Annotated in this window: 49 protein-coding genes and 2 riboswitches (1 of these 51 cut by a window edge); of the genes, 4 read left to right on the top strand and 45 right to left on the bottom strand. The window is 44.5% G+C overall.

Features of this window, described 5'->3' with window-relative positions:
• The 22 genes from B9Y67_RS12915 to B9Y67_RS12815 all read right to left on the bottom strand — a co-directional run.
• On the bottom strand, positions 1-4,193 hold the 5' portion of the coding sequence (locus tag B9Y67_RS12915) for a GH32 C-terminal domain-containing protein (protein WP_085507112.1). It extends 1,510 nt beyond the left edge of the window; 4,193 of the gene's 5,703 nt are visible here — the first part of the coding sequence; its start codon is at positions 4,191-4,193; the stop codon falls past the left edge of the window.
• A gap of 137 nt (positions 4,194-4,330) precedes the next feature.
• Entirely contained in the window at positions 4,331-4,933 is a 603-nt protein-coding gene (locus B9Y67_RS12910) for a YesL family protein (RefSeq protein ID WP_085507111.1), read from the bottom strand.
• Positions 4,934-4,954: 21 nt separating this feature from the next.
• The gene (locus B9Y67_RS12905) at positions 4,955-6,442 is read right to left on the bottom strand and encodes a glycoside hydrolase family 32 protein (protein WP_085507110.1); all 1,488 of its coding nucleotides are present in this window, start codon (positions 6,440-6,442) and stop codon (positions 4,955-4,957) included.
• 39 nt (positions 6,443-6,481) lie between these two features.
• Positions 6,482-7,336 carry a carbohydrate ABC transporter permease gene (locus B9Y67_RS12900; protein ID WP_085507109.1) on the bottom strand — a complete coding sequence of 285 codons (855 nt, stop codon included), beginning with the start codon at positions 7,334-7,336 and terminating at the stop codon, positions 6,482-6,484.
• A gap of 4 nt (positions 7,337-7,340) precedes the next feature.
• A complete protein-coding gene (locus B9Y67_RS12895; protein WP_085507108.1) occupies positions 7,341-8,330 on the bottom strand; it encodes a carbohydrate ABC transporter permease in 990 nt (329 codons plus the stop codon).
• A 105-nt stretch (positions 8,331-8,435) separates the two neighbouring features.
• Positions 8,436-9,800, bottom strand: coding sequence for an ABC transporter substrate-binding protein (locus B9Y67_RS12890; RefSeq protein WP_085507107.1), 1,365 nt, complete (start codon positions 9,798-9,800; stop codon positions 8,436-8,438).
• A gap of 135 nt (positions 9,801-9,935) precedes the next feature.
• Positions 9,936-10,931: a LacI family DNA-binding transcriptional regulator gene (locus B9Y67_RS12885; protein ID WP_085507106.1), complete on the bottom strand. Its 996-nt coding sequence runs from the start codon at positions 10,929-10,931 to the stop codon at positions 9,936-9,938.
• A gap of 361 nt (positions 10,932-11,292) precedes the next feature.
• Positions 11,293-11,439, bottom strand: coding sequence for a hypothetical protein (locus B9Y67_RS20715; RefSeq protein WP_176223997.1), 147 nt, complete (start codon positions 11,437-11,439; stop codon positions 11,293-11,295).
• A gap of 403 nt (positions 11,440-11,842) precedes the next feature.
• A complete protein-coding gene (locus B9Y67_RS12880; protein WP_085507105.1) occupies positions 11,843-13,081 on the bottom strand; it encodes a benzoate/H(+) symporter BenE family transporter in 1,239 nt (412 codons plus the stop codon).
• Between the two features lie 86 nt (positions 13,082-13,167).
• Positions 13,168-13,956, bottom strand: a complete 789-nt coding sequence (locus B9Y67_RS12875) for an enoyl-CoA hydratase/isomerase family protein (RefSeq protein WP_085507104.1) — start codon at positions 13,954-13,956, stop codon at positions 13,168-13,170.
• A 23-nt stretch (positions 13,957-13,979) separates the two neighbouring features.
• Positions 13,980-15,536, bottom strand: a complete 1,557-nt coding sequence (locus B9Y67_RS12870; protein WP_085507103.1) for an AMP-binding protein — start codon at positions 15,534-15,536, stop codon at positions 13,980-13,982.
• Positions 15,533-16,027 (bottom strand): (2Fe-2S)-binding protein, encoded by a 495-nt coding sequence (locus B9Y67_RS12865; protein ID WP_176223996.1) that lies wholly within the window; start codon positions 16,025-16,027, stop codon positions 15,533-15,535. The genes B9Y67_RS12870 and B9Y67_RS12865 overlap by 4 nt, the downstream gene beginning before the upstream one ends.
• A 5-nt stretch (positions 16,028-16,032) precedes the next feature.
• Positions 16,033-16,902 carry an FAD binding domain-containing protein gene (locus B9Y67_RS12860; RefSeq protein WP_085507102.1) on the bottom strand — a complete coding sequence of 290 codons (870 nt, stop codon included), beginning with the start codon at positions 16,900-16,902 and terminating at the stop codon, positions 16,033-16,035.
• A gap of 19 nt (positions 16,903-16,921) precedes the next feature.
• Complete coding sequence (locus B9Y67_RS12855) at positions 16,922-17,380, bottom strand: SRPBCC family protein (RefSeq protein ID WP_254901799.1); 459 nt, start codon at positions 17,378-17,380, stop codon at positions 16,922-16,924.
• On the bottom strand, positions 17,377-19,809 hold the full coding sequence (locus tag B9Y67_RS12850; RefSeq protein ID WP_085507101.1) for a xanthine dehydrogenase family protein molybdopterin-binding subunit: 2,433 nt from the start codon (positions 19,807-19,809) through the stop codon (positions 17,377-17,379). Before B9Y67_RS12850 ends, B9Y67_RS12855 begins: the two co-directional genes overlap by 4 nt.
• Positions 19,806-20,414: a nucleotidyltransferase family protein gene (locus B9Y67_RS12845; RefSeq protein ID WP_085509175.1), complete on the bottom strand. Its 609-nt coding sequence runs from the start codon at positions 20,412-20,414 to the stop codon at positions 19,806-19,808. Before B9Y67_RS12845 ends, B9Y67_RS12850 begins: the two co-directional genes overlap by 4 nt.
• Positions 20,411-21,526: an XdhC family protein gene (locus B9Y67_RS12840; RefSeq protein WP_085507100.1), complete on the bottom strand. Its 1,116-nt coding sequence runs from the start codon at positions 21,524-21,526 to the stop codon at positions 20,411-20,413. Before B9Y67_RS12840 ends, B9Y67_RS12845 begins: the two co-directional genes overlap by 4 nt.
• Before the next feature lie 13 nt (positions 21,527-21,539).
• The gene (locus tag B9Y67_RS12835; protein WP_254901857.1) at positions 21,540-22,307 is read right to left on the bottom strand and encodes a helix-turn-helix domain-containing protein; all 768 of its coding nucleotides are present in this window, start codon (positions 22,305-22,307) and stop codon (positions 21,540-21,542) included.
• 701 nt (positions 22,308-23,008) lie between these two features.
• A complete protein-coding gene (locus tag B9Y67_RS12830; protein WP_085507098.1) occupies positions 23,009-24,139 on the bottom strand; it encodes a YeeE/YedE family protein in 1,131 nt (376 codons plus the stop codon).
• A 21-nt stretch (positions 24,140-24,160) separates the two neighbouring features.
• A complete protein-coding gene (locus tag B9Y67_RS12825) occupies positions 24,161-24,421 on the bottom strand; it encodes a sulfurtransferase TusA family protein (protein WP_085507097.1) in 261 nt (86 codons plus the stop codon).
• 14 nt (positions 24,422-24,435) lie between these two features.
• The gene (locus B9Y67_RS12820) at positions 24,436-24,795 is read right to left on the bottom strand and encodes a rhodanese-like domain-containing protein (protein ID WP_085507096.1); all 360 of its coding nucleotides are present in this window, start codon (positions 24,793-24,795) and stop codon (positions 24,436-24,438) included.
• 12 nt (positions 24,796-24,807) lie between these two features.
• Positions 24,808-25,731: a sulfurtransferase gene (locus B9Y67_RS12815; protein ID WP_139823799.1), complete on the bottom strand. Its 924-nt coding sequence runs from the start codon at positions 25,729-25,731 to the stop codon at positions 24,808-24,810.
• A 113-nt stretch (positions 25,732-25,844) separates the two neighbouring features.
• Here B9Y67_RS12815 and B9Y67_RS12810 point away from each other — a divergent pair, with 113 nt between their 5' ends.
• The gene (locus tag B9Y67_RS12810; protein WP_085507094.1) at positions 25,845-26,867 is read left to right on the top strand and encodes a YVTN family beta-propeller repeat protein; all 1,023 of its coding nucleotides are present in this window, start codon (positions 25,845-25,847) and stop codon (positions 26,865-26,867) included.
• A gap of 237 nt (positions 26,868-27,104) precedes the next feature.
• On the opposite strand, the gene B9Y67_RS12805 is transcribed toward B9Y67_RS12810, so the two are convergent.
• The 9 genes from B9Y67_RS12805 to B9Y67_RS12765 form a co-directional block, all read right to left on the bottom strand.
• The gene (locus B9Y67_RS12805; RefSeq protein WP_085507093.1) at positions 27,105-28,655 is read right to left on the bottom strand and encodes a sodium:solute symporter family protein; all 1,551 of its coding nucleotides are present in this window, start codon (positions 28,653-28,655) and stop codon (positions 27,105-27,107) included.
• Positions 28,656-28,946: 291 nt separating this feature from the next.
• Positions 28,947-29,054, bottom strand: a riboswitch (SAM riboswitch).
• A gap of 159 nt (positions 29,055-29,213) precedes the next feature.
• On the bottom strand, positions 29,214-29,585 hold the full coding sequence (locus B9Y67_RS12800; RefSeq protein ID WP_085507092.1) for a nuclear transport factor 2 family protein: 372 nt from the start codon (positions 29,583-29,585) through the stop codon (positions 29,214-29,216).
• 129 nt (positions 29,586-29,714) lie between these two features.
• Complete coding sequence (locus B9Y67_RS12795; protein WP_085507091.1) at positions 29,715-30,731, bottom strand: ThiF family adenylyltransferase; 1,017 nt, start codon at positions 30,729-30,731, stop codon at positions 29,715-29,717.
• Positions 30,731-31,501, bottom strand: a complete 771-nt coding sequence (locus B9Y67_RS12790) for a thiazole synthase (protein WP_139823798.1) — start codon at positions 31,499-31,501, stop codon at positions 30,731-30,733. The genes B9Y67_RS12795 and B9Y67_RS12790 overlap by 1 nt, the downstream gene beginning before the upstream one ends.
• Entirely contained in the window at positions 31,498-31,701 is a 204-nt protein-coding gene (thiS, locus tag B9Y67_RS12785) for a sulfur carrier protein ThiS (protein ID WP_085507089.1), read from the bottom strand. The genes B9Y67_RS12790 and thiS overlap by 4 nt, the downstream gene beginning before the upstream one ends.
• Positions 31,685-32,818 carry a glycine oxidase ThiO gene (gene thiO, locus B9Y67_RS12780; protein ID WP_085507088.1) on the bottom strand — a complete coding sequence of 378 codons (1,134 nt, stop codon included), beginning with the start codon at positions 32,816-32,818 and terminating at the stop codon, positions 31,685-31,687. The genes thiS and thiO overlap by 17 nt, the downstream gene beginning before the upstream one ends.
• On the bottom strand, positions 32,802-33,413 hold the full coding sequence (locus tag B9Y67_RS12775; protein ID WP_085507087.1) for a thiamine phosphate synthase: 612 nt from the start codon (positions 33,411-33,413) through the stop codon (positions 32,802-32,804). The genes thiO and B9Y67_RS12775 overlap by 17 nt, the downstream gene beginning before the upstream one ends.
• Positions 33,414-33,526: 113 nt before the next feature.
• Positions 33,527-33,639, bottom strand: a riboswitch (TPP riboswitch).
• Between the two features lie 224 nt (positions 33,640-33,863).
• Positions 33,864-35,120: an ergothioneine biosynthesis protein EgtB gene (gene egtB, locus B9Y67_RS12770; RefSeq protein ID WP_085507086.1), complete on the bottom strand. Its 1,257-nt coding sequence runs from the start codon at positions 35,118-35,120 to the stop codon at positions 33,864-33,866.
• Between the two features lie 31 nt (positions 35,121-35,151).
• Positions 35,152-36,744: a BCCT family transporter gene (locus B9Y67_RS12765; protein WP_085507085.1), complete on the bottom strand. Its 1,593-nt coding sequence runs from the start codon at positions 36,742-36,744 to the stop codon at positions 35,152-35,154.
• A 254-nt stretch (positions 36,745-36,998) separates the two neighbouring features.
• Here B9Y67_RS12765 and B9Y67_RS12760 point away from each other — a divergent pair, with 254 nt between their 5' ends.
• On the top strand, positions 36,999-38,561 hold the full coding sequence (locus B9Y67_RS12760; RefSeq protein ID WP_085507126.1) for an IS1182 family transposase: 1,563 nt from the start codon (positions 36,999-37,001) through the stop codon (positions 38,559-38,561).
• A 120-nt stretch (positions 38,562-38,681) separates the two neighbouring features.
• Here the strand turns inward: B9Y67_RS12760 and B9Y67_RS12755 are convergent, their stop codons facing one another.
• The 11 genes from B9Y67_RS12755 to gabT form a co-directional block, all read right to left on the bottom strand.
• On the bottom strand, positions 38,682-39,617 hold the full coding sequence (locus B9Y67_RS12755) for a 3-hydroxyacyl-CoA dehydrogenase family protein (RefSeq protein ID WP_085507084.1): 936 nt from the start codon (positions 39,615-39,617) through the stop codon (positions 38,682-38,684).
• Between the two features lie 281 nt (positions 39,618-39,898).
• Complete coding sequence (locus B9Y67_RS12750) at positions 39,899-40,276, bottom strand: fumarylacetoacetate hydrolase family protein (RefSeq protein ID WP_085507083.1); 378 nt, start codon at positions 40,274-40,276, stop codon at positions 39,899-39,901.
• Positions 40,277-40,351: 75 nt separating this feature from the next.
• Positions 40,352-41,053 carry an aspartate/glutamate racemase family protein gene (locus B9Y67_RS12745; RefSeq protein ID WP_085507082.1) on the bottom strand — a complete coding sequence of 234 codons (702 nt, stop codon included), beginning with the start codon at positions 41,051-41,053 and terminating at the stop codon, positions 40,352-40,354.
• A 162-nt stretch (positions 41,054-41,215) separates the two neighbouring features.
• Positions 41,216-41,803 carry a hypothetical protein gene (locus B9Y67_RS12740; RefSeq protein WP_085507081.1) on the bottom strand — a complete coding sequence of 196 codons (588 nt, stop codon included), beginning with the start codon at positions 41,801-41,803 and terminating at the stop codon, positions 41,216-41,218.
• Between the two features lie 355 nt (positions 41,804-42,158).
• On the bottom strand, positions 42,159-42,947 hold the full coding sequence (locus tag B9Y67_RS12735) for a dihydrodipicolinate synthase family protein (RefSeq protein WP_085507080.1): 789 nt from the start codon (positions 42,945-42,947) through the stop codon (positions 42,159-42,161).
• Between the two features lie 33 nt (positions 42,948-42,980).
• Complete coding sequence (locus tag B9Y67_RS12730; protein WP_085507079.1) at positions 42,981-44,246, bottom strand: ArgE/DapE family deacylase; 1,266 nt, start codon at positions 44,244-44,246, stop codon at positions 42,981-42,983.
• 32 nt (positions 44,247-44,278) lie between these two features.
• On the bottom strand, positions 44,279-45,502 hold the full coding sequence (locus B9Y67_RS12725) for a Zn-dependent hydrolase (RefSeq protein WP_085507078.1): 1,224 nt from the start codon (positions 45,500-45,502) through the stop codon (positions 44,279-44,281).
• A gap of 23 nt (positions 45,503-45,525) precedes the next feature.
• Positions 45,526-47,118, bottom strand: a complete 1,593-nt coding sequence (locus B9Y67_RS12720; RefSeq protein ID WP_085507077.1) for a sodium:solute symporter family protein — start codon at positions 47,116-47,118, stop codon at positions 45,526-45,528.
• 12 nt (positions 47,119-47,130) lie between these two features.
• Complete coding sequence (locus B9Y67_RS12715; protein WP_085507076.1) at positions 47,131-47,310, bottom strand: hypothetical protein; 180 nt, start codon at positions 47,308-47,310, stop codon at positions 47,131-47,133.
• 27 nt (positions 47,311-47,337) lie between these two features.
• Positions 47,338-48,732, bottom strand: a complete 1,395-nt coding sequence (locus B9Y67_RS12710; protein WP_085507075.1) for an NAD-dependent succinate-semialdehyde dehydrogenase — start codon at positions 48,730-48,732, stop codon at positions 47,338-47,340.
• A gap of 20 nt (positions 48,733-48,752) precedes the next feature.
• A complete protein-coding gene (gabT, locus tag B9Y67_RS12705) occupies positions 48,753-50,060 on the bottom strand; it encodes a 4-aminobutyrate--2-oxoglutarate transaminase (RefSeq protein ID WP_085507074.1) in 1,308 nt (435 codons plus the stop codon).
• A gap of 110 nt (positions 50,061-50,170) precedes the next feature.
• Between gabT and gabR the strand changes: the two genes are divergently transcribed.
• Positions 50,171-51,583 carry a MocR-like transcriptional regulator GabR gene (gabR, locus tag B9Y67_RS12700; RefSeq protein ID WP_139823797.1) on the top strand — a complete coding sequence of 471 codons (1,413 nt, stop codon included), beginning with the start codon at positions 50,171-50,173 and terminating at the stop codon, positions 51,581-51,583.
• A gap of 75 nt (positions 51,584-51,658) precedes the next feature.
• Here the strand turns inward: gabR and B9Y67_RS12695 are convergent, their stop codons facing one another.
• Genes B9Y67_RS12695 through B9Y67_RS12685 form a run of 3 tightly spaced genes read right to left on the bottom strand, consistent with a single transcriptional unit; the run spans position 51,659 to position 56,092 of the window.
• A complete protein-coding gene (locus B9Y67_RS12695; RefSeq protein ID WP_254901798.1) occupies positions 51,659-53,152 on the bottom strand; it encodes a sodium:solute symporter family protein in 1,494 nt (497 codons plus the stop codon).
• Positions 53,094-54,731, bottom strand: a complete 1,638-nt coding sequence (locus B9Y67_RS12690; protein ID WP_085507071.1) for an amidohydrolase — start codon at positions 54,729-54,731, stop codon at positions 53,094-53,096. Before B9Y67_RS12690 ends, B9Y67_RS12695 begins: the two co-directional genes overlap by 59 nt.
• Positions 54,728-56,092, bottom strand: a complete 1,365-nt coding sequence (locus B9Y67_RS12685) for an aminotransferase family protein (protein WP_085507070.1) — start codon at positions 56,090-56,092, stop codon at positions 54,728-54,730. Before B9Y67_RS12685 ends, B9Y67_RS12690 begins: the two co-directional genes overlap by 4 nt.
• Before the next feature lie 445 nt (positions 56,093-56,537).
• Between B9Y67_RS12685 and B9Y67_RS12680 the strand changes: the two genes are divergently transcribed.
• Positions 56,538-57,527: an aldo/keto reductase gene (locus B9Y67_RS12680; RefSeq protein WP_085507069.1), complete on the top strand. Its 990-nt coding sequence runs from the start codon at positions 56,538-56,540 to the stop codon at positions 57,525-57,527.
• Positions 57,528-57,671 lie beyond the last annotated feature (144 nt).

Genomic DNA, 57,671 nt, shown 5'->3' with positions numbered 1-57,671 from the left:
TGAGCAATACTGAATAAGATTGGGGTCCCATCTTTATCCACCATTCCGCTAGGTCCGGTAAAATGTTCCCCGTAATCAAACAACTGCGGTTCTTCCTGATCAGGAACAAATTCCATCTTTTCTTTGTCCCAGGTACCGATCCAATAGAAAGTGTATTTCACATCATGGGGACTATAATCTTTAAACCACGGATTAATGAAGAAAGCATATTTTTCTGTTCCTTCCTCATCCTTACCGAGCGGCAGGAATACCGGCAGTTCCCATACATCCCCTGTCTTTGGATATTTCTCTGCATCACCAGTGTAGAAAGGTTTCTCATATTCCCAGTTTTCCAAATCGGAAGAGGAGTATAATAAAGCCGTTCCGCCTACGCCATCAATCCCTGAACTGACCAGTTGATACCAGGTATCTCCATCCTGCCAAACGAATGGGTCACGGAATTGACCGTACATGACTTCTCCTTCTTCAGCTGGCAAGCCTTCTTCCTGAACCGTCACTGGTTCATCGAGCATTTTCCATTCTTTCAAGTCAGGGTCTTCCGGGTTTTCACTTACAGCCAGCCCGGTCATCTGGTTCGGGAATTTACTATCATCCCCGGCCGTGAAAAAGAGGACCGGCTCGCCGTTACCGTCCAGCGTAGCGCTGCCTGACCAGACACCATCAGGTGAAACAGAGTCTCCTTCAGGTGCTAACGCGACCGGAAGCTCTTCCCAATGAACCATATCATCACTGACAGCATGGCCCCAGTGTATTTGATGCCAATATGGGCCTTGCGGGTTTTTCTGATAAAAAATATGATACTTCCCATTATAATAAATGGGTGCATGGGGTTCGTTCATCCAATGCTCCGGTGGCATGAAATGATATTGCGGCCGGTGCTGATCGCCATCAAAACGGCTTCGGTCCGCTTCCAAATCAGGCTTCGGAAGCTGGTTATTCTCAAATGAATCGACCGTTTCACGATAGCCTTGTTTTATTTCTTCCGCCGATTTTGCTTCATTGGATATTTTTATTTCATCCATCATTCCATTGAACATATTGGCGGTGAATACACCATTGATCACTGCCGCCTGATTATGTTTACCAATCAGCAAGTCATTGTCAGACGGAGAGATTGTCCCGTTTTCCGGTGTATCCGTCTCCCCAACAAGCTCGCCATTCAAATATAACTGGAGCTTCTGGTCACCCTGATTAAAGGTAGCAGCAATATGGGACCATTCATTTTTCGGAAGGATACTTCCTTCCGGGGCAACCTCTTTCCATTCGCCATTGATACCGGCTTGAAAAGACAGCTTCCCATGTCTTCCCATCCCTAAGATATACCCTTCATTTTTTGATTGATCATGCTGGTTAACGATCGCAGAAACCTGTCCAAGATCTCCCCATTCGTATGACCTCGGAGCTACCCATCCCTCAATCGTAAGGGCTTCTTCAGGCTGGATCATGCTTTCAGCATCACGGGTAATCCAGGTTGAATAACCATCAAACAACAGCGCGTTTCCAATTAATCCATCACGCCATAACGGGTCCGTGGAAGGCTTGTATTCCGCCTCGTTGAATACATACGAGACAGGATCCATCTTACCTGTAACTTCATCTTTCGCTTCGCTTCCTTCTGCTTCATTCAATGGCCAATGGGCCAGCAGACCGGTTTGTTTCACCTGAAAATCATCTACATTAATATGGCCCCAGCCACCGGTTGCTTTATCTACTACTTTGATATACAGTTCTTCTCCGAGGTAATCGGAAGCATCCCAGGAGACAGGTGTATAGCTTTCGTCATCGTTCCATTCCGTATTGGTCGCTTTCAGCAATTCCTTTCCGTCCGAGGCTCGGACAAGGGCGACATATAAATTATCAATGTCGTTTCCTCCTCCAATCAGGAAGGAAATCTTCCCTGTTCCTGAGAGAATGAACGGAGACGACTTAAGCACACCCGTCTGTTCATCTCCTCCCTCTTTAGCTCCCCATAAATGATAATCGCCTTGATGATTGAATGGACCTCCCCATCCCCAGTCTGTATCGGAAGTGACATCCTCAGCGCTGAATGCGTCTCCTTCTTTAATCGTCCAGCCTGTCAGGTCGCCTGTTTCAAAATCGCCATTTTTAATCGTGTCTCCAAGGATTTCCCCCTCATGATAGACTTGAAAATCATCTACATTAATGTGACCAAAACCATCCGTATGGTAATCAACTACCTTCAGATAAAGGGTTTCCCCAACATATTTACTGGCATCCCAGGACACACGTCGGTATTTTTCCTCATTGGCTCCTGTGGCTTTAAACAGCTCTTTGCCATCCTCTGCCCGGACAAGAGCAACATATAACTTCTCGATATCCTGCCCGCCACCTATCAAAAATTCAATTTTTCCATTTCCCGAGAGCTTAAAATAGTCTGACTGTAACGTCCCTGTCCGGAAATCAGGGTCGCTGGACTCTCCAGCAAATCCCCATACATGGCACTTACCCTCCTGCTGAAACGGATGAGTGTCCCAGTAATTTTCGGCATCGGATACAGCACCTGCAAACGCATTTCCTTGTTGTTTCCAGCCACTCAAATCCCCCGTTTCAAAGTTTCCATTTTCCAGAGTAGAAGGGACATCTTCCGGTATCGTATCTTCTTTCACCCGGATGTCGGCTTTGTTTAACTCTGTAATTTTAATTGTGTTTACTTGAATATCTCCATTGACTGTGTAAAGTTCTAAGGAAGATGGAGATTGGTCTCTGAATACCTGATTCGTCAGCACGGTTTTTCCATCATTTCCGAACACCTCAATGGATGCCCGGTCAACAATCATACGTAGGTTTACTTTCCCATCCTCTATCTGCATGGGTGCTTCGTGTTTCTTGGCAAAATCATCCGAAAAGCTGGATTCCCCTGCTTCTGACCGGTCTACATTCAATTGTTGAGTTTGGGTATTGAAGGAAACTGCCATTGATTGTTCATTGCTATTCTTCCACTGGAAACCGAATTCTTCTGCTGAAGTTCCCTTCATATCAAACTCAGCTTCAATTTCTATTAAATCTTCTGTCTCAGATAGGAGCTGCTTGCCATTTCCATCGACCAATTCATCTGTCCACTCTGTGCTCTCTCCTCTTAAGCTATCAAACTCGGAAATAGGCTTCTGTGTCAGAGAGAGTGAGCCATCGCTCCTAGATGAGAGGCCTAGTTCACGTGGTAAAGACATGGCACCACGGAAGCCTTCGGTCGGGATATCCTGTGCATATTGCCAGTTATTCATCCAGCCAAGCATAATATTGCGTCCATCCTCTTCAGGGATGTTACTCCATGTGATTCCTGCATACATATCTGCCCCATAATCAACCGGGGTGGCTTCCTGGGTCTTGGTAAATGTTTTTCCGTTAAAGTCACCGACAAAATACTCCATTCCAGAGCCCCCTGCAGCTGCTCCTTCACTGACGCTTACCAGCAAAGCCCACCTTTTATTGCTTTCGTCGCCATCGACAGGTAATTCTACTAAATCAGGAACTTCCCATACCCCGCTTCCTGCATCTTCCGGACGCGGGAATGAATCCGTATGTTCCCATTCTTTCAAATCAGCCGATCGATAGATTTCTACACTTTGACCTGCTGATAGGACCATGACCCATTTTTCAGTCTCTTCATGCCAAAAGACCTTTGGATCTCGGAATACGTCGGTATTTTCCGGCATTTCAATCACAGGGTTGCCTTCGTATTTATTCCAAGTCCGCCCTTTATCATTACTGTAAGCGAGACTCTGTGTCTGATGTCCTCCCTTTTCATGGGTGAACATAGCAACCATAGGGGCTTCATCACCTGATTGAAACCCAGCTGTATTGCCCTTATCCACTACAACACTCCCCGACCAAATAAAACCATTTTCATCAGGGTAGAGCGCAATAGGGTGTTCTTCCCAGTTTATTAAATCTTCACTTACAGCATGTCCCCAATACATCGGGCCCCATTGGTTACCGGTAGGATTATGCTGATAAAACAAATGATATTCCCCATCATAGTAAACCAGTCCATTGGGATCGTTCATCCAATTTTCTGAGGGAGAATAATGAAATTGAGACCGGTAAGTTTCTGACGGATTATCAGCTGATGACTCCTGATTTGTCTCCGCTTTAAGGAGAGTCGTAGGGAATAAAGCCAACACAAGCGTACAAATGATTAACACAGAGATACTTTTAGCTACTTTAGCATTCAATAGTGTTCCTCCTTTTGACTATAGCTCTTTCATTTAATCGATTACGTAAGGTGTAAAAAATAAAAATGGGCTGAAATGTTGTCGTGGCAAAAGCTGATGCTGAAGAAAGGGGGAAATCCGCCTGAATATAAACGCAATCAGGCGGGTTTCGGTGAGTTTTTATAAAAGGAAAATAAATAGATAACCAGGCCGAGCACGATATTAATCGAATACAAAGGTAAGATACCTGGTACCAGTCTGATGCATAAACCAAGGAGTACCATTCCGATCACCATCATTACAACCCTGCCAGGATAGTACATCAATAAGTGTAAGGCCCGTTTAACAGCTGTGATCGCTTTCTCTCCTTGACTGAGCGGAAGCAGGGATAACAGCAGGATAAATGCCGCCCCTCCGGCCAGGAACAACGTACTGCTTACAAATACATAAAACCACACGCCATCAAAATGGAGACTGGCATATGTATTCAGCATCAAGACAACGAAAATAAGGAGCGCAGGAATAAATATGGTGTTTGCAGCGGTAAATTTACGTTTATAGATGTTCCAGTAAAAGGATAATGGAGCCGGACGACGACCGGACAGCCATTCGTTAAGTAATGCAACCCCTGCAACGGAAGCGGGGAAAAAGCCCAGTATTCCTGCTCCCAGCAGACTGAATCCGATCCATAGTACATTCAGCAGAGCTAAACGCATCAGCCAATCACAAATGACATAAATAATTGCACCGGTTCCCTTCATTCCTGACACTCCTTCTGTCTGTTATCTGTTAGCTTGCTGCCAACGTGGAGAAAGTTCACTTACCTTATAATCGCTTACATCAGCTGTCCCACCGACGGCCTCCATGACAATTTCGTAGGATATTGCTTCGGAGGGCAAGTGCAGATTGGTTAAGGCCACCTTGCCATCATCGGTAAATATCTCAACCGATGAGTGATCACAAATAACGGTCAGCTGGTAATCGGACCTGCCCTTCCGTAATGGAGCTTCAAATGTTCCGTTATAATGTTTGGAAAATCCTTCTTCCGTATATCCCCGTCTGACATAGAGGACATCCTTGGAAAAATCGATACCAAACAGGAAACCAGGGTCATCACCTGTGACAAATACGCGCCCCTCCAACCGTTGGCTGGTTCCCGCTACAACTTTCATATCTATTACAAATGGAAGTACCGGCTGCCTTTTCGTAACCTTATCAGAGTTGTTGACTGTAAAGGTTTCTGAAGCGGGTCTGCTCTTACGTAAGCTTTCCAACTCATGGACAGGCTTCTGGATTACGCATTCCTCGCCATCCACGGTAGTTAAATTTAGTTCACGGGGAAGGCTCATGGCGCTTCTCCATGGATCTGTCGGTACTTCATTGGCGTATTGCCAGTTACTCATCCAGGCGATGACAACCCTGCGACCACCCGGAACATCTGAGAATGACTGCGAAGCATAAAAGTCCTTTCCGTAATCAAGCCAGCGTACTTCTTGTTTGGATTGTTCTGGTGTAAATGTCTTGCCATCAAAAGATCCAATGAAATATTGCGTACCCGATCCACCAGCAGGACCACCAGCATCAATACCTATCGGCAGTACCCACTTCTTCTCACCTGTTTTCTCGTTGATAAGCGGGAAAATATCCGGGCACTCCCACACGCCCTCTCGTGCACCCCAGCCTTCGCCGAACTCACTGACGTAGGTCCATTGTTTCAAATCCGGGGAAGTGTAAAACTGAACTTTTCTGCCGGCAGCAAGTACCATCACCCACTTGGCTGTTTCCTCATGCCAGATCACCTTTGGATCGCGAAAATCCTGGATGCCCGGGTTTTTAATGACCGGATTGCCCGCATATTTTTCCCAGGATCGTCCTTGATCTTTACTATAAGCAATACTCTGACGCTGGAGATCGCCATCTGCATGGGTGAAAATAGCTACCAGCCCTTCTTTTCCATCAAAAAAACTAGTGGTGTCGTTCCAATCGACAACAACACTCCCGGAAAACACCATCCCCAGCTCATCGGGATACAAAGCAATCGGAAGGTGTTCCCATGTAAACAAATCTTTACTGACAGCGTGGCCCCAGTGCATCGGCCCCCACTTTTTACTATCCGGATGGTATTGATAGAAAAGGTGGTATTCCCCTTTGTAATAAACCAGTCCATTCGGATCGTTCATCCACATCTTCTCAGGCGTAAAATGGATATGTGGCCGAAATCGTTCCTGGTAGTAGCTGTTCGTCGTAGTTGTTTCTTGGTTTTGAATCATGAATATGTGACACTCCTCTCTTGTCCCCCTGCATAGTTGTCAGTTCTTGGATCCTGTATGTGTAAGACCCTGGACATAATACCTTTGTAAAAAAGCGAATATTAACAGCATTGGTATCGTTGCCACCGTAAGTGCTGCCATCACTTGCCCCCATTTGATCGGCGGTTCGTTCATGAAATATTGCAGGCCGATCTGAATGGTACGCATACTTTCATCCGAGGCGACCACAAGCGGCCACAAAAAGTCGTTCCAGTGATTGATAAACAACACGATAGCCACCGTAGCGAACACCGGTTTTGATAACGGAACAATAATCCGGAAAAAGATGCCGATCTGGGAACAGCCGTCAATCTTGGCCGCCTCCTCCAGTTCTTTCGGAAAATCCAGAAAGAACTGCCGAAATAGAAAGATAGCAAAAGCATTGGCAATGAACGGCACAATCAGACCGGTGTAGGTATTCACCCACCCAAGATCATAAACGAGTACATACAGCGGCAGGAAAATACTTTCCGGAGGGATAATCAACGTAGCGATGATGACCCCCAGCCAAAAACCTGCAAGCGGGAATCGGAACCTTGCCAGAGCATATCCTGCCATCGAGTTGACAATCAACCCGAAGGTAATGATGCCAATTGTATAGATCAGACTGTTGATGATATACCTTAGCAGGTCGACCCGTTGGAAGGCTGCCACATAGTTGTGAAAATAACCGCCCTCGACATCAGCTGGAGCTGGCGGAAGAAATGCCTGCAGCGATTGCATGTCCCGGAAAATCTGAAATTCATTTTTTAAAGAGGATACAAGCATCCATACCAATGGGAAGAGGAAAATGAATGTCAGGATAACAAGCGAGAGATACAAGGTGAATTTATTGATCATTCGTTTTTTTCTCATGGATTTACCCCCGTTCCTCTTTAATCAGTACACGCTGGATAATAGTAATAACCAATACGATAACCGTAAAGACTACCGCCATAGCCGAAGCGTACCCAACGTCTCGGTAGTTAAAGCCAGTTTCATAGATATGATAGACAAGTGACTTGGTCGTACCTAATGGTCCACCCTGCGTCATGATCATCGGCTGAACCAATAGTTTGAAGGCCGCGATACTGATTGTTATAAAAATAAACAATGCAATGTTTCGCAAACCTGGAAGTGTGATATGCCAGAATTTCTGCCAACTGCTGGCGCCATCAATATCTGCTGCTTCGTACAAATGATTCGGGATGTTTTGAAGTCCCGCTAAGAAAATCATCATCTGAAACCCGGCCCCTTGCCATACGGACATCACAATGATCGAATTCATCGCCTGATCCGGACTGGTTAAGAAAGGCTGCGGCGGGATACCCACGGTTTGCAATAATTGATTGATAAGACCTTCATTTGGATTGTACATAAACGTCCATAAAATAGAGACGACGACAAGTGACATAACTACCGGAGAGAAGAATGCCGTCCGGAAAAATACCCGGAAACGAAGCTTTTTATTGATCAATAAAGCTAAACCCAACGCTACAGATAACTGGACTGGCACAACAATCACTGAGAAATAGACCGTATTCCAAAATGCCTGCCTGAACTGGGCATCTTCCACAATATACTTAAAGTTCTCCAGCCCAATGAAAGATACGTCGTCAGGGGTAAGAATATAGAAATCTGTGAAACTATAATAAAATGCCGCTCCCATCGGATATAAAAGAAAAACACCCAGCAGGACCAAGGCCGGAGCAAGAAAGAAGTATCCTGTCATGGCCTCTCTAAAAGCCTGGGATTTCAGTTTTCCTTTTTTTCGTGGAGGAGGGGTTGGTTTCAATTGCGGTTGCTTTGCCGTTTGGTGAAAATGGCGCTCATTTTCCAATTTTTCTGCTGAGCTATCATTCCCTTTCACTTTTTTCTACCTCCCTCATCTATCCTCGTGAACCTATCATTTTCCATCTGACCTACAGCCAATCCAGAGCCCCTTTCACAAGGGAAGCTCTGAATGATTTCTGTCTTACTTGTTGAATCGCTTCAGCTCACGTTCTACCCGTGAAACTTGCTGTTCTACCACGCTTTCCACATCTTCTCCAAGCGCAGCAGCATGGAAGGATTGGGCAAAGGCATCAGTTAACACTGGATAAGCCGGCGTAGACGGACGGGCATGTGCTGTTTCAATAACCTGCTCTTTCATCACGCTCCAAGGTAGTTCATTGAACTTATCCATACTCTCAAATGCAGACTCCTGAGCCGGCGGCATACCTGTGGCTTCTGAGATCTTAATCGTGGCTTCTTCATTCGTCATCCATTTCATCAGCTCGGTTGCTTCTTCAGGGTTTTCTGTGTTTGTTGTGATCGCATATGCCATACTTCCAGAAGGAGATACTTTCTCATCTTTATATGGATAAGGCATCATACCCCAGTTGATCCCGGCTTCTTCAGCAGAAACTGCGATCCATGGTCCACCAAGAGCAAGTGCTGCTTTTCCTTCCTCAAACTGCATCTCACCAGGGCTTTCCGTGACAACGCCTTCAGCAAACAATTCTTTGACATAATTTAGAGCTTCTAATGTTTCCGGGCTGTTCAAATACCCGTCCACTTCTTTTCCATCTTCGGAAATCAGATCACCGCCATTAGACCAGACAAGTGGAGCACCCATGAATGTCAGCCATTCTCCAACACCATAATTCATAAACAGGTTTAACCCATAACGGTCTTCTGTCGTCAGCTTTTTAGAATTTTCCAACAATTCATCCCATGACCAGGCTTCATCCAGTGAATGAGCAGGCTCGATTCCTTCTTCTTCTAAAATGTCCTTATTGTAGTAAAGCATGACGGAAGCTTCCATCGCACCCAGTGAATACAATTGATCCTGATAAGTTCCTTGCTGAATAATAGAATCAACGTATTGATCGACAGTTTCCTGATCAACATAATCATCGATAGGCTGAATAACCCCTGCATCGGCAAAACTTGATAAGTATGGTCCATCAATCGCCATGACATCCGGAAGATTCCCGGCTACAAGAGCTGCATTAATGCTATCGCTATAAGCACTTGCACCATCGTCTATGATGACTTCCGCGTTCACATGGATATCCTCATGCTCTTTATTAAAACCATCAATCAATTCTATATAAGCATTTGTTTCATCTTCCCCTGTTTGGTGAATCCAGAATTCCAATACTACATCTTCGTCGCCAGTCGCTTCGACACTGGTATCCACTTCACCAGTCTCAACTGTGTCACTCGTCTCCGAACCCCCTGACTCTTCATTGCCTGCATTACCACCATCTGATTCCGCTCCACCACTGCCATTAGAACAGGCAGCTAACGCCAACAAAAGCATCAGACCCAGAAACACGTACGTAAATTTTTTCATTAACCTTTCCTCCCTTTGTTTTGATACATATTTTCCTTTCTACAAAACCCCAAATAATTTGTTGTTTTGCGGACACCTCCTTAAAAAAACGTTTACGTAATCGTTTACCTAATGATTAAAAAGAAAAGGAGCCTTTTAACAGGAACCCCTTAGAATCAACTCAGAATCCAGCATAATCTCCACCGGTTCATCCTGTGAGCCTTCCACCTTCTTCAATAATTGCTCTACTGCTGCTTTTCCAAGCTCCAAGGCTGGCTGTCTCACTACGGATAACGGTGGCGAGGTGATTTTCATCCAATCATAATCATCGTACCCGATGATTGCCATTTCTTCTGGAACCTTCACTTCTTTTTCCTGCAGATAAGATACCGCCCCCATTGTCATAACATTATTCGCGACAAAAAGTGCCGTAACCTTTGCTTCATGTAATTCCTTCGCCAGCTGATATCCCTGTTGGAAAGTAGCCGGCCCTTCTTTCATATAGTTTTCATCAATTGGAAGCTGATAGTTTTCAAGTGCTTCTTTATAGCCTTCCAGCCGCTCATCACTTGTCGTAATCCCCAGCGATCCTGTGATGAAGCCAATTTTTTGGTGACCTTTATTAATTAACTTTGTCACAGCCTCATAGGTACCTTGACGATTATTGACCAGTATCATATCTCCCTTTAATTCAGCAGGATGACGGTCAATGAATACGACCGGATAATCTCCTGAGAGCTCTTTCTCATAGTTACAATCTTCGCCATTGACCGGGGCAATGATTAACCCATCAATGAACTGGCTGTTAAATACTCTTATCTGATCACGTTCGGTATCTACATCTTCATTCGAATTACTTAAAATCAAATTATATCCGTTATCTTTCAAAACCTGTTCAATCCCGTTAGCAATCGACATAAAAAAGAAATTAGATGTATCTTCTGCCACTAATGGGACTAAGAGCCCAATGGTGTATGATTTACGACTTCTTAAACTGCGGGCTATCCGATTAGGCCGGTAATCTAGTTCTTCCATAGCTGAAAAGACCTTATCCTTCGTTTCTTCAGCTACAAAGCGAGTACCATTGATCACATGGGAAACCGTTGCTGTAGAAACTTGTGCCTTGATTGCTACGTCTTTAATTGATGCCATAGCTAACTCCTCATTTCTATTTAAAACCGAGGTAAACGTTTGCGTAATCGTTTACCTGTAACTAAAACTATAAATCATGCAAACGCTTACGTCAATAGAAATTTTATTAATTAATATAAGTTAATACCCCCCTTTCTTATCATAAAAAGATCACAGCTCCCATGAGAAACTGTGACCTATTTTAAAATAAAATTATCTTTCTACTGCGTTTGCTGCAGCCTTCACAAGCTCCACGGTCTGGTCTACTGTATCCATAAGGAAATTCTTGAAATCTTTGGTGATGTAAACACTGGTGTCTTCTGGATAGTGTTCTCGAGCAGCAACATGCAGATGACCGCCAGGAAGGCGCCAAGACCAATTCTTACACGGGTAAAGCGATATTGACTTTCATTCGAAAGATAGCTTCCTCCTCCGCCAGCTCGCTCTTTTGAATCTTCTGTTGGTCCATCCTCATGGCAAACATAAGGAGTGTCTCGATAATCAGATGCCAGCCATTTACAGACTTCACCGTTCCTCTCTACCGGCCATGGCCCTGTTTCTGCATTCAGTTTCTTCCTATAGTAATGTGAGTCCTTCTTTTTTTACAATGCTGACTAGTTAGTTTAAGTACAAAAATCCGAAAATTATATACATATTTTAACATAAGGTCCTAAGAATAAACTTGGACTATCACTAAGCTAACATTGAAGACAACACTCCAATTAACTTTTGTCTTTACAAGTCAACCAGCAGTAGTACATAGGTTTATGGATGCTTTTAAAAAGGTTACTAATTATTGTGATTATTGAATTGTTAAATCCACATAAATGTTGATATATCGACGACAAAAAGAGTGCGAACCGCATTGCGATTAGCACTCCTGATTGTATTATTTAAAGTTTTCTCTCGGAGAACTGAACTCAAAATTAACATTAAGCTGTTTCAACTTTCGTACGTGATGAATCTTCTTTTCTGCTTTGTTTAACGGCATCAAAATCTCTCTTTTCTATAATTAAGGAAACTAGAACACCGCCGACTATAGCCCAGAATGGCGAACTGATGTCAAAGAAGCTTACCCCGGACATACCGATGACAAGAGCAAAGAAGGAACCTATTTGAAACCTTGGATTAGAAAAAGCTGATTGTAAAGAACTTAAAAGGACCCCAATCATTGCCAATCCTGCGACAGTCCCGATCAATACGGAAGGCATACCAGTAACAAATGGGACAGCAACCCCCGCTAACAATCCGAAGGTTGCAAAAAGCACACCATTCACAACAACGGAAGCATAGCGACCTTTCTTATCTTGACCAGCTTCTTCAGAAGCGCATATAGCAGTCATTGGACCGGCAACATTAGCATTATGTCCTCCGAATAAGGAAGTAATGATTCCGCCAATACCACTATAAATGGTCATGGCATTGATCGGCGGCTTATAGTCCTGAGCGATCAATACACCTGACGCTTGTGCATTCTCTGCACCTATTACCAATAATGCTAAGGGAATGGAAATCGAAAGGATAGCATCAATACTGAATGTAGGTATCACAAAACCAGGTACAATAAAGCTGGGTTCCATAGCGCCCATTTGAAACTGGTTCATTGAACCTGCAAAAATTACTGCGACCAGAAATGCTGTTAATATCGGAGGAACATGTGCAATAAACCTTGATGAAAGTAAATATACAAGAATGGCTGCCCCTGCGATCAAGGGAGCTTCTTCTACGGATGTAATCATGCCTGTTCCAAATCTGATCATCGCTCCTACAATCATTGCCATGACAATAGGAACGGGGAGCCAATGCATAACCTTTCCAATCAATCCACTTATACCTAAGATAAATACAATAATCCCTGAAACAAGATAAGCTCCAGCTGCTTCATTTAAGGAGAAATGGGTTAGTGCACCTGCTACAAGTACGGCCCCTGGAATAGAATATGCACCGGCAATTGGCTGCTTATATTTCAGAGATAGAATAAGCCCAAGTAACCCGCCGAAAAAATAGATGGCAAACAACCAGGAAATCGTTTCAGCCTGCGATAACCCTCCATTTTGAGCTCCTCCTATGACAATTAAAGCTGGGCCAGTACATCCAAAGATTGCTGCAAGAGTCCCGGCGCTGATGGTATTTACGTTCAAATTCTTAAGTAGATTGTTCTGTTCATTCATCAACAGCCCCTACCACCTTTCTGAAAATTCAGAATTTATTGGTTATAAAAACTGGCTGCTGCAAGGGAAGCCCTTGCAGGCCTCCCTTATTTTCCTGTAAATTGCGGCTTTCTTTTTTCTACGAAAGCCTCTACACCTTCTTTAAAATCCTCAGTTCCCCTTAACATGCCATAAGCTCTACCTTCAATTTGCAGCCCTGTACTTAACGGACCTTCTTCTGCAGAATTTAATACTTCTTTACATACACGTTGTGCCAATGGTGAGAAGCGAGTAAGGTCCTTAGCCACACTTGCTACCTCTTCTTCTAATCGATCCTTTTCTACTACTTGAGTGAGCAGCCCCCATTGATAAGCTTCATGGGCAGGAATTCTTCTGGCACGCATAATCATGTCTTTAGCTCTAGTCAATCCAACAGCCCGTGCTACCCGTTGAGTACCACCGCTTCCCGGTATCATCCCCAAATTCATTTCAGGCAATGCTAACAAGGTATCTTCTGCAGCAATCCGAAAATCACAAGCCATAGCGATTTCAAAACCTACCCCGAATGTATATCCCTGCAATTGAGCAATCACCGGTTTTGGAGAACGCTCAGGAGCTGCTACATTTTCCGCCAAGTGAGATAATTCTTCCGGATGAGCTTCCAAAAACTGCGGAATGCTTCCCCCAGCACTAAAGGCTTGGTCACCTTCTCCTTTAATAACGATTACCCTTACATTTTCATCTGCATTTAAATCCTCGAAAATTTCAGAAAATTGAGCTCGTGCGAGCATGCTGATGTAGTTCATTTTTTCTGGTCGATCAAAAACAATCGTCGCAATTTTGTCCTCCCTGTTTTTTTCCACTCGAATGTGATCATATTGTGTACTCGTTGTCATATTTATTTCTCCCTTCTATTTTCTTACTGGACTACCTGCTCATCACTAAATAATTCAAATTCCCCTTCACGTAATTTTCTGCGAAGGATCTTTCCTACTGGACTTTTCGGTATTTCCTTAATGAAAATATAGTTTCTAGGTCGCTTGAAATTAGATAACTTCGGGTGGTTTTTACAGTACTCATCCAACCCCTGAATAGTAAGTGATGAATCGGATGGTACTACATAAGCAGTTACGATCTGCCCCCAACGATTATCCTCTTCTCCGACGATAGCAACTTCTGACACCTTAGGGTGTTTCGCTAAAATATCTTCTACTTCTAATGGATGAATATTTTCTCCACCGGAGATGATCATATCATCTACTCTACCTACTACGTGCAAATCTCCATCTGCATCTATATATCCTAAATCACCAGTAAAATACCAACCATCTCGAATCGATTTTTTTGTAGCATCCGGCCGATTCCAATACCCTTTGAAAGCTTCACTGGAATCCAGGCTCGCAATAATCTCCCCAACCTCTTCCTTGTTCACTACATCCTTGTGACTGGCGCCCCCATTTGGATCAGCATTCACTATACGGATATTTTGATGGAACCCAGGCTTACCAGCGCATCCAGGCTTCTCTCTTACATTTGGATTAATTGTGAATGTGTACACTTCTGTGCTTCCATAATGATTGACGAAAACTTCAGGTTTAAAGTATTTCACACATTTTTCTGTCAAGGCAGTGGTCATGGACGCCCCTGCGTATCCTAATTTTTTCAAAGAAGTGAGATCGTATTCCTCAAAATGTGGCTGGTTCAACATATCATGATAAAGTGTTGGAACTAAATATAAGCAAGTAAGTTGTTCCTCACTTAACAATTCAAGCGCATCGTTAGCATCAAAATCGGGAAGTATCACATACTTACCATTGACAAAGGCGATTGATAACAGTGATCTCATCCCCATCGTGTGATAAAGAGGCATCGTTCCAAGGGTACTTTCACCTACTGTATAATGGTTTTGTATAATGTGGGCTGTAGCAGACGCATATTCATTTTTATTACTTCTCGGAACTCCCTTCGGCTTGCCGGTCGTTCCTGAGGTATAAAGCATAAGGGCTATGTCATCATCCTGAACGGTTGGTTGTTTGTAGCTTACTGGACTCCTTTCTACTAACTCTTTGAAATAAATATCTGCCCCTTCTACGTCATGTACGCCTATCAGAATAGGCCGCTCTTTAAAGTCTGCATTCAGGACAGCTTCCTGACTGACATTTTCATAGACGATTGCGGACGCTTCCGCATCGTTCACGCAATACTCGACTTCCTTGGCCGATAATCGAAAGTTAATAGGCGTATAAATAGCACCAAGCCTCTGCAAAGCCCAATAAGTAAGTACATTTTCCAACCGGTTTTTTAATATAACGACTACCCGGTCTTGTTGCTTGACCCCTATCCGTTGCAGAGAGGCAGCCACTTGAGACACCTTAGAATCCAACTGGGAATAGGTCAAGCGAATATCCCCTTGTACAACCGCAGTCTTATTTGGGTGTCTTTCTACTGCAAACTCTAGTAACTTTGCAATATTCATGTGTTCAACTCCTTTACGGAATTTTTGTTTTCTTCAATAGTCTTCTCTACAGCTTTTACTATGCCATCGTAGCCTGTACACCTGCATAAATGTCCTGACAGCATTTCTTTAATTTCCTGACTGTCTGCTTCTGGTTTTTTTTCAATAAAGTCAGTGGCTGCCATGAGTATCCCTGAGGTGCAAAAACCACATTGTAGTCCATGATTTTCCTTGAAGTTTTTCTGCAGAGTCGTTAATTCTCCATTTTGTGCGAGCCCTTCTACCGTAAGTATACTCCTGTCGTCTGCCTGCACCGCGAAGATTAAGCAACTTCTAACTGCAGCATCATCTAATACGACCGTGCAAGCTCCACACACCCCATGTTCGCAGCCGACATGCGTACCAGTAAGTCCGCATACCTCTCTCAAAAAGTCACTTAAGAGCATTCTAGGCTCCACCATTTCCTCATATCTGGTGCCATTGATAGTGACCTCGATTTCCTGCATCGCCAAATTTATCACCCTCTCGCTCTTTCATATGCCTGACGTAACGTACGCGAAGTCAGCACTTTAGCTAGATGCCGTCGATACTCTTCAGAGGCATGAAGGTCTGATTCGGGCTCCACACTCTCCCCTACTATTTCTGCTAGTTGTTCGATTAGTCCCTCCGTCAACTGCTCTCCGCAGAGCACTGTTTGGGCATCTTCTATTAGAAATGGAATAGCTTCTACACCACCCAAAGCTAAACGTACGTTTCCAATCCTGCCAACCTCGTCAACGGCCATCTGACACGAAGCAGCCACCAGCGCAAAATCCCCATGTCGACGAGCAACCTCCATAAATGAATGGCCTGTTTGCCCTTCCCAGACAGGAATATGGATTTCAGTTAGTATCTCTGTTGGCATTAAATCAGTAGTAAGGTAGGTTATAAAAAAATCTTCTGCATCAACTATTCGTTCTTCATCTCCCGAAGAAATCTTTACTTTCCCACCAAGTGTCATCAGTACAAGTGGGAGTTCTGCACTCGGGTCAGCATGGACGATACTCCCACCAATTGTGCCTCTGTTCCTTGTTTGCACATGTCCAATAAATGGGACTGCTTCTTTTAGTAAAGGAATATTCTGTCCTACTACTTCAGAATCCTCTACCTGGCTTTGTCGTGTCATAGCACCTATTTTGACTACATGGTCTTTGCACTCAATGAAGTCAAGATCAGTTAATCCGTTGATATCGATCAGACACTCGGGAGTTGCCAAGCGCATATTCATTATTGGGACGAGACTTTGTCCACCAGCTATTATCTTTCCGTCAAATCCAGCTTCATCTAAAAGTCTTAGTGCATCAGGAAGGTTATCTGGCCGGTGATAATCGAATTTGGCTGGTTTCATCACTCAACCTCCTTTCCATTCAAGTATGCTGCTTTGTGTTTTCCAGTTCTTTTTTTAATTTCTTAAAGAAGTCCTGAATAATCATTTTTGCAACACCGCCGAGCATCCGCTGACCTATCATGGCCACTTTCCCACCAACTTCTGCATCGTAAGTATACTTAAGTGTAGTTTCGGTCTCATCCTCGGCTATTAAGTCAATGTTACCCACGGCTTCTACTGTACCAGGACCTCCTTCCCCTTTTACGATCAACTTGTAGTGCTTAGGCTTGTCTAACTCTGCCAGCTCTATAGTGGAGGAATATCTCCCTTTAACTGCAGCAATCCCCATTGCCAGCTCTGCTTCATATTTATTTTCTTCAATCTGCTCCAGCTTTTCACAACCCATAATGCATTTCTCAAGTACATTTGAATCCATTAATACTTCCCATGACCTTTCAATCCCAGCATTCAAACTCATTTTTCCTTTTCCTTCCATCATGCATTCACCTCTTTGTGTTTTTGATAGATATCTGACTTTGCTAAAAGTCTCCATATATAATTTGGACTTAAAGGAAGTGTGTCAATTTCAATATTATAAGGGGACAATGCGTCACTAACGGCATTGGCAACAGCTACAGGAGCACTCATCGTATTGCCTTCCCCAAGCCCTTTGGCTCCAAGTGGAGTAATCGGTGAAGGAGTCTCCATGTGCTTTATCGTTACTTTTGGCATTTCTGGGGCAGTAGGGCAAAGGTAATCCATAAAAGATCCAGTTAAAAATTGCCCTTTTGAGTCATATGCTAATTCTTCATACAAGGCGCCACCCAGCCCATGAGCAAGCCCGCCGAATATTTGTCCATCTACAATTTTAGGGTTTAATAATTTCCCTGCATCATGGATGGTCACATAATCAATAATCTCTACATTTGCTGTTTCCGGGTCAATTTCTACCGTTACCAGGTCAGAGACAAATCCATAGGTCACTGAAGAATTGATTAAATCCTGTTCATCAGGCGGTTCAGTATTTTTGGCTGTATAATAATAAGTTTCATAGATACCTGGTTCCATTCCTTCCGGCAGAGCCAGAGGGTTCCAATGTGCTGTACCGACAGCACGTTTTAATGAGTACTTCTGTTCCGGATTGTCTTTGACAAAAATACTTCCTGCTTTTAATTCCAAATCACTAGCTTCCACCTGCAGCTGATGGGCCGCTATTTTAAAAAGTTTAGATTTCACCTTGTGGGCTGCATAAAATACTGCACTGGATCCTAAGGATGCGAATCTACTGGAATAACTTCCTGATGCAATCGACCAGGCGCTTGTTGAAGTATCCAATTCCGCCACTACATTGACTTTATCCATAGGGATACCAAGTACATCAGCTATGATTTGGGCTGCAACAGTTTCATGACCTTGACCGGATGGTGTAGTGCTGATTCTCACATTGACGCTACCCGTCGGATCCATAGATACGGTTGCCGCTTCAGCACACCCGGATTTAGGGAGGGAAGAAGCTCTTTCCTCCGGTGTTAAAGCCACCGTGATGTATCCCATGTTTGAACCTGAAGGCTCCACGATATTCGCAAGTCCTACACCGAAAATTTTCCCTTTCTTTCTTGCCTCTTGCTGCTTTCTTCTAAACTCTGTATATTTGCCGGTTTCAATCGCGAGCTCAAATCCCTTTTCATAATCCCCGCTATCATATATACCTCCGGAGGCAGTCTTATAAGGAAACTGATGCTTCTTGATTATGTTTTCTCTTATGACATCTGCAGGGTCCATAACAAGTTCCTTTGCAACTCGCTGCATCAGTCTTTCTAATGGAAAATAAAGCTCTTGACCGCCATATCCTCTTATAAGTCCTGTCGGCAACTTATTAGTCATGGTTGCAATTGCTTCAATATGGAGGTTTGGAATATCATAAGCTCCAGTAGAATTAGCATGCGTCCTGTATAAACAAGCAGGCTCAGGAGCTCGTATATATGCACCAACATTGTCAATCATTTTCATCCTTAAGCCCGTTACCTTGCCACTTTTCTTTACAGCAGCCTCTATATAAGTGACTCGGTCTGTCCCACTGGAGCTTGCTGATAAATGCTCTTGCCGATCTTCAATCCACTTTACTGAACAGCCAGCAATACGACTGGTGATGGCTAACAGAACCATGTATGGAAATGCCCCTGCTTTTATTCCATAACTCCCCCCGATATCTTTAGGGACTACAATTCTTAGTTTGTTACCAGGGATACCTAATGCTTGTGCCATTACCGCCTGAATAACAAATGGCCCGTGAAAATTTGCATGGATGGTATAACAGTCTTCGCTATTTTCATAGCTTGCTAGGATTCCATATGTCTCTACAGGTATTGCAGAGTATTTTGGGAAGTGGTATTTATGCTTGATTACATGGTCAGCTTGCTCGAACGCCTGATTGACCTCCCCGTAATCGAAAGTCCGATGATTCGCTATGTTGGAACCCACATTTTCATGGAGTAACGGAGCATCAGATTCCAAGGACTGCTCTATGTCGACAATCGGCTTGAGTGCTTCATATTTCACTTTAATTTTATCCAGCGCATCTTCAGCAATATATCGATTTTTAGCTAATACTACTGCTACAGGTTCTCCAACATAACGAACCTTATCAACAGCAACCGGGTAATATTTAACAGGAGCACTTACACCCACACTAAAAGGTTTCATATACTGTTTAATTTGCTCACCCGTGATGACTGCTTTCACACCAGTTACCTTTTCAGCTTCTGATGTGTCGATTGAAATAATATCCGCATGAGGATACGTACTTCTCAAAATAGCAGCCTGAGCGGTATTGGGTGGTGTTCCAATATCATCCATGTACTTCCCCTGACCGGTTAATAAGCGATCATCTTCCACTCGATTGACAGGAGTCCCTATTGATTGAGTCATAAACAAACCTCCTCACTCAACACTTTTTCATAATCACCTTTTGTATCGATATCAAAAAGGTGATTTGTGCTCATCTCTACTAACTCAACTTGCTGATAATATTTTTTAATAACTGATCTTCCACCTTCATCGCCGGTTACGCTGAATAACTCACCAAATAGCTCTCTATGGAACAACACTGGGTGTCCCCTGACACCAAAAGAAGTTGATTGAAAGATGGAAGAGTTCCTCGCCTTTTTATATCTTTCAATTACTTTATTTATCTCGTGTTCTGTTATATAAGGTTGATCCCCAAGAAGGAATAAAGCAGCCTCTGCATATTCAGGCAATGCGATCAATCCTGCTTTCACCGAAGTTGACAACCCTATATGCGCTCTGCTGTTCAAGACCACTTTACGAACACCAGGAATTCTTGCTTCATTGACCAGACCCTCTACTTCCGGGTTTACTACTACTACAACTTCATCTAAGGAGGAGTTGATTGCTTTCTCAATAACTGAACGAATCAATGTCTTACCTTTGAAAGGTAGAAGCATCTTTGGAGCGGACATACGAGAAGACAACCCTGCAGCTAAAACAATTCCCCAGACTTCTCTTTTTTTCATGTTGTCAATGATGCTTCTTCCTCTCTTTTTTGCTCCCATATATAAGGCCCCTTTGTCATCTTAAGTGAAATACCATTACCTCCGCGGTGAACATTGATCATCTCAGTAACAATGCTATAGGAAATCTCTTCCGGTGTTTTTGCACTAATATCAAGCCCTATAGGACTATAAAAATTAATCAGTTCTTGTTCTGAAATGTCTTTGGCATTGGATATTCCTTCGAGTAGCTGGTACGTACGTTTCCTTGGACCCAAGATCCCGATATAACCTGTCTTCACTTTCAGTAGCTCACTCAGTATTTGCTGGTCTTGTTCAAAATGGTGGGTCATTATAACGATGAACGAGTGCTCGTTCAATGTCATTTCAGGTAAGGTCCCTCTTTTGTTCAAAATCAGCTCATCCGCATCAGGAAAATGTGAGCCACTAACAAACTCTGGCCGATGATCGATGACAGAAACTCTCCAATTCAATCGTTTTACCCCATCAACAAGTGGCACAGCATCTGGTCCTGCCCCAAACACAATGACATGAGGAGAAGGGATAACGAAATCGAAAAAGACTTCTAACTCCTCACGTCTATAAAGACCTGTTTCATTATTCTTTAAACGTTTATTGTACTCATTCTTAATTCGCTCATCTTTTATCTCATTATGGCTTGAGTTTTCCTCCTCAATGATTATTCGTTCCTTTTCACTTGATATTGGATTATCTGAGGAAATAATAGTAATCATGCATATTGAACTACTTAACGCCCGAGAAAAAAACTCTTCGATTTGAATAGATGAAGGGGACATAGGGTAAAACGGCTCTAAATATATTTCAATCGAACCGTTACAACCCAGCCCTAATCCCCATAAATCATCTCCTCCATCTCGGAAATCATAAAATACTTTTTTGGAGTTTCCAGTCTCCATAACATGTTTGGCATATTCACCTAGGTCTCCTTCCACACAACCTCCGCTTACAAGTCCAGTTATAAAACCATCTTCACTAATAAAACATTTTGCTCCAGCTTTTTGGTAAGTAGATCCTTCCGTACGAATGATAGTACCCAAAACCCCTTTTTTCATTAGGTCACGACATCGTTTCATTTCCTTATAAATCGGAAGCATAAGCTATCTCCCTTCAAGCTTTAATAGTTCGTGATTCATTTTTCCAATAGAATTGATCACGGTATTCACTAGGTGTGTTTCCCACATGCTTTTTAAATGTTGTTGCAAAATATCCTGCAGTTGTAAATCCCGTATTATTAGCAATAACTTCAATTGGAAGCGATGACAGTCGGAGCATTGTCTTTGCTTTTTGCATCCTGACAAAAGCGAGATACTCGACAAAACTTTTTCCTGTCTCATCTTTGAACATCCGACTAAAATAGGAGGGACTCAAATAAACCTGATCGGAAACATCTTTCAAGGTAAGTGATTCGTTATAACGCTCCTGAATAATATGAATAGCACTCTCAATCGGTTTACTTAAATCTGATACAATCCCACCTTGCCCTCTGTTCATGATATTGTTTATCTGCTTACTCAGCTCGGGAGTCAACACCCGTTCCAATGTTTCAACTAAATCCGCTTTAGAAAGCGCTTTCAACAAATAGGCGGAGAATCCTGCATTGATAGCATCCTGTACGAGACTAAACATTTTTAGGTGAGTCACTACGATCACCGGTAAATCTGGATACATTTCCAAAGCAGTTCGTCCCAATTTAATTCCATCCATATCAGGCAAAGATAAATCAATAACCATACAACTAGGCTTGTTTTGTTTTAATAGAAATAAAGCGCGATCAGCTGTACTTGATTCATAGATAGAAAGAAAATTATACTTGCTTTCTTGAATAATCTGACAGAACTCATGCCGACTCTGTTTATCATTATCAACAAGCAACACTTCAGCCAAATTGAGTTCCTCCTCACTTAAAAAGTCTAACGAAGATTTCCTATCTGTTGTTTTAAAATCTTGCACTTAACTTTTTATAATTTTGTCTTATTAGAATTTTCTGATTATTAACTAGCATATAAGAGATTTTTATTACTCTGTTTTAAATTTTTGCTTTTACCTGTTTAAAATATTTCTCTAAATAGAATAATTGACCTCTTGGTATTTTTTTACTTGGTTTTATAAAATATTGATATTAGAGAGGGGATTGATTAGCGGAAACAAAATTTGAGTTTCTAAAATACGATTGAAGTGAATGCAAGTTGTTCCAAAAAAATCTTAAGATTTCGTCTCGGGGATATTATTGCTCGTATAATCAATGATAATAAACAAAAGATACATATTTATCTACAAGTTTTCGTTTAAAGTTTTTAGGCCTTACTTCATTTTATTTACACCAAATAATCCCTCTATTTAGTATTAGAACTACGGGAGGTGACTTTAAAAAATAGGAAACCCCAAGTTGGGATTTCCTATTTTACATCTTAAATCAGTTTTTGGCCTATTAGTAATTAATCATGAATCCCATCTTTAAGAGTTAACTCACTGGGGGCAGGTATTTTTCCTGCAATAAAGTAAAAGAGAAGACAGAGACTACGTTAATAAACAACCTGAATCACATACGTACGGATCCAGGCTGCCTATTTAATAAACTATGCACTTTCATCAAAATCAAAGTCCATCTTTTGGAATAACATCAACGGCATTTTAAAGATATAGGCTGTAGCAATGAACACACCGCCAGCCATACCGACAATGACAATCAAACTACTGATGGAAAGGCCGCCCATTCCGGCTACCACATTGGCGATATTACAGCCTGGTGCCATCCGGGAGGATATTCCCATCAGCAAGCCGCCGCCAATGGCGTAAGGAAGCCTTGAGGCTTTCGGCTTTCTGATCCGGAAGCTTTTGCTTAATAAGGCTGAGACGAACGCCCCGATGATCATGAAAATGACCAGGGTTTCTTCCGGTCCAAGTCCGATCACTGGAAAGTCTGCGAACATGCCGTTCAGGTAGGTGTTCTGGTAAATGAAATCCTCTCCGAAAAAGAAGGATAAGAGTACCCCGCCGATCCGGGTTTCCGGTCCTGTGATGCTGATCGAAGACATGACTACAAATTGAATGGTTGCAAGTATCCCTAGCAGTACAGCAACAAACCGGATGTCCCAGTGGCTTTTCGTTAGTGGATTTCCTTTCATATCCTGCAAGGATTCTTTAGCACCTTGCCATATGCCGATCCATCCAAACTGATGAGATGCGATAAACAGCATTAAGGCGACTATCAGGAAAGGGATTAGCAGAAATGGCAGGTTCATTTGGAAAAGGCTGAATCCTTCTTCGGTCAATGCTAATGGCTCCATGACATAGTCGGCTGCCCATGGATCATATACAAGAGCAAACAACAGGTTCCCGGCAATCATACAGGCGATGACAATCCAGAACTGGATGTATCCCATACCTGCACGATATAGGGCACCGGAAGCACAGCTGCCGGCAATCGTCATTCCGATACCGAACAGAATACCGCCGATCAGGTTAGAAAAGCCGATTGGCATCGACCAGACTTGCTTGACCGAAGCGAAGCCAAGGGTCAACATAAGTCCAAATCCGAGCATAGCGGTAGCAATCAGGACGAGGACCCCTTTTCCGATTCGACTATCTCGGACACTGATCCAGTCACGGAACGATGCTGTGAAACAGAAATCTGCTTTTTGCAGCAGAAAACCGTATAGAAAGCCGAATATTCCAGCAAGGATGAACATATCCAAGATAAAAAACATGTGTATCGATTCCTCTCTGCGTTACAACTTTTTCAGGTAGATTTTATACTCGCCGTTCTCAGATACGATACCTAATACTTCAGCGATTTTGTTCATTTTTACAGCTGCGGGAATAGTTTTCGTCGCGATGGAGTGATCCGTCACTTCCATGACGATTTCACCTGGCTTTGCTTTTTTCAATGCTTTTAATGCGATATTCAAGGTGTGAGGGCAAACTTCTCCAATCCCGTCCACCGTATAATCAGGTATCACTGTGCTCAATTCTTCTGTGCTTAAAGCCATCTTAAACTCCTCCTTTAATAAAGATCTTTCACATCTTTGATGATATTCTCTTCGCCTGTCTGCACATCTTCATCCCAGGCAAGCATGCCGCCGTCATAGTTTTTGACTTGTTCAATGCCGTTCATTTTGAAAAACTTCGAGGTTTCATGGCTGCGCCGTCCGCTTCTGCAAACAAGTACGTACTCTTTATCCTTTTCAAAGTCATCAACTACGTCGACAATCTCACTCATAGGGATGAGCGGAAGCCCTGGAATATGGGCCTCCACATATTCTTCGTGTTCCCTAATATCAATCACGATCGTTTGATCCTCTTTCAATGCCTGTTTCAGTTCGTTAACGTCGATTTGGGTGACGCCTTCTTTTTCATATGCCATCATAATCACCTTTTATTCGATAGTTGTAGAAGCTACATTGCCATACTCTGCCCAGGATCCTTCATATGGTTTGATAGAATCATAGCCTAATAGACGAAGGGTAAAATACGTATGTGCTCCGCGTACATTGGTCTGGCAGTATGGAACAATCGTTTTGTCCTTGGTTACGCCTTTTTCTTCATATAGTGCCGTTAGTTCTTCTGCTGATTTGAAAGTTGGAACGCCATCTTTTTCTGTAATGGCTTCACTCCATTCGATATGGACCGCATTTGGTACATGACCTCCGCGTTCTGCTCTTACTTCTTCTCCTGTATATTCCGCTTCTGATCTCGTATCCAGAATAACGACATTTTCATCATCAACGGATGTCTGTAATGTTTCGATGTCACACATTTTTTCTTGATTCGCGGTAGCAACGAAATCGCCTGTTTGTAGTTCCGGTGCCTCCGTGGATGTATCTTTACCGGCATTCAGCCATTCAGTGAATCCCCCGTTATAGATTTTCACGTCCTGATGACCATAGAATTCCAGGGCATAAAACAAACGGGCAGCACTTAAGCTTGATCCATCGTCATAAATGACAACCGTGTCGTCCTGGTTGACACCGATGTCCTGCATTTTTGCAGCGAATCCTTCTGCCTCAAGCAAAACGCCATCAAATTCCGCGTCTGGATCCACAAGGTCGGAAGTAGAAAATGGAATAGCACCTGGAATGTGGCCGCCTTCGTACCCTTCTCTCCTTGTATCAATCAGTGTTACATTCTCTGCATTATCTTCTACCCAATCGGTATCGACAAGCAACTCACTATTTGCATATTCTGCTGCTGTTGCTTCTTTTTCTTCTGAGCTGTCCGCATTCGTTTCTTTATTTTGAGAACAACCGATCAATACGACCGAAAGAATTATAGTTGTAAATAAAAATAGGCTCTTTTTCAACTTTACTTCCTCCTCAGGATGTATTATAGTTTTTTGTAACAAATATATTACAGTTATTCCGATGAGATTACAAGGGATTAACGGCAAATAAATTTTCGGGGGTATATCATCATATGATTTTCAAGAAAAAATTGTTCGCGCTATTCCTGTTTACACTGCTATTTCTTACAGGGTGCGCAATGATTTCTAAAGAAGAAGCATCGAGGCGAGCAGAGGCTGGACAGCTGACGAATGTTCAGTTCTACGTACCGAGTGAATCGCAGAATAATATCACGATCATTGACATTGTAGAAAGCCAGCCAATTGGAACGATTGATACAGGAGAAAAGCCTACCAATCTAGTTTTTGACAGTACGATGAGAAACGCCTACGTCGCCAACCAGAACAGTGGAACGGTCGGGGTCATCAACACACAGACACTGGAACAGGAAAAGGAAATCGAAGTGGGTCCACTGCCTCATGGATTAGCATTGAGCCAAGATAACCAGACACTCTACGTTTCTACCGTCGGTGATCAGTTTGTGGACGTCATTAATACAAACGAACAGCAAGTCAAAGAAAAAATTGATCTTGGAGCAGAGGCCAAATCGAACTATCTTACTCTCTCCGGAGAAAAACTGTTTGTCACCGATCATGAAAATGCCAGGGTCTATGTTATTGATACAACGAATAACGAAGTCATCCATACGATTGATACAGGAGATGTTCCTCGGGTCGTCAGAACAAATGAGGATGGCAGCAAACTATACGTAGCAGCAAGCCAAGCCAATCAACTGGAGGTTTATGATACGGAAAGCTTTGAACAGATTTCTATCATTAGCACTAATGGCAATGCCACGGATGTTGTGGTTACGGAAGACGAAAGTCTCGCTGTCGTAACGGAAATGGAAAACAACCAGGTGGAAATGATAGATTTGAAGACGAACGAAGTAATCGCTACCCTGCCTGATTTGAAGGGTGCCAAGCACATCTCCTTCAACAGGAAACAGACAAAAGCCTATGTCACTATAAGCGGGACTAACCAGGTGGCCGTCATTGATATGGAGGCAAAAGAAGTTACGGAAACAATTAAAGTTGGAGATTCCCCGCACGGAATCGAAATCAAAGCAATGCCGGGTATTGGAGGCAGTTGTTAACTTCCAAAGGAGACACCAGCTTGAGCGCAAGCTGGTGTTTTTGATTACAGGCCTTTGGTTTTTCGTGTGGAATTCAGGATATACCAATTATGTAAATTAGAAGGGAGGCCTCCATCATCGGAAGCCTCCCTTGTTGATTGTAGTTAACTCTACTTCTAACCCTGGTAATTATATGAATATTTTTGGTCTCTTGCGTTACCTATCCATGATTAAGCAGGCAAGCTCCAAAAATCTTTCTTATCCTATTTTAGATCTATCCTGCGATTCTTCATGGGAACTATTTCTAACATCATTCAATACCCTTCTTGTTGAATCGCTGATCTCTGCCTTAAAATAAGGTTCATATGCTTCAAGAGGAGCTTTTTTAGTAGAATAGACAGCGATTAATACTCCTATTAGTGACGCAGCCACAGCAATTACAAATGGCACGGTAAACCCCATTGCCTTAGCCACCACATACACCACTGCTCCGATGGTAATGCCTGCATAGGCTCCAGCTCTGTTCATCCTCTTCCAATAAAGTCCCAGGATAACTACCAGGAAGAAGGCTGCTCCAAATCCTCCATAAATATAGACGAATCCCATCGCCAAGAACCACGGTGGATTAATAGCTAATACAACTGCTACAGCTGCAATGCCTAAGATACTCAGTCGAAGCCAGTTCTTAAACTTTCTATCACTGATCCTTTTAGAAGATATATTCAAGTACACATCATAATATAGAGAAGTGGCACAGTGCAGAAGCATGGAATTCGCAGTAGATATAGCCGCTGCGCAAATAGCAACCAATGTGATCCCTCCAACAATAGGCGGGGTATACTCCTGGATCACTAATGGAATAATGTAGTCAGTCGTTTTCCCTGCAGGTATGCTAGGTATTAGAACTTTCGCGCCTAACCCGATAATAATTAATGGACCCATAATGAAAATAAGTACCAGGATGGTGCCCATGATTTGTAATATAGCGACTTTAACATTTTTAGGAGCCAGCATCCGTGTAACCCAGTGAGGTGAAGATGGTGTTCCTAGTGAATTGGAAATAAAAATGGAAAACAGTGCCCCCAAGCCAAACGTTCCTAAAGGGGACAACAAAATTCCTTCTTCAAGGGGTGGTCCTCCCTCAATGGTTGGAGCAGTAGTCGTTGCAAGCGTTTCTACTATATTGCCTAGCCCACCCGTGAGTGACCATATGACACCACTTGCAAGTAAAACCCCGACAGTAATCAGGATGGTGTTTAATGTATCCGTAGCAGCAACAGACCAGAAACCTCCTACACTTGTAATTAAAATAAATAATAAAAAACCGAATATCGCCAGCTTATAATCAATGCCCGTGATGCTGGAAAACACAATTCCAAATCCAGTCACCTGAATGTTGACTAACAGCAAATAGCCAATAAACATTAAAATGCCAACAATCGCCTGCAGCGTACTCTTTTTCTGAAAGGGTTCAAACCGATGCCGGATATACTCGGGAAATGTCCTGGCCGGTTTTTCAGGCCTTCTAATTTTGTAAGCAACAATCGGAATTAAAGCTCCCCCAAAGCACCAGCCCGCTACCCAGCCTATAACCGCAGCAACACCTGAACTGTATAAATATCCTGGAACCCCAACAACTGAGGCCACACTTACCCAGGTTGCTGCAGTCGTACCAATTCCAAGTAATAATCCCATTCTATGTCCACCAGTAGTATAATCATCCACCGATTCTGCCGTTTTAAGACTTTTCACATTAGCCCATATAAGAAAAATAATATAAAAACAAAATACAATTACATACCAAATCATGCTTGAACAACATCCTTCCGACTCTTATTTGTACTTAAACAACTTCCCCGTAGCTCCCCATCTTTTCACGCCAGACTTTTCAACTTTATAACAGAGAAACGTACCTAACAGAAAAGAGAAAATCATTGTTCCTACCCAAGTCATCATTGCGATTACCATATGGAAATTCCTCCTATCTATAAATTTTTTCTTGCTCCAACATGTTGCCTGCCCTCCCTTTTCCAATAAAAAAACCCTTCCCTCACGAAGAGAGAAGAGTCGACTACAACCGCCTTAACGCTTGCCTATCGATTCTCATCTTCGGAATAGCTTTCGCCTTCCTCTGAAATTGGCACCGTGCAAAATTTGCCGGTTGCCGAGGCTTCATTGGGTCAGTCCCTCAACCTCTCCAGATAAGAATATTGATAATACATATAAATAAACTAGGCTTTATTCTATCATAATCAGGTCTAGCGTCAATATTTTTTTAAAATTTAGTAATTCATGCTAAACATAAATAAAAGATTAGCAGACACTTTTTGGCATTTGTATATCTCCCTTTAATAGCTCTATATTATTTTACTTTTCAGGACCTGGTATTGGCCTATTCGTAACCGTCCCCTGATGAAAATACAACCGCCATCTTCCCTCCTGATGCTTCCAAATCGAGCTCCGAAGCGTATTACGATTTTTCGTTTTGTTATGGATAAAATAAGTAGTTAAGACAATATCCGGTCCCAGTGGATGAAGCTCAAAGTCATAAAGCTCCAGTTCATCGAGATCCACCCCGCTGGTTATACATTCTTCCTTATAAACCATTCGCCCTGAGCTGCCAATTTCAAAAAAGTCATCCGTCAGGATTTTATCGAGTTCTTCCGAAGATTTCCGCACATCCAGGTTCAAATGACTCTCCTCTAATTTCTTGATTTGTTCCTTCAGATTCTTACCCACCCATCCACCACTCTCCTTTCCTGTGATTTTACCATTAACTGGAGGACCTGGGGTGAAGGGGCATCAAAAATGTGCCTGACCCCCATTGTAGAAAAGCGTTAGCTCACTGGGATCAGGCACTTTTTCAGCTCATGCTTCCACATATCGATGATACAACTTCTTCGCTTCCTGCACATCCTCCACACCATGGATCAATGTTCTTCCATCCTTAAAAACGACGAATCTCTTCTCCTCCATATGGAACCGGAGGAGCACCTCATTTACCCTGGCTTCCCCGGCAAAAGGTTCGATTCGCTGGGCTAATCGCTCCAGGTTAACGTTTTCTTTCCGGCCCGGTCGGACTTGGACCGTATTCCTTCCGCACAGGACGGCGGTTCGGATGCCTTTTTCCTTTTTCAAATAAGGAAACTGAGCGTCGTCTGAGCAAGAAGCACAATGAGGATCTTTAAGTTTCACTACGTCAATCGAACTGTACTGCCTACCCCACACATCAAAAGAAACCAAGTGCGTCGACATTGAATGACCGGTAAGGAACTTCAGACATTCCGCCGTCTGATAGGCTGCGGTCACCTGGACAGCCGGTCCGATAATGCCAGCAGTCTCACAAGTCTCCCCGTCCTGCGGCAGCTGATCGATCAGGCATTGGAGGCACGGTGTTTGACCAGGCAGGATAGACAGCGAGATGCCATCGCTTTTGACACACCCGCCATAGATCCAGGGGACCTTATACTTACAAGCAGCATCATTAATGATGAAACGCGTGTTGAAATTATCGGTCCCATCGATCAGGATATCAACATCTTTCAACAACAGTTCTGCATTTTCCGGGTCAAATTCTTCCGCAATTCCTTCCACATTGATTGTGGAGTTTATTGCTTTCAGCCTGGCTTCCGCTGCTTTTGCTTTCGCCCTCGAGCCCGCAGCGTCTTCTTCCGTATACAGCTGTTGTCTGGCAAGGTTGCTCCACTCGATATAATCGCGGTCGATAATCCTAATCCTGCCTATCCCGGCCCTCGCCAGCATTTCTGCATTGGCACTGCCTAAAGCCCCCGCTCCGACGATGAGTACATGTTTTTCAGCTAATAGTGCTTGTCCTTCTTTCCCGATCGGGGCAAACCGCTCCTGGCGGGAGTACCGTTCTGCCATCAGGTGACCAGCCCGCTTTCCGGACTGCTTTTTATCCCGTATGCCTTCTTCCCGATTCTTCCTGCCTCATACCCGAGTCTTCCTGCCTGAATAGCAAACTTCATAGCCTCCGCCATTTTGACCGGATCACCGGCACTAGACACGGCAGTATTCAATAGTACTCCATCGGCACCAAGCTCCATCGCATGAGCGGCATCCTTCGGAGAACCAATTCCAGCATCGACGATGACCGGGATTTCTGACTGTTCAATGATAAATTGCAGGTTCATCTCATTGACGATTCCCCGGCCGGAGCCGATCGGAGAGGCCCCCGGCATGATGGCATGAATGCCCGCTTCCTCTAACCGCTTGGCCAATACAACGTCGTCCGAGGTATACGTGAGTACCGTGAACCCTTCCTCCAACAGCTGCACGGACGCCTTCATCGTTTCAAACGGATCCGGTAATAGCGTTTTGTCACAGCCGATTACTTCGACTTTAATCATGTCACACAAACCGGAGGCACGGGCAAGGCGGGCGATCCTGACTGCTTCTTCGGCTGTCTTGGCACCAGCCGTGTTCGGAAGCAGGCTGTATTTTTCAAGGTCCAATTCTTCCAGCAGGTTCGGTTCATTTTTATCAAAAATATCCATTCTCCTGACAGCGAACGTAAGAACTTCCGTTTCGGAAGCGGCCACTGCTTCTTTTTGTTCTGCAAAACTCGGATATTTCCCTGTCCCAAGCATCAATCTTGAACGAAATGTCTTATCACCAATCGTTAACATGTTCATCCTCCTCCTACAAAATGTACAATTTCAATCTTGTCCCCATCGGCAAGCTTCGCCTTTTCATAATCAAACCTTCGGATAATTTCTTTATTGTGCTCCACCACGGAGATCTTTTTCTTAATGTCATAAGAATCAAGCAGTTCCGATACTGTGGTGACATTGTCGGGTAAATCAATGCTTCTTCCGTTAAGTTGAATATTCATAACTGGATGCTCCTTTCCTATCCAAACGCTCTGGTGAAAACAACTCCCGGAAAGCCTGGTGTACATCTTGCTTCGTCATCAGATCCTTCATCATCTGCCCCGTAGCAGGTGCCAGTAAAATACCATTTCTATAATGTCCGGTGGCAAAGTAGAACCCCGTAAGTGTCGGGTGCTCACCGATAATCGGCAGACCATCAGCAGACCCAGGCCGGACGCCTGACCAGAACTCCTGCATCGGTTCTTCTTTCAGTTCTGGAAAAACCGCAAACACCCGACTCATCAGATCCGCTAATCCCCCCGCTGTTGTTCCTGAACTTAAGTCATCAAGTTTGGACGTCGCTCCAACGATGTAACGCCCATCCGGTTTAGGGACGATGTAAAAATCTTTAAAGAACAACGCTTCCTTAAAATAATGCTTCCTTGGTTTAATCGAAAAGCATTCCCCCTTCACAGCTTTGATCGGATTATCCATCCCTGTCGCTTCAAACCATCGCCCACTGTCCGCTCCAGAAGCTGCCACGACCTGGTTTGCTGTTATCGAAGCATTTTCTAATTGTACTGTGAAAATGCCCTCCGTTTTTGTAACCTCAAGGACATTCGTGTTTTCCAGTAAGTCGCCGCCATAAAGCAAGGCCGCCCGTTTCAAAGCTTCGCACGTGGCTGTTGGTTCGACATGGCCATCTTTGGTCATAAACAACGCCCCGGACACCTCCGGCGGAAGAGCAGGTACTTTTTCCCTCACCTGTTCTGCTCCCAGCCATTCCAGGCTGGCAAATGCATGCTTTTTCTCCAGGAGCTCCCGCTTATGCGTTTCATCCATTGCGACTTCCATCATTCCAAACGGAGAAAGCCCGATATCAATCGCCGTTAGTTCATGAAGTTCTTTCCATAAGCTCTGATATAAATCTCTACTCTTCTCACAAAATTGATGATAGGCGTCTGATGCCTGGTGCTCTGTATGGACCCCGAGCATACCTGCAGCTGCTTTCGTAGCTTTACTGCCACTCACCTGCTTATCAAGGACGACAGCGCGGACCCCGCTCTTGTTTAAATAGTAGGAAATTGAATGACCGATGATGCCACCGCCAATAATTGCCACATCATAATGTTCCTTCATGGATCGTTAGCTCCTTTACATACCTTTTTACAGCTTGAAGCGGTTGAGCAGCCTCGAATATCCCTGACATGACAGCAACTCCCGCGGCACCCGCTTTCTGTATTTCTACTATTCTATCGGGAATGATACCGCCAATCGCGATCACAGGAATATCAATCGAAGAAGTAATAGATTCGAGCTCCTCGATGCCCCTTGGCGCCATTCCTTTTTTGCTGTCTGTAGCATAGACATGACCAAACATCACATAATCGGCACCTTCCTCCTCCGCCTGTCTAGCCGCTTGAAGCGAGTGAACCGATACCCCGACCTTTAAAGAAGAATCCGCCTGTTTCACCTTAGTCACCCCGGAGCCCTTTTCTTTCAGGTGAAGATTCAGAACACCGGTCTTACCTGCCACGTCTAATCGACAATGGACACACAGCTTGGCCCTATCCACCCCTCTTACGATCAACTCTTCTACCATCCACTGATAGTCATCTTCAGCCATATGAGGTTCTCTTAAAATAATGGAATCTACCAATGGCTCAATTTCTTCAATTGCCGCTGACAACTCCCTCGTTTCCATTTTTCCATTCGTCACTGCCACCAGTTTCATACCAGCACACCTTTTTTAAGCATTAAAAATACCACTTCCCCCGGAGGAAAAGTGGTATGTCCCATTTACTTTAATTGGCAATCATGATAGAAACATAGACTTGCTCTTTCACGACGCCATCGTCGTCACTTTCCTCCGCTGGTGTTTCAAGCCAGATCAGGTTCCGAGGGTCCCAAAGTTATACTTTGATCTCAGCCTTTAAGGAAAGGCACCCCTAGTGAATATTTTTATGCAGTTTTTGGTAACGCTTCATTTCTTACTTTACAATAATTTCGCCTTCTAGTCTAGGATGTTTTCTGATTTTTTCGAGTATTATTTTTAGCTATATTCCCTTTAACATTCCCAAATAGAGCTTAAACAACAAGCGCCTGACCCCCGCTGTAGTAAAACGGTAACTCACTGGGGGTCAGGCACTTGTTAACCGGGAGGTCGGGCTTATCCCTTTCTGCTTCAGCCATCATCAGCCAGTCGGAACCCGCTGAACTGCCATTTCATATCGGGATAAAAGAAGTTTCTGTAGGTCAGTCTCGTATGTGTGCGGGGGGTCACACAAGACCCGCCTTTCAACACCATCTGGTTGGCCATGAATTTCGCATTATACTCTCCCAGCGACCCATCCAGCGGTTTATTTCTTGGGTAAGGAACATATGGACTTTGCGTCCACTCCCAAGTTTCTCCGAACGCTTTATCAAACTTGCCTCCCTTATAATAGGAATTCGGATGATAGGTGTCATTTTCCATGAAGTTTCCTGCGATTTCTTCATTCCTCATCGCATGCTCCCATTCCTGTTCGGTCGGGAGTCGTTTACCAGCCCAACGTGCATAGGCATCTGCTTCATAGAAACTGATATGGACAACAGGGGCATGCATGTCCAATTTCTTCAGACCTGCCAATGTAAAGATATACCACTCTCCATCCTCCTGCACCCAATATTGCGGGTGACGCCACTTATCTTCGTTAACCTTCTGCCAGCCATCCGACAACCAATAATGGGAGGTTTCATAACCATTATCATCAATAAATTCGAGAAATTCCCCATTCGTGACCGGTCGATTTGCCAGCCGATACGGTTCCAGATAGGTTTTATGACGAGGGCCTTCATTATCAAAAGCAAAGCCATTCCCGTCATGTCCCACTTCTACTAAACCGCCCTCAATTTCATGAAAAGTTAACGCTGGTGCTTCCAATGATGGCTGGTCATCTCTCTCCTGGAAAGCAGGATAGAGCGGATTGAAGGAAAAGTTGAATTTGATATCCATCAGGATCAATTCCTGATGCTGCTGCTCATGATGAAGGCCAATTTCCACTAGCTGATGAATCTCCCCGGCGTCTTCTTCCGTAACTTTATCCAGCAAATCGAGCAGATGATCATCGACATATTCACGAAAATTCAAAGTTTCCTGAACCGTCGGCCGTGTGATTGCCCCTCTCTGGCTTTGCGGGTAAGGCTCACCTACTGTTTCATAATAGGAATTGAAGAGATAATTGAATGCTTTATTGAAATGCTGATAGCCAGGCTGGTAGGCTTCTAAAATGAACTTTTCAAAGAACCAGGTGGTATGGGCAAGGTGCCATTTCGTTGGGCTTACATGCGTTGCTGCTTGTACCATGAAATCTTCTATATTGAGATTGGATACCAGTGTTTCCGTTTGTCCTCTAATTTCTCCATATCGTTTGGCCATTTCTTTTATAGGGGTTTCAATCATATAGCGATTTCTCCTTTCTTTTTTATAACCTCTAATTGGATACCTTCTTCCTGTCTTCTTCCATAGGAGCCTGCTGATAACCTGCACGTGGGATCTGGGCATGAGTGGCGATCCCTTTCACCGTCGAAATCGCCTGGACAATTACAAAAAACAGTACCGGAAAACCAGCAACAGTTGCCATCTGCTTGACTGCATCTACACCGGTGATCTCTCCCCCGGTACCGGCTGTAATCGTAAGGAGCGCCATCAGCCCCATCACCACACCCCAAAAAACTTTCACCTTGGCTGGCGGTTCCGGACTCAAAATCGTATTCCCGGTAGTTGTTAGTGCGGACACCGTGGTAGTCAGTGAGTCAGCAAGCGTCGTAAAGGAAATGAAGATGGTCAGTAACATCAGCCAGCTGATAATCGTAGAAAGAGGCAATTGTTCCAGGAATACAAATAGGGATAATTCCAGTCCTCCTGCTTCATTATTAATCAGGTTCCATAGCTGCCCGTCCCCTTTCCAGTCGAAAAAGACGGCGGAACCACCGAATGCCCAGAACCAGAGCATGCCGAACAGAGATGGAAGGAGCATGTTTACTACCACGAACTGACGCAGTGTCCTGCCATATGCTAAACGAGCCAGGAACATCCCGGTGATCGGGGCGTAAGCGAGCCAGATGGCCCAGTTGAAAATCGGCCACCATCTCGGCCATTCTGATCCCTCCATAGCACTCATCCACAGGAACTTTTGCGGCATATTAGTCAAAAAATTGCCCGTTGCCTGCGTCCCCAGATTCAAGATAAAAACGGTCGGACCAAATACAAATACGAACGCAAGCAGGAATAGAAAAATTTTTGTATTCTGATCAGCCAGAAACCGAATTCCTTTTTGCAGGCCGGTGTAACTGGAAATCACATATGTAGCCGTAATGACAGCAATCAATATTCCCCATAGAAAAGGGCCTGTACTAAAACCGGTTAAATGATTAATGCCGCTTCCGATTTGAAGGATTCCTTCCCCCAGAACGGCAGCCATTCCTCCGGCAATGGCGAACATAGCTAAAATATCGACAAAAGTCCCTGTCCAACCGAACGCCCTGTTGCCAATCAGCGGATATAATGTGGCACTGATATTGTATGGAAGCTTTAGGTTATAGTGGGCGTAAGCCACCGCTATCCCGGACAGGACATAAATCGCATAAGGTGCAAGCGTCCAATGGGTAAGTGCAGAAGACAGGGAAAATACCGCTGCCTGTTCTGTACCAGGTTCTATCCCTAATTCCTCCGGCGGGGAGCTGAAATGTGTAATCGGTTCGGCAAGCCCCCAAAATAAAATCCCCACTCCAATGCCGGCGGTCAGGGAAATCGCAAACCAGGTATACTTGTTTACGATCGGCTTAGCATCAACTCCACCGAATTTGATCGACCCATAACGGGAAAATCCTAAATAGAGACAAATAAAAATGATAATTAATACCGTCAAATTGAACAGCCATCCGAAATTGATGAAAGCAAAGTCGACAATGGCTGTCTGCGCCTCATAAAACCCTGCTGGATTGATAATTCCACTCAGGACGGTTATAGACAAAAGAATAGCCATGGGCAAAAAGACAGCCCACCTGATTTTTTTCGGTTCCATAAACGATGCAAAGCCTCCTATTCAATTAGAAATGTCCAATAAACATGAACACTTTATCCACCTTCCCAATTGTAAGAAAATTAAAACATAAATAATGAGGCTGGGACAAAACCCAGTAAATTAAACGGAAAGTGGTCGGCATCAAAATGATGCCGACCACTTTTTTATGGTTTTCTTTTATTTTCAATAAAGAAAATAAGGACCACCTCTGATAAAATTAAAGTTACCACACAATAACCATCGGAGGTGTCCTTATGTTTAAACAGTATAACATGAACCAAGTAATCTTGCCTATGGATGTGGAAATGAAACTTCAAGATAATGATATCGCCTATGCCGTGCATGAGTTGGTGGAAAGTATTCCGGATGAAGCCTTTTCAGCATTCCTGCGTGACACGGGATGCCCGGCGTATCACCCACGCATGATGATGAAGGTCATTTTATGCGCCTACACCCAATCCGTGTTCTCTGGAAGAAAAATCGAAGGGCTACTCAAGGATAGTGTGCGTATGATGTGGCTGGCTCAAGGTTATGAACCCAGCTATCGAACCATTAATCGGTTCCGTGTCCACCCCGCCGTCAAAGATCTTCTTCGCCAGAGCTTTGTCCAGTTTCGTTCCCGACTGGTTCAAGAAGATATCATTGATGCGGAAGCTATTTTTATTGATGGAACCAAGATAGAAGCAAACGCCAACAAGTTTACGTTCGTCTGGCGTAAGGCCGTCGAAAACTACAGCGACAAGCTAATAGAAAAGTCCAACCAAATGTATGATGAATTAGTGGAAAAGGAAATCATCCCTGAAATAGAAAGGGAAAATCCGGAGGAATTATCGGTCGACGAACTTTCTGATATAGCCGAAACATTAGATGAAAAAGTCGAAGACTTGAACCGGAAAATTGAAGAAAGCGAAGACACAAGTGAACGAAAACAAATTCGTTCCGAACGCAAAGAACCGAATCAGGCCAGGAAACAGTTCAGAGACTTTGCGGCGCGCAAGCAAAAATATGCGAACGACATGGAAATCTTCGGGAAAAGGAATAGTTATTCGAAGACAGACCACGATGCGACATTTATGCGGATGAAAGATGATTACATGAAGAATGGGCAATTGAAAGCCGGCTATAATATCCAAGTTGCGACGGAAGGTCAATACGCCCTCGCTTATGATATTTTTCCGAACCCCACGGATATGCGTACCTTCGGTCCTTTCCTTGATCGGATCGAACAGGATTACTTTGAACTTCCGAACTACATCGTCGCCGATGGGGGCTATGGGAGTGAAGAAAATTATGAAGATGTCCTGGAAAACCGGGAGCGTGAGCCTCTGATTACATACAACTCTTATCGTAAAGAGAAGACGAAGAGCTTTCAAAAAAATGCCTTCCACTCCGCGAATTGGTCATACAATGAAGAAGAAGATTCCTATACGTGTCCTAACGGAAAACAAGTGACGTTCCGTTACCGATCCCAGAAAACCGATCGAAACGGTTATACTCGGGAGTTCAAAGTGTACGAGAGCGAAGATTGTACGGGATGTCCGCTCCGTTCCCCGTGCACGAAGGCAAAAGAAGGGAACAATCGAAAAATCTATTATAATGAAAAGTGGGAGCAACAAAAAAATACGGTGAGAGAGAAGCTTTCGGATGAGAAAACCGGCGAACTCTACGGCAGACGCAAAGTAGATGTAGAGCCAGTTTTTGGATTTCTGAAGGCTAATTTGCGTTTCACTCGCATGTCCGTTAGGGGCAGCGATAACGTTGAAAATGAATTAGGTTTTGCCTTTTTGGCCGTGAACTTGAGAAAGTACACGGCCTGAAACGGAAACCGTCTAACCAATTATGAGATTGACTCAGTAAAAAAGGGTTCCGGTCATCAAAATTCGATAATCGGAACCCTTTTTTTACTATTTTCGGCTAGTTATGTCCCAGCCTCTTTCTCATTGTTGCTTTTGTTGTAATAGTTTCAGGAGATCCAGAAAATGGTCGTCCCGTGTATGAATGGCTTGTTCACCATGATCTTCGTATTGGTAAAATCCTTGATTCGTTCTAATGCCAAGCTGTTCGTTCTCCACCATTTCCTTTAAGAAGGAAGGGACTTCCCTTGTATTAGAGAGATCTTCTAATATCTTTCCAACCATCGCTTGTGTGGTCTGCAGGCCGGCTAAATCCTGACTTTCCATCGGTCCGCAGAAAGCCCATTTAAAGCCCATGCTCCCTTTCATGGCAATATCAATATCTTCCGCCGTAGCCACTCCCTCTTCCATTAAGTGGAATGCTTCGCGAAGCATAGCTACTTGAACGCGGTTGACGATAAAACCTGAAATCTCTTTTTTCAGAACTACTGGCGATTTTCCGATTTCTTTCATTAAATCATAAGTTGTTTCGACGACGCTTTCCTCTGTTTTTTCTCCCTTGACAATCTCCACAATTGGCACCAGTTGTGGCGGGTTGAAAAAGTGAGTAATGACAAACCTTTCCGGATGCTTCGCTTTTTGAGTTAGTTCCTCCAATGGGAAAGTGGACGTATTAGAGGAAATAATCGTTTCGTCTGAAACACTATTTTCGATGATTTCGTATGTATCCAGTTTTTTCTCAAGATCTTCCGGAATGGATTCAAAAATAAAGTCAGCACCTTCGATCGCTTCATGCAAATCCGTTGTATACGAGATACGCGCTAACGTCTGATTCATATCGTTTTCCGTAAGTATTTCTTTTTCCACCATAATTTTTAAACTATTCGTCATAAGTTCTCTTGCATCTTCCAACGATGACTCGCGTCTGGCCCGGATTTTCACATTTTTTCCTGCCTGGGCAAATAATTGAGCCGCGCCATGCCCCATAACACCTGCTCCAAGTACTGTAATGTTTTTCATTTTACTACCCCTTTTGCATGGTTTTTTATAAGATTACGTTCGCCCCTGTTTCTTCATCAAATTTAACACGTTTTCAAAAAGCACGCTCTCCATCTCTTAGAAATGAAGTCCTGTTTTTTATTAACTCTACTATTTATTCTAAAAATATTTCGACATTTATGAAACTACGAATTCCTCTATATGCAACAACTTAGATTTTTTCATACAAATGAAAAATCCACTTCAGCTTTCTGCTTAAAGTGGATTCCTTCAAATTTAGAATATACAGCTGAAGTTATAGACTATTCGATCACTTGGTTTTTCAGCTTCCCGATTCCCTCTATTTCGATTTCGATATCATCACCAGGATTAAGCGGCCCCACTCCCGAAGGGGTTCCGGTGATAATCACATCCCCAGGGTTCAAGGTCATCACCTCTGTCACCTTGACAATCAAGGCCTCAATTTTATGAATAAGATCATTCGTGTTAGAGTGCTGTCTCACTTCCCCGTTAATGGACAGCTTAATATCTACCTGATTAGGGTCCAATTCTGTTTCAATTACCGGTCCCAGTGGTTTTAACGTAGGGAAAGACTTAGCTCTCGTAAATTGACCATCCTTTTTTTGAAGGTGCCTGTCCGAGATATCGTTATTACCCGTATAGCCGAATACATAAGACAGTGTTTCATATTTGCTTTTTTAAAAAAATAATGATACGGCCTGACCCCTATGGATTAGCTTGGGGCCAGGCTCAAATTATTCCTCACGGAAAACCTGCTCTACCATTTTATCAACATGAATTTCCATCGTATTGATAAGCGGAATAGATACATCGCCTTCCTTTAAAATCATCGGTAGTTCTGTGCATCCAAGAATCAGACCATCAATACCAGACTCCTCCACCATCTGATTTACCACCTGGATAAAATCTTTCTTCGTATCCTCTTTCACAATGCCGTTTTCTAATTCGTCTACAATTTTTTCATGCAAATACGCCTGCTGCTCTTCAGATGGGACCGTAATTTTCTCCTGATGCTTCCAGAATTGCTCCTTGAAAAAATCATGCTCCATCGTAAACTTTGTCCCTAGCAGGCCTGCGTTTTCGATGCCCATTTCCTTTGTCCGCTCGTACGTAGCCTCAACAATACTGATCATCGGAACATCAACCTGCTTACGGACTTCATCAAAGACGATATGCGGGGTGTTGGCAGCAATGACAATAAAATCAGCCCCAATCGACTCCAGCTGCTGTGCGGCTTTCCCTACATAATCGATCAGCTTATCGATTTCATTTTCTGAAATAAATTGAAAAATATTATACATGTTGATGCTGTTAATGTAGAGCTCCGGGAGCTTCTGCCTGCTGTTGACACGCTGCTGGTACTTATCAATGAAAAGCTTGTAATAATCCACGGTCGACTCCGGACCTAACCCACCTATAATACCTGCTCGTTTCATACTAACATCCCCTCCTCTAGAACATTGCTACCTTAATTTTCGCATGGGGGATTGGATAGTTCAATAAATAAAAACTCCTGACCCCCACGGTAACCTATTGGGGATCAGGGGAAATTGATAGTTCTATAGCAATGAAAATACCACTACTTTAAGGGGAAAATTCTACCAGTAATAGGAGCTATTAGGGTAATAATAAGAGTCGCTCATTCCGGACCTTCGTCCAAACCGATTACTTTGCTGGCCTGGCATCGTGCCACCGCCAGGCATGCCACCTTGACCAGGTCCAGGCATCATACCGCCGCCTGGCATTCCCTGACCGTTCCCCTGCCCGGGAGCTGGAAATCCTGGCATTCCGCCTTGGCCATTTCCACCCTGACCCGGAAATGGTAGCTGGGGCATCATGCCGCCTTGACCATTTCCGTTGCCATTGCCCTGGTCAGGCATTGGGAGTTGTTCCAGTATCTCACCGTAAGGAATTTCTTCCTGACCCCCGTTTCCGTTCCCATTGCCATTTCCGTTGCCGTTTCCTTGACCGTTGCCCTGGCCTGGTCCGCCTGGTGCTCCCTGGACTGGCACAGGATAACAGACAACAGAAAGCTCTTCCCCATCGGATGGTGTAAATGTACCTTCTATTCCACCTTCTATTTGTGGCGCACTATCTTGAGGGAAGCACACCATGGGACCCTGGCCGCCATTTTGCTGTCGGTGTCCCGGGTAAGTCATTGGCTGATAAGGATAATAATAATACATGTCATTCGCCTCCTTGATATACATCCTCATCCTATTCAGCTTCAGCCCGCTTCGGGTGCCTCCACCCCAAAAATGATTCACCCGCCCATATTTCAAAATGTAAAAAACAGAGCTTTTTATGAGACAATACATTGATATATTAGAAAATACGGATACTAACTGAGACACATTCCACAACATAATAGACAATTTCGAAGTTTAAATAGACAAATTCAAAAATAAATTAGACATTCCCGCGCTTTTCCTAGACAAATACTGCTTATATGAGACAACTCAAAATCGCCATCTCTACTAATTTAAAAAGTGCCTGACCCCCAGGAAAGAATTGGGTGTCAGGCACTTTTCAGGAATAAAATTATAATGGTGAACGGCAGATGCCTGCACCTATTCCAAGTGAATTATAGTGATTTTTTATAGTTTCAATCAGCGGCTGCTCTGTGGCTTCATCAATCAGCCTCTTGTATTCTTCATACCTGGTCCCTTTATTACACAGGTCATGCAGCATGCTTTTCATTTCCCGCGGATAAATATTTCCGACCATACTGGAAAGCCCATTGCATCCTTCCTTTACCTGCTGGTCAGCCTGCATGTCTCCTGCTGCATACAAAATAAAATTATCAGGAAATTCTATATCAGCATGCCGCCTCTTATCTCCACCATCTTTCAACCCAGTAATATTCGAGTGCCTTCTAAGAAGTTCCCGAAAGGAATCCGTGCTTAAGTCAAAACCGGTTCTCGCAGGGTTATTATAAAGGATCGCTTCCTTTGTACTTAGTCGAAGCAATTCTCCCGCATAGTGAACAGCCTGGTGTTGCGTAGGTCTAATATAAGGAGGAAATCCGAGCAGCAATCCATCAAAAACCGAGTCCTCTAATTTTCTGACGAGTCTTTGTGCGTCTTTCAACCGCGTGGCAGCCACTCCAAAAATAAGCTCCACACCTGTAAAATCCTGCTCATTAAAATAATCGATAATTTGCATTCTTTCTTCAAGGCTCATCGAGTGCTGCTCACCGGTTGTACCAGATATGACTACAGAGTCCACCCCATTCTCTTTCAAATAAGTAATAATTGAGCGGAACCCTTCCACATTCAACTGTTCATCGTCCAAAAAAGGTGTTGGAATGGCCACGTTAAAAGGCTTCATGTAAGTCCTCCTCTAAGTCCCACTCAAATGGGGTTACTTTTCTTCACACCACCGCAGAATGAAATCAGCGATTACATTCGTCACCGTCTTTAAACTTTCCAGCTCAATGTATTCGTTTGGCGCGTGCATATTAGCACCACTCGGCCCATAACAGGTAGCCGGGATGTTAAACTCTCCGTATGCTCTTAGGTCCGTCGTTGCCGTGAAAGCCAGGTTCTCCGCCTGGGTGCCGGTGACAGCATTATGGGAGTTGCTCATCTCTTGCATGATGGCTTCTTCATTGGAAATCGTGTAGCCCGGCGCAGAGAAACCGAAAAATGTAACTTCCGGTGCCGCTTCTTTCAGCCAGTCATCTTCCTTTGCTGCATCCAGTAACCACTGTTTGACTTCTTTTTGAACAGTTTTTGGATCGGTTCCTGGGTAAAAGCCGACTCTCGCGTCAAAAGTACATTCTGTCGGCACACTGGAAGCCCAGTCTCCGCCTTCTACTTTACCGACATTGACATTGAGCGGATGCGGGTGATGATCAAAATCAGGGTGTTTCGGCTGGCTGTTGATATGCTCCCGATAATCCATCAACGCATCCATCAGTTTATGTGCCTTCATAATCGCATTTTGCGCACTCTCTGCCCGTTCGACGTGAGCGCCCGCCCCCTTTACTTTAACCTGGAGCCACATGACACCCACTTGGGAATGAAGGAGACGCAAATTGGTCGGTTCCGGAATCATGGCACCATCGGCGGTATAACCGCGGTCCAACAAAGCTAGCGCCCCATTACCGGTACACTCCTCTTCAATGACACTTTGGATCTGCAAGTCTGCACCCAGCTCCACGCCGAGGTTACGCAAGGCTTTGACGGCGAAGACGATGGCTGCGAAGCCGCCCTTCATATCAAGCAGGCCTCTGCCATACATCTTGCCATCTTTGATGACAGGTGCATATGGATTCGTATCCCACTGGTCTTCAGGGCCGGCACTTACTACGTCCATATGGCTCTGCAGGATCAGGCTTTTCCCTTTTTTCGGACCGGTGCTTTTCCATTCTCCTACGACTACCGGGCGGTCTTCGTAAGACCAGTCGGGTTCCCCGAAGTTTTCATAATCTTTCAACCGCTCTGGATCGACTGCCACCGACTCCGTCTCCAGCCCCATATCGTGCAAGTAATGATAGATAAATTCCTGTACTTCTTTTTCATTTCCTAACGTACTTGGAAAACTTCCGAGCGTTTTCAAAAACAGCTTTTCTTCTTCCCATAATTCATCTATTTTCTTTCTTACCAGATCTTTGTTTGTTCCCATCACAAATGCCCACCTTATTCCGATATTCTGGTCTATTCTTCAGCCAATGCCAGCGTGGTTTGATAGAGCACGTTGGCACCGCTTATGATATCTTCATCCAGCGTCAGTTCCGATGGTACGTGACTCTTACCGTTGACACTTGGGAGAAAAATCATCGCAGTCGGACCAATATTGTTAATATACTTGGCATCATGCCCGGCTCCGCTGACGATTTTTCTTGAGGAATAGCCTAAGTCTTCAACACTTTCTTCAATGGCATCGAGAATTCCTTTGTCAAAATCGATTTTTTCTGTTTCCCATAGTTCCGTCGTCTCGACGTCCACTTGTCTTTTCTGGCATACTTCCCGAATAAGAGTCTTTGCTTCTGCTACCGCTTCCTCCCTCAGAGAATCATCGGTGCTGCGGATATCCACGGTGAAATAAACCTCACCAGGAACGCAATTGACGGTGTCAGGTGACGCCGAAATTTTGCCGATGGTTACCGTCACCTCTGTATCCGCGACCTTTTCCAGATGGTGCATGATTTCCGCGGCAGCCATCAGCGCATCTTTTCGTAAATGCATTGGGGTAGGACCGGCGTGGTCCGCTTCCCCTGTAACCGTCACTTCCATCCAGCTGATGCCCTGAACACCTTCCACAATTCCGATCTGCTTGTTCTCATCCTCAAGAACCGGGCCCTGTTCGATATGGAGTTCCACAAAAGAATGAAAGTCTCCGAGCCTGTTTTCTTTTTCGCCTTTGTACCCGATTCTTTGCAGTTCCTTCTGAAAGCTGTGTCCGTCACGATCTTTTCTGCTATAGACATAGTCCTTATCAAATACACCGGCTATACCACCAGACCCAAGCATCGGGGGTTCGAACCTCGCTCCTTCTTCGTTCGTGAAATTGATAATTTCCACGGGCCTGTCTGTTTCGATGTTATGATCATTCAATGTGTTGACTACTTCAAGCGCCAGCAGCACACCGAGCACACCATCGAACCTGCCTCCTGCCGGCTGCGTGTCCAGGTGAGAACCAAGTACTACTGGAGGAAGATCTTTCTTTCCTTTCCTTCTGGCATACATGTTTCCAAAGTCGTCAACACGCACGGTCAGGCCAGCCTGTTCACACCAGGCTTTGAGTAGATCTCTCATTTCTTTATCCTCATCGGAAAGAGCCAAACGCCTTAGCCCCTTCCCGGGAATAGCACCGATTTCCGAGCTTTTCGATAAATTAAGAAATAGCCTTTCTTCGTTGATATGATTGAACGTTTTCATCTCCCCTACTCCCTCCTTCTTTTCTACAAGCCGAGTTTAATGAAGAAATAACCCCAGACTACCACGGATATAAATGTGAACAATACAGAAACCGTAATGATCTGTTTATACTGTTTTTTAATCTTTTGAAGACCGTCCGGCTGTTTCATGAATTCCTGGATGGTTATTTTCGCCATTCCGGTACTCTTCATCTCTGTGAAGTAATTCAGCTCGTATGTGGTTGGTTTTGTTACTAGAGCTGCAATAATCAGAGTAGCGACCGAGACCAGAAGGGCGAGCATCAGTTCATCGACGCCAGTCGGTAGTGTCATGACTCCCGCCTTAATAAGCTCACCGAATAGGATGAACGAAGCCACCCCGGCAACCATGCTGATGGAAGCTGCTTTGCTATTCATTTTCTTCCATTCGAACGATGCTACTATCGTTGGCAGCCAGCCGACAGCAAAGATGGAGCCTGCATAAATGGAAATCCAGTAGATAGCAGACGGCTGCGCGATGGCGATGGCGCAGATGACAACCGCTACGATTACCTGCCCGATTCTGGCAGCAGTCAGGCTCTGTTTTTCATTAAGCTCTTTTTCAAATAATCTTTCATACAAGTCTCGGGATAATGCGAAACCTACGAGAACGAAAAGGGTTGAAGCCGTGGACATGATAGAAGCCATTAAAGCAGCGAGGCCTACTCCGGCAATCGCAGGGGTGGTGAATTCCATAAACCCAACAATCATAGCATTATCCGCTGGAGTAATGTTTGGTTTCAGCACTTGCATGCCACCTGCAGCAATGAAAACCGTCAGCTGCATGAATGGTGCAAAAAATACACCGATAATGGCAGTTTTCAATATAACGAAGTCGTTTTTGGCAGGAAACACACGGGACACAAGGGCAGGCATACAAGTAAAGAAAAGAATCCATACTAGGAACTGGGAAATCGACCATCCGATCGAGCGATCTTCCGTACCGCCGATCGTCCAGAAATTAGGCAGTGTCTCGGAAAGACCTTTCATTTGTTCAAAACCTGCCTGTCCAATAATCATTGGTGCGATGACAACAGAGATAGCCAGCATCGTGAAAAACATTAGCGTATCGGTCACCACAACACCGTACATTCCACCAAAAGCAGTGAAAGCAATTAAAGCGACCGTAAATAGTACGATAAGCAGTTTAAAGTTTATTCCTGTAATTTCACTGAGCACCAGTCCTGCTCCAATGAACTGGATAACCCCATATCCAACTAATCCGACAATCATTATAACAATAGCAATAATGCTGACCCATTTGTTATTGAATCGTTTATCAAAGAAGTCCGGCATCGTCTTACAATTTAACGCTTTCATTTTTCTTCCAACATACACAACTGCAAGCAGTGTTCCGATCCAGGCACCAAATGAACCAAGTGTCGCGATAACCAGAGGCCCCTCTGCATAGGACACACCGGCAATTCCTAATAAAGTCGCGGCACTAAGATAAGTGGCTGCAAGGGTACCAACAATCAGTAATGTCGATCCCCTTCCTCCCATTGTATAGAAATCGTCACTATTTTTAACATAACGGGCTATGAAAGCCCCGGCAAGAACGTAAAGTAATAAAACGAGCGCAAATATAGTTAACGCCATATGTCATCCCCCCTAAATATTACTCTTGATGTGTTTATTTTCATCATCTGCGTTAACTTCCTGTTCCTCTTTCTTTTCCAACTCCCTGATGACAGGGAGGTACTGCTTCCGCAGAATTGCTATCACTACAATCGAAGAAACGACGGTCACAAGCGTCGCGTTTAAAAATAATATCAGTACTTCGACATTCATCATTCCACCTCCATTTAACAATAAAGCCTATTGAATGCCCCCGATGGACAGGTATTTTGTTTCTACGTATGGCTCAATTCCTTCAGGACCACCTTCGCGACCGATGCCGCTCTCTTTCATTCCACCGAACGGCGCATGAGCTGCAGAAGGCGCTCCATCATTCCAGCCGAGTATTCCAAACTTCAGATGTTCCTGAAAATAGATACCGGTTCGGTAATCATTGGTGAAAAAGTAGGCAGCCAGACCGAATGGCGTGCTGTTGGCAATTTCCACCGCTTCTTCATTTTCACGGAACGTTGTCAATGGAATGACCGGGCCGAATGTCTCTTCCTGCATGATGTCCATTTCTGCCCCGACATTTTCGAGGACGGTCGGATGTACAAAATAGTACCCTTTTTCATCATCTTTGTCATATTGATGCCCATAAAGCACCTTGGCACCTTTAGCCACAGCATCTTCAATTTGTCGATTAATCTTTTCATATCCTTCCCCATTGATCACCGGTCCAACATCTGTATTTTCCTCGAGTCCGTTTCCGACCTTCAGCTGTTTGACACGAGAGGTCAGCTGCTCGGAAAATTCGTTGGCAATATCTTCATGAACCAGGACACGGTTCGCACAGATGCATGTCTGCCCTGCATTTCGGAATTTTGACGCAAGTGCCTGCTCGACAGCGAAATCAATATCGGCATCTTTTGCGACGATGAGCGGCGCATGCCCTCCGAGCTCCATGGATACATGCTTCATCGTAGCGGCACTGTTTTTCATCAGCAATTTACCGACTGGTGTAGAACCTGTGAAAGTAATTTTGCGAACCAATTTGCTGTCCGTGAAAATCGGTCCGACATCTTTCCCGTATCCATTTACATACTGAACAGCATCTTCGGGAATGCCTGCCTCATGTGCCAATTCAACGAGTCTCATCGTAGTAAGCGGCGTCTCTTCGGCAGGTTTTACAATGAACGTGCAGCCGGCGGCCAAAGCTGGAGCGGCTTTTCTCGTCATCATTGCTGCCGGGAAGTTCCAAGGCGTGATCGCCGCAACGAGTCCGACCGGTTCTTTCGTGACGATGATCCGTTTCGTCTCTGTATGAGCGGGAACGGTCCGCCCATAAAGGCGTTTTGCTTCCTCTGCATACCAGTCAATGTAGCTCGCCGCATAGGCGACTTCTCCGCGCGATTCTTTCAATGGCTTCCCGCTTTCCAATGTCATCACTTCTGCTAAACTTTCTGTCTCTTCTTTGATTTTGGATGACCACTCTTTTAGAAGCGCGGACCTTTGATGGGCATTTATCCTGGACCATGACTTAAAGGCATCGTCTCCTGCTTTTATCGCTTTTTTTATATCGGCAGCAGGTGTGACTGCCACTTCTCTAACTACTTCCCCGGTAGCGGGGTTGTTTACTTTAATTGTATTACTCATAAGTCCTCTTCCTTTCTTTATCAGTCTGCAGCTGCGTCAAATGCTCTATCCAGAATCTCTATTCCTTCTTTCAGCTCTTCATCCGTGATAACCAGCGGGGAAAGAAAACGGACGACGTTACCTTTTACACCAGCGGAGAGTAACAGTAACCCGTTATTATTCGCATAGGATGTAATTGCCGCGGTTCTTGTTTTATCAGGATTTCCTTCTGCATCATTGATTTCTACAGCGACCATCGCACCCAGCCGGCGAATATCACCGAGGAAACGATGACGGTCTTTCAATTCCACCAGTTTCTCTTCCAGTACAGCACCGATCTGCTCCGCTTTATCATTCAGGTTTTCTTCCTCAATGATATCAATAACCGCTAGTGCTGCTTCACAGGCAAGCGGGTTTCCGGCGTAGGTTCCGCCAAGCTCTCCCGGAGATGAAGCATCCATAATCTCCGCCTTACCGACGACGGCACTAAGCGGAAGACCGGCAGCAAGTGATTTCGATAGCGTCATAAGGTCTGGTTCGATATCAAAATGTTCACTCGCAAACAGTTTACCCGTACGGGAAAAGCCTGTCTGAATTTCGTCAGCGACAAACACAATGCCGTGCTCGCTGCAGAATTGCTGCACTTCCTGCACAAAGCGTTTCGGAGGTATGATAAAGCCTCCCTCTCCTTGTACCGGCTCCATAACTACACAAGCTGCCGTTTCCGGGGCAACCGATGTTACGAAGAATTCTTTGAAGCGATTGATACTGAAATCGATATACTCCTCATCGGTCATTTGCTCTGGTTTATTTGACATATACGGGAATGGAGCCTGATACACTTCCGGGGAGTATGGTCCGAAGTTGAATTTATATGGCTTCACCTTACTGGTCATTCCCATTGTCAGGTTCGTACGTCCGTGGAAAGCCCTTTCAAATGAAACAACTGCCTGACGATTGGTATATTTTCTAGCGATTTTCACTGCATTCTCAACGGCTTCTGCTCCCGAGTTGAACAGAATTGCCATCTTATCGAAAGAACCAGGTGTAATGGTACATAGCTTTTCAGCCAGGTTGATGTAGCTGTCATACATAATGACGTTGAATCCGGGATGAAGATAGCGGTCGGCCTGTTTTTTCACAGCTTCCGTTACTTTGGGATGTGTGTGCCCGACATTCAGCGTCCCAATCGCTCCTGCAAAATCAATCCATTTGCCACCTTCGTTATCAATCACTGTTGCACCCTTGGCATAGTCAGCTATATTGGTATTTCCGTTTCCTAATCCTTTAGGTATATATTTCTTTCTTTTCTTTTGTAAATCATCTCTTGTTAGCGTTTGATCCGTCATGTGTAACCCTCCCTGTAATTTGTAGATTATTATGACAATTATCTGGTATAATTAAAAGGACCAGTTTTTTAAATTTAATGGTACCAGAAACAAAGAAGGAGGGGAGACGCTTGTTTTTCCAGATTAAAAAGGGGGATGCATACCCCGCTATCTACAAACAGATTTATACACACCTGAAGGACCTGATTCTCGAGGAAGCCCTAACCGAACGAAAGCTTCCCTCAAAACGGAAACTAGCTCAGGATCTCGGTGTCAGTGTTAATTCTGTTGCTCACGCCTATGAACAATTACTTGCAGAAGGTTATATATACAGTGTGGAACGAAAAGGTTATATGGTGGAAGATATTACTCGCTATATTAAAAAGGACTGGGAGAACGATCCATTCCCCGATGAGCTGAAAGAAAACGGCAAGCAAGAAAGTTTCCGGCCGGAGGTTACTTTTTCACATATTGCAACCGATGCGGAGCATTTTCCATTCAAGAAATGGAGAAGGTACCAACAGCATGTAATCAATCATCACAAAAAACAGCTTTCCCTGCTGCCCCATCCCCAAGGTCCTTATGAACTCCGAGAATCGATTGCTACCATGATCGCCCTGAGCCGCGGTGTCCGATGCAGACCGGAACAGATTATCATAGGCTCAGGAACCCAGCCTCTGATTCACAAACTAATGTCCCTGCAGCCGCGTTCGACTACCATCGCAGTTGAAAATCCAGGCTACCAGCGTTTCTATCAGCTACTAAAAGATATGGATTTTACAGTAGAGCCAATCGACCTCGATGACCAGGGAATTTCTGTTGAGGCTATCAGGGAAAGGGATCCTAAGTGGGTTTTTGTTACCCCGTCCCACCAGTTTCCGACAGGCACGATTATGCCCATTAATCGGAGAATAAAACTTTTAAATTGGGCTGCTGAGTCGCCGGACCGCTACATCGTTGAAGATGATTATGATAGTGAATTCAAGTACGAGACGGACCACATCCCTTCGCTTCAGAGTTTAGACCGAAACCGACAGGTCATTTATACAGGAACATTTTCCAAAACACTGCTGCCGAGCCTGCGCATCAGCTATATGGTTCTTCCTCCTGATTTGTTAAAACGCTACCGCAATGCATTCAGTCATTGGATTGATGGCCCATCCGGTCTCAACCTGTGGACGCTGAAATATTTTATCGACAAAGGAGAATACAGCAGGCACATCAAACGAATGAATGCGCGCTACAAAGCGAAACGAGCGAAGCTCATTCGAGAGTTGCAGCGGGTTTTTGAAGATAAGATAACGATACAAGACATCCCTGCAGGTCTCCATTTTCTAGTTGAACTGGACACCGCTCTCTCCTATAAAGACATTGAAGAGCTGGCAAAAGAAAGAAAAATAGAATTATATACGATTCGCCGTTTCTATCTACAGGATATCAATATGCCCGAAACTGATAAGAAAAAGCTCATCATCGGTTTTGCTAATATGAAGGAAGACAAAGTGCAGGAATCTGTAGAACGGTTAGCCTCTCTTTTCTCCTGACTCCCATCTCTAGTCATTAAAATGCCGCAGTCGCTATGTTCCATCCAGCGACCTGCGGCATTTTATCTGAAAGCATCAGCCTGATTTCTTCAATTCCTCATACATGGCATGCTCTTTTTCCTGATCAGAAAGCAACGTCACTGCCACCAGTGTCACAACAGAAACCGGCAGCCCGAGGAAAACGGGGTGGAGACCAAATGGATGCCCGGCGATCTGCCAGATGAGAGCTACGACAAGCCCCGCCCACATCGCAGAAAGTCCGGCAGCTTTCGTGACACGGCGCCAGAACAGCCCAAACAGGACAGGAGCAAGCAGTCCGGAGACGAGCATGGCGGTACCGGTGATCCACAGTGTAACGAGCTGCGGGATATAAAGTGCCAGTAACAGCGAGATGATCGATACAACGACGACGGACATTCGGCTTAACGTCAGCATCTGTTTCTGATGGACGTTTTTCAGTCGTGGTTTGACAATATCATTGACGATTGATGAGGATGCTGCAAGGAAAAACGAGTCCGCACAGGAAATGACGGTAGCTAGCAGTGCAATCAGCATCACGATCACGAGTGGAAATGGCAGTACTTGGCCGATGATTTCATAATAGATCAGCGAAGGATCGATGTCGGTCATGTTAAGACCGAACTTCCCAAGAAAACCAATAACAATGGTAATGGCCGCAGTCAGGAAACCGAGTACGATCGCAGCCCAGAATCCAGTCTTGGCTGTCTTTTCGTCTTTCGCTGCCCAGAACCGCTGCCACAGGTCCTGTCTGACAAACTGGTAAGCTCCTATTGTCAGCATGTAAACGAAAAATTCGGAGGCACTGATGTTGAAGATACTCAGCATGTTTCCGCCTTCCGCATTTCGCGCTTCATCGGCAAGGCTTCCCCAGTCCCCGATCATGAACATGATGACAATCAGGAGGAAAAATATCCCGACTGTCTGAATCGTGCCATGGATCGCATCCTGAAGCATGACCGATTTGAGCCCGCCGAAGTAAGTCTTCAATGTTAACAGTACCCAGCTGATGATGATACCAGCAGTCATGCTGAGACCGGTGGTCAGCTGCAGAATCGTAGCAATAGCGACAAACTGCATCCCGGTGATGGCTGCATAGGCACATATAATACTGATAACGGTCGGGATTCTGGCACCTTCTCCATACCGCAAGGCGGTAAAGTCGCCTAATGTGACCATGTTATACCTTTCACCAAGCAGTCGAATGCGCTTCAATAAAAACGCGGCAATAACGATGGAAGTCAGCGTGAAGCCGATCGCCAGCCACTGCTGTCCCATACCAAAAAGATACCCATTTGTCATATAACCTAATAAAATCGAACCGCCAATCGCCGTACCGACGAATGTCAATACGAGCGGCATCAGTTTCGTGGACCGGCCGGCTACATTGTAATCGTCATACGTTTTGACATTTCGATTCACAAATAAGGATAATCCAAATAAAAACACAAAATAAACGGCAATAATTGCAATCAATATCGTCTCTTGCTGACTACTGAACAATAGACTCACCCTTCCTTGTTTGGTTCGTGCTGTAAATGAGCTTGCCATCCGTATAAGTGCTGACGGCTTCCATCTCTAGTAATTGTTCTGCTTCCACTTCCAGCGGGTTGTGGGAGAGAACCATCAGGTCTGCTTTGGCGCCTGGTTTAATCACTCCCAATATCTCTTCTTCACAGGAACTGTAAGCAGCGTCTGTCGTATAAGCTTTCAATGCATCCCAGACACTTAGTTTTTCTTCTGCTCCGATAACTTGTCCGCTTGCGGTTTTTCTTGTTACTAACGTGTAGATCCCCGGCCATGGGTTTCCATCGGTGACAGGTAAATCTGAATTCCCAGGAGCCTTAATCCCCGCTTCCTTAAAAGATCGATGGGGAAATGCTGTCTTCATTCGCTCCTTCCCTAGCTTTTTCATATAATTATCACCGATATGGTGCAAAAACCCGATTGAGGAACCTGCCACCAGCCCGAATTCCTTCATCTGCCGGAGCTGTGTACTTGTCGGAAAGACGCAGTGCTCAATGCGATTACACATGTGCTGAAGCGGCACTGTTTCATTGATTTGTTCATATGACCTGATCGCAACGTCGATAGCACGATCGCCGATCGCATGGATTGCGATTCGTAACCCGGACTCGATTCCCCGCTTCATCAATGGAGCGATTTCTTCTACGGTGTTATAAAGAATCCCGGTTTCTTCTGTATCCACATATGGTTCCGACACAGCGGCCGTCTTACCGCCGACGCTGCCATCAAGCATGAACTTCAATCCCTGGATTTTCACCTTGTCATTCCCAAACCCGCTTCTTAAGCCAACTTTCAATACTTCTTCTAACGAGCCGTCAAAGCCATTCTGGTCGATCGCCCACATCCACGGTCTTACCCGGACGGTGAGTTCACCCTGCTCTTCCAGGTGTTGATAGAGCTGGAGGTCGGCTGTCTGGGTCGACATACAATGGACGGTGGTAATCCCCCAGGATGCAAATTTTTCCTGCGCCCGCTTCATTCCTTTTATCATATCTTCCTGTGTGTACTTCGGTGCTGTGAGCAGCCCTTGGGCTTTTTCCTGAAGTAATCCCGTCAGCCTGCCGTGCTCGTCCCGCTCCATATTGCCGCCTTGCGGGTTCGGCGTCTCCTCTGCTATCCCGCTTAATTCCAGTGCTTTGGAATTGGCGACCGCCATATGGGCACAAGTCCGCTTCAATACAACCGGATGGTTCGGAGCGACTTCATCCAGGTCCCAGCGGGTAGGGTTGCGTTTTTCTGCCATCTTACTGTCATCCCATCCCCAGCCGAGAATCCATTGATCCTCCTGCGTGGCGTCCACTTCCTGCTTGATTTTTTCTTTGATAGCTGCAATGGACGGAGTGGCTGCTGGCTTGCAATCTACTTCCAGGAGCGTCAGCCCGAAAATGGACGGGTGAATATGGCTTTCTATGAAACTGGGCATCAGTGTTTTTCCTTCCAGATCCACCACCTCAGTTCCGTCGTATATCCAGGAGAGTGCTGTCTCCTTTTCACCTGCATAGATAACTTCCCCATTTTTCACGACGACAGCGTTTGCTGTAGGGGCAGCATCATCCATCGTCAGCACCTTGCCGTTTACAAAAATTAAATCTGCGCCACTCATTTTATATCCCCTCCTCTACCAGCCGTCCGCTTTAATTGCTGTTGTACTGAAAAGATAGATTCCTTTACTTTTTCCAAAACGTCATCAAGCTGTGCTTCCGAAATAATTAATGGTGGTGCAAAACAGATGATATCGCTGTTTTCATACGTCACGCCCCGGCAAACCACCCCTCGTTCGTGCAGTTCCGCAATCACTTTTGGAGCCACATTCAATTCCTTGGAGAAGTTTTCGTTCGTACCCGGGTCTTTCACCAGTTCGATGGCACCAAGCAAACCCATGGCTCTTACTTCTCCTACAATCTCTAACTCTTCCTTTATCTGTTGAAAGCCTGCCAGCATTTTTGCGCCGATTTTCTTAGCGTTTTCTACCAGTCCCTCCCTTTCTATCAATTCGATATTTTTCAAACCAACGGCAGCGGCAGTTGGATGTCCACTGTAAGTAAAGCCATGAAATAATGTGCCCTTTGATTTCTGTTTGAGCACCTCGTGGATCGGTTCCGAGATGACGACGCCTCCTAATGGCATGTAACCGCTGGTCACCCCTTTTGCGAAGGTCATCATGTCCGGTACCACTCCCCAGTTTTCAAGACCGAACATCGTCCCTGTCCTTCCAAAGCCAGTAATGACTTCATCTGCAATAAACGGTATTCCGTATTCATCGCACAACTTCCTGACTTCCTGAAAATAATCTTTTGGTGGAATTAATACGCCGCCTGCTCCCTGGATGGGTTCCGCCATAAAGGCAGCAATCGTTTCCGGTCCTTCCGCTTCGAATTTTTCCCGTAAGGATTGGATAGCCGCTTCGGTCGTACTTTGATAGGATGTGTCGGCATGTATAAAGTCCGTCATCATATGTCCCGCCATCTCCCAGAACTCAGGAATTCCCGTCGCACTGGTCGAGGCTGCAGCCACCCCGTGGTAGCCGCGTTTTAATGCAACAATTTTTCTTCTCTCCGGCTGTCCCTGGATTTTCCAGTAATGACGAATCAGTTTGATCGCCGTATCATTGGACTCCGACCCACCGGAGGTAAAAAACACTGTATTTAAATTGCCTGGGGAAAGCTTTGCAATCTTTTCCGCCAGACGGATGCCAGGCTCATGAGTGAATGTCGAGAACGCCGAACTGAATGCCAGCTTTTTCATCTGGTCGGCCGCCGCCTCCGCCAGTTCCGTTCTCCCATGGCCGATATGTACATTCCACAGCGATGACATCGCATCGATGTAGTCTTTTCCATGGTTATCTTTCAGGTAAATGCCTTCTCCGCTTTCCACCAACAATTTCGATCCCTGCTCCTGTTGCTGCTGGATCGATGTCGATGGATGCAAAAAGTGTTTTTTATCTAGTTCTATAAGATGTTCCAAAGCTCCTGACCTCCATTTCGGTTATAAAAAAACCAGTCCTATGCCACCAAGCCGTATTGGACATACGTATCTCTAGGCATAAAACTGGTTTCTTTCTAACGGGCTGCTCTACTTTGAACCAGTAGAGTCAGATTAGAATAGACAGTTTTTTAACAAGTCCTATATAGTGTTTTACATTTTAGCAAGGTTTGGGAAGCATATCAACTGATTATTCGTAATTTTCTAATAACTGGATACAAAGATATGCTTATATAGTCCGGTTTTATCAGCGTGCTCCCCTTACAATTGTGACTTTGCGCTTTAATCATGAGGTTAGAGAATATCAATCTATTTATTAAATGTGTTCACATTAAAAGTACTGCTCCCATGGCAGTCCTGCCTTTTGTTTCATTTTCCATTCAGCTGGATATATACCTATAGCACGGAAACAAAAGGAGGAACAACCATGAAATCAATCGATCAAGCATTACAACATAAGGTAGGGCTGGGGACAGCTCCATTAGGAAATATGTTTCGGGACGTACCGGAAGAAGAAGCCCGAGAAACGATTCAGAACGCATGGGATCAAGGTGTCCGCTACTTCGATACCGCTCCATTCTATGGAGCAGGCCTCGCGGAGTTGCGACTTGGAGAAGTGTTATCCAATTACGATCGTGACGACTATCTGCTAAGTACCAAAGTGGGCCGCTATGTGACCGATGAAACAGAGGAAAAAGAAGGACTGTTCGAAGATGCCCGTAATAATAAAGTCATCACCGATTACACCGAAGATGCCACGAAGCGGTCGATCGAGCAAAGCTTGGAGCGATTAAAAACGGACCGGTTGGACTTCGTATTTGTTCATGATGTCTCCCCTGATTTTCACGGCGATCAGTGGATTGACAAATTTGCTGAAGCTAAAAACGGCGCATTTCGCGTCTTAACTCAGCTCCGTGAAGAAGGAGTCATCCGCTCCTGGGGTCTTGGCGTCAATACAATCGAACCGATCGAACTTGCCATGGACCTTGAAGAAACCCAGCCGGATATGTGCCTGTCCGCCACGCAATATACGCTCCTGCAGCATGAACGGGCCTTGCAGCGAATGATGAAAAAAGCGGAAGAAAAGAATATCGATATTGTCGTCGGCAGTCCTTATAACTCCGGCGTTCTCCTAGGCGGTGAACATTATAATTATGAAAAAGCACCACAGAAAATTATTGACCATGTGAATCAACTGAAAGAAATCGGACAACATTACGATGTTCCATTAAAAGCAGCAGCACTGCAGTTTTCCACTGCTCATCCTGCCGTAAGAGCTATCATTCCAGGATCCACACGGCCGGACCGGATCAAGGAAGACATCGAAATGATCCAGCGGGACATCCCGAACGAATTCTGGGAAACATTAGTAGATAAAGGCTTCATCTCCCCGGATGCTCCCCTTCCTAAAAAGTAATGGTTTAAGAGACAAGTGCCTGACTCCCAATGTAACGCATTGGTGGTCAGGCATTTTTTGTATAAAGACCACCTCCTGATGACTAATTCCCTGTATCGGTCATTACAGTGGCTATAACAACCGTTAACCACGTATTACTGCTAG

The organism is Thalassobacillus devorans, assembly GCF_900176565.1.
Lineage (GTDB): Bacteria > Bacillota > Bacilli > Bacillales > Halobacillaceae > Thalassobacillus > Thalassobacillus devorans_A.
This window is presented reverse-complemented; position numbering and strand designations above follow the sequence as displayed.

What these genes read in the sequence shown, in the direction of transcription:
- B9Y67_RS12910 (WP_085507111.1), bottom strand. Translation starts at nt 4,933, where the DNA reads ATGAAGGGAACCGGTGCAATTATTTATGTCATTTGTGATTGGCTGATG.
- B9Y67_RS12905 (WP_085507110.1), bottom strand. Translation starts at nt 6,442, where the DNA reads ATGATTCAAAACCAAGAAACAACTACGACGAACAGCTACTACCAGGAA.
- B9Y67_RS12900 (WP_085507109.1), bottom strand. Translation starts at nt 7,336, where the DNA reads ATGAGAAAAAAACGAATGATCAATAAATTCACCTTGTATCTCTCGCTT.
- B9Y67_RS12890 (WP_085507107.1), bottom strand. Translation starts at nt 9,800, where the DNA reads ATGAAAAAATTTACGTACGTGTTTCTGGGTCTGATGCTTTTGTTGGCG.
- B9Y67_RS12885 (WP_085507106.1), bottom strand. Translation starts at nt 10,931, where the DNA reads ATGGCATCAATTAAAGACGTAGCAATCAAGGCACAAGTTTCTACAGCA.
- B9Y67_RS12880 (WP_085507105.1), bottom strand. Translation starts at nt 13,081, where the DNA reads ATGAATGAACAGAACAATCTACTTAAGAATTTGAACGTAAATACCATC.
- B9Y67_RS12875 (WP_085507104.1), bottom strand. Translation starts at nt 13,956, where the DNA reads ATGACAACGAGTACACAATATGATCACATTCGAGTGGAAAAAAACAGG.
- B9Y67_RS12870 (WP_085507103.1), bottom strand. Translation starts at nt 15,536, where the DNA reads ATGAATATTGCAAAGTTACTAGAGTTTGCAGTAGAAAGACACCCAAAT.
- B9Y67_RS12860 (WP_085507102.1), bottom strand. Translation starts at nt 16,902, where the DNA reads ATGAAACCAGCCAAATTCGATTATCACCGGCCAGATAACCTTCCTGAT.
- B9Y67_RS12855 (WP_254901799.1), bottom strand. Translation starts at nt 17,380, where the DNA reads ATGATGGAAGGAAAAGGAAAAATGAGTTTGAATGCTGGGATTGAAAGG.
- B9Y67_RS12850 (WP_085507101.1), bottom strand. Translation starts at nt 19,809, where the DNA reads ATGACTCAATCAATAGGGACTCCTGTCAATCGAGTGGAAGATGATCGC.
- B9Y67_RS12845 (WP_085509175.1), bottom strand. Translation starts at nt 20,414, where the DNA reads ATGAAAAAAAGAGAAGTCTGGGGAATTGTTTTAGCTGCAGGGTTGTCT.
- B9Y67_RS12840 (WP_085507100.1), bottom strand. Translation starts at nt 21,526, where the DNA reads ATGCTTCCGATTTATAAGGAAATGAAACGATGTCGTGACCTAATGAAA.
- B9Y67_RS12830 (WP_085507098.1), bottom strand. Translation starts at nt 24,139, where the DNA reads ATGTTTTTTATCTTGGATATGTTCATCCTTGCTGGAATATTCGGCTTT.
- B9Y67_RS12825 (WP_085507097.1), bottom strand. Translation starts at nt 24,421, where the DNA reads ATGGCTTTAAGCACAGAAGAATTGAGCACAGTGATACCTGATTATACG.
- B9Y67_RS12820 (WP_085507096.1), bottom strand. Translation starts at nt 24,795, where the DNA reads ATGGCATATGAAAAAGAAGGCGTCACCCAAATCGACGTTAACGAACTG.
- B9Y67_RS12810 (WP_085507094.1), top strand. Translation starts at nt 25,845, where the DNA reads ATGATTTTCAAGAAAAAATTGTTCGCGCTATTCCTGTTTACACTGCTA.
- B9Y67_RS12805 (WP_085507093.1), bottom strand. Translation starts at nt 28,655, where the DNA reads ATGATTTGGTATGTAATTGTATTTTGTTTTTATATTATTTTTCTTATA.
- B9Y67_RS12795 (WP_085507091.1), bottom strand. Translation starts at nt 30,731, where the DNA reads ATGGCAGAACGGTACTCCCGCCAGGAGCGGTTTGCCCCGATCGGGAAA.
- B9Y67_RS12790 (WP_139823798.1), bottom strand. Translation starts at nt 31,501, where the DNA reads ATGAACATGTTAACGATTGGTGATAAGACATTTCGTTCAAGATTGATG.
- thiS (WP_085507089.1), bottom strand. Translation starts at nt 31,701, where the DNA reads ATGAATATTCAACTTAACGGAAGAAGCATTGATTTACCCGACAATGTC.
- thiO (WP_085507088.1), bottom strand. Translation starts at nt 32,818, where the DNA reads ATGAAGGAACATTATGATGTGGCAATTATTGGCGGTGGCATCATCGGT.
- B9Y67_RS12775 (WP_085507087.1), bottom strand. Translation starts at nt 33,413, where the DNA reads ATGAAACTGGTGGCAGTGACGAATGGAAAAATGGAAACGAGGGAGTTG.
- egtB (WP_085507086.1), bottom strand. Translation starts at nt 35,120, where the DNA reads ATGATTGAAACCCCTATAAAAGAAATGGCCAAACGATATGGAGAAATT.
- B9Y67_RS12765 (WP_085507085.1), bottom strand. Translation starts at nt 36,744, where the DNA reads ATGGAACCGAAAAAAATCAGGTGGGCTGTCTTTTTGCCCATGGCTATT.
- B9Y67_RS12760 (WP_085507126.1), top strand. Translation starts at nt 36,999, where the DNA reads ATGTTTAAACAGTATAACATGAACCAAGTAATCTTGCCTATGGATGTG.
- B9Y67_RS12755 (WP_085507084.1), bottom strand. Translation starts at nt 39,617, where the DNA reads ATGAAAAACATTACAGTACTTGGAGCAGGTGTTATGGGGCATGGCGCG.
- B9Y67_RS12745 (WP_085507082.1), bottom strand. Translation starts at nt 41,053, where the DNA reads ATGAAACGAGCAGGTATTATAGGTGGGTTAGGTCCGGAGTCGACCGTG.
- B9Y67_RS12740 (WP_085507081.1), bottom strand. Translation starts at nt 41,803, where the DNA reads ATGTATTATTATTATCCTTATCAGCCAATGACTTACCCGGGACACCGA.
- B9Y67_RS12735 (WP_085507080.1), bottom strand. Translation starts at nt 42,947, where the DNA reads ATGAAGCCTTTTAACGTGGCCATTCCAACACCTTTTTTGGACGATGAA.
- B9Y67_RS12730 (WP_085507079.1), bottom strand. Translation starts at nt 44,246, where the DNA reads ATGGGAACAAACAAAGATCTGGTAAGAAAGAAAATAGATGAATTATGG.
- B9Y67_RS12725 (WP_085507078.1), bottom strand. Translation starts at nt 45,502, where the DNA reads ATGAAAACGTTCAATCATATCAACGAAGAAAGGCTATTTCTTAATTTA.
- B9Y67_RS12720 (WP_085507077.1), bottom strand. Translation starts at nt 47,118, where the DNA reads ATGGCGTTAACTATATTTGCGCTCGTTTTATTACTTTACGTTCTTGCC.
- B9Y67_RS12715 (WP_085507076.1), bottom strand. Translation starts at nt 47,310, where the DNA reads ATGAATGTCGAAGTACTGATATTATTTTTAAACGCGACGCTTGTGACC.
- B9Y67_RS12710 (WP_085507075.1), bottom strand. Translation starts at nt 48,732, where the DNA reads ATGAGTAATACAATTAAAGTAAACAACCCCGCTACCGGGGAAGTAGTT.
- gabT (WP_085507074.1), bottom strand. Translation starts at nt 50,060, where the DNA reads ATGACGGATCAAACGCTAACAAGAGATGATTTACAAAAGAAAAGAAAG.
- B9Y67_RS12695 (WP_254901798.1), bottom strand. Translation starts at nt 53,152, where the DNA reads ATGGCAAGCTCATTTACAGCACGAACCAAACAAGGAAGGGTGAGTCTA.
- B9Y67_RS12690 (WP_085507071.1), bottom strand. Translation starts at nt 54,731, where the DNA reads ATGAGTGGCGCAGATTTAATTTTTGTAAACGGCAAGGTGCTGACGATG.
- B9Y67_RS12680 (WP_085507069.1), top strand. Translation starts at nt 56,538, where the DNA reads ATGAAATCAATCGATCAAGCATTACAACATAAGGTAGGGCTGGGGACA.